The sequence below is a fragment of the Rhizobium oryzicola genome, assembly GCF_030504645.1.
In the GTDB taxonomy this organism is placed as follows: domain Bacteria; phylum Pseudomonadota; class Alphaproteobacteria; order Rhizobiales; family Rhizobiaceae; genus Neorhizobium; species Neorhizobium oryzicola.
Genome location: NZ_JAUKWQ010000001.1, coordinates 1069697 through 1122137, shown reverse-complemented (window position 1 = coordinate 1122137; position 52441 = coordinate 1069697). Strand labels below are relative to the sequence as shown.

The 52441-nt window shown below is 61.5% G+C and carries 65 protein-coding genes (1 of these 65 only partly in view); 24 read left to right on the top strand and 41 right to left on the bottom strand.

The genetic code is table 11. The annotated features are described in order from the left end of the window. Positions 1 to 3551 carry the 5' portion of a baseplate multidomain protein megatron gene (locus Q2T52_RS05620; RefSeq protein ID WP_302075674.1) on the bottom strand. 259 nt of this gene lie to the left of the window's left edge, so 3551 of the gene's 3810 nt are visible here — the first part of the coding sequence; it begins with the start codon at positions 3549 to 3551; its stop codon lies beyond the left edge, outside the window. Positions 3552 to 3957: 406 nt separating this feature from the next. Here Q2T52_RS05620 and mazE point away from each other — a divergent pair, with 406 nt between their 5' ends. Both mazE and mazF read left to right on the top strand, forming a co-directional pair. Further along, on the top strand, positions 3958 to 4221 hold the full coding sequence (gene mazE / locus Q2T52_RS05615; protein ID WP_302075673.1) for a type II toxin-antitoxin system antitoxin MazE: 264 nt from the start codon (positions 3958 to 3960) through the stop codon (positions 4219 to 4221). Continuing rightward, positions 4221 to 4580, top strand: a complete 360-nt coding sequence (mazF, locus tag Q2T52_RS05610; protein ID WP_302075672.1) for a type II toxin-antitoxin system toxin MazF — start codon at positions 4221 to 4223, stop codon at positions 4578 to 4580. The genes mazE and mazF overlap by 1 nt, the downstream gene beginning before the upstream one ends. On the opposite strand, the gene Q2T52_RS05605 is transcribed toward mazF, so the two are convergent. The 7 genes from Q2T52_RS05605 to Q2T52_RS05575 all read right to left on the bottom strand — a co-directional run bounded on the left by Q2T52_RS05605 (position 4558) and on the right by Q2T52_RS05575 (position 8157). Beyond that, positions 4558 to 5013, bottom strand: a complete 456-nt coding sequence (locus Q2T52_RS05605; RefSeq protein WP_302075671.1) for an NlpC/P60 family protein — start codon at positions 5011 to 5013, stop codon at positions 4558 to 4560. The two genes, mazF and Q2T52_RS05605, sit on opposite strands and share 23 nt — an antisense overlap. After that, positions 5010 to 5885: a phage/gene transfer agent baseplate hub protein gene (locus Q2T52_RS05600; RefSeq protein WP_302075670.1), complete on the bottom strand. Its 876-nt coding sequence runs from the start codon at positions 5883 to 5885 to the stop codon at positions 5010 to 5012. Before Q2T52_RS05600 ends, Q2T52_RS05605 begins: the two co-directional genes overlap by 4 nt. Then, positions 5882 to 6520 carry a DUF2460 domain-containing protein gene (locus Q2T52_RS05595; RefSeq protein WP_302075669.1) on the bottom strand — a complete coding sequence of 213 codons (639 nt, stop codon included), beginning with the start codon at positions 6518 to 6520 and terminating at the stop codon, positions 5882 to 5884. Before Q2T52_RS05595 ends, Q2T52_RS05600 begins: the two co-directional genes overlap by 4 nt. Before the next feature lie 11 nt (positions 6521 to 6531). Next, positions 6532 to 7077 (bottom strand): phage tail tape measure protein, encoded by a 546-nt coding sequence (locus Q2T52_RS05590; RefSeq protein WP_302075668.1) that lies wholly within the window; start codon positions 7075 to 7077, stop codon positions 6532 to 6534. Between the two features lie 98 nt (positions 7078 to 7175). Next, a complete protein-coding gene (locus tag Q2T52_RS05585; protein WP_302075667.1) occupies positions 7176 to 7388 on the bottom strand; it encodes a rcc01693 family protein in 213 nt (70 codons plus the stop codon). Then, a complete protein-coding gene (locus Q2T52_RS05580; protein ID WP_302075666.1) occupies positions 7385 to 7750 on the bottom strand; it encodes a gene transfer agent family protein in 366 nt (121 codons plus the stop codon). The genes Q2T52_RS05585 and Q2T52_RS05580 overlap by 4 nt, the downstream gene beginning before the upstream one ends. Beyond that, complete coding sequence (locus Q2T52_RS05575) at positions 7750 to 8157, bottom strand: phage major tail protein, TP901-1 family (protein WP_302075665.1); 408 nt, start codon at positions 8155 to 8157, stop codon at positions 7750 to 7752. Before Q2T52_RS05575 ends, Q2T52_RS05580 begins: the two co-directional genes overlap by 1 nt. A 246-nt stretch (positions 8158 to 8403) precedes the next feature. On the opposite strand from Q2T52_RS05575, the gene Q2T52_RS05570 reads away from it, so the two are divergent. Beyond that, on the top strand, positions 8404 to 8751 hold the full coding sequence (locus Q2T52_RS05570) for a DUF8220 family protein (protein WP_302075664.1): 348 nt from the start codon (positions 8404 to 8406) through the stop codon (positions 8749 to 8751). A 41-nt stretch (positions 8752 to 8792) separates the two neighbouring features. Here the strand turns inward: Q2T52_RS05570 and Q2T52_RS05565 are convergent, their stop codons facing one another. Both Q2T52_RS05565 and Q2T52_RS05560 read right to left on the bottom strand, forming a co-directional pair. After that, entirely contained in the window at positions 8793 to 9191 is a 399-nt protein-coding gene (locus Q2T52_RS05565) for a hypothetical protein (RefSeq protein WP_302075663.1), read from the bottom strand. Positions 9192 to 9246: 55 nt separating this feature from the next. Further along, positions 9247 to 9699, bottom strand: a complete 453-nt coding sequence (locus Q2T52_RS05560) for an Lrp/AsnC family transcriptional regulator (protein WP_302075662.1) — start codon at positions 9697 to 9699, stop codon at positions 9247 to 9249. Positions 9700 to 9816: 117 nt separating this feature from the next. Between Q2T52_RS05560 and Q2T52_RS05555 the strand changes: the two genes are divergently transcribed. Next, the gene (locus Q2T52_RS05555) at positions 9817 to 10794 is read left to right on the top strand and encodes a nucleoside recognition domain-containing protein (protein WP_302076044.1); all 978 of its coding nucleotides are present in this window, start codon (positions 9817 to 9819) and stop codon (positions 10792 to 10794) included. Positions 10795 to 10853: 59 nt separating this feature from the next. Further along, positions 10854 to 12092 carry an MFS transporter gene (locus Q2T52_RS05550; protein WP_436799502.1) on the top strand — a complete coding sequence of 413 codons (1239 nt, stop codon included), beginning with the start codon at positions 10854 to 10856 and terminating at the stop codon, positions 12090 to 12092. On the opposite strand, the gene Q2T52_RS05545 is transcribed toward Q2T52_RS05550, so the two are convergent. The 11 genes from Q2T52_RS05545 to Q2T52_RS05495 form a co-directional block, all read right to left on the bottom strand. Beyond that, on the bottom strand, positions 12082 to 12483 hold the full coding sequence (locus Q2T52_RS05545; RefSeq protein WP_302075660.1) for a DUF3168 domain-containing protein: 402 nt from the start codon (positions 12481 to 12483) through the stop codon (positions 12082 to 12084). The two genes, Q2T52_RS05550 and Q2T52_RS05545, sit on opposite strands and share 11 nt — an antisense overlap. Continuing rightward, on the bottom strand, positions 12480 to 12815 hold the full coding sequence (locus Q2T52_RS05540) for a phage head closure protein (protein WP_302075659.1): 336 nt from the start codon (positions 12813 to 12815) through the stop codon (positions 12480 to 12482). Before Q2T52_RS05540 ends, Q2T52_RS05545 begins: the two co-directional genes overlap by 4 nt. Continuing rightward, positions 12815 to 13384 (bottom strand): head-tail connector protein, encoded by a 570-nt coding sequence (locus Q2T52_RS05535; RefSeq protein ID WP_302075658.1) that lies wholly within the window; start codon positions 13382 to 13384, stop codon positions 12815 to 12817. Before Q2T52_RS05535 ends, Q2T52_RS05540 begins: the two co-directional genes overlap by 1 nt. 429 nt (positions 13385 to 13813) lie before the next feature. Next, a complete protein-coding gene (locus Q2T52_RS05530; protein WP_302075657.1) occupies positions 13814 to 15061 on the bottom strand; it encodes a phage major capsid protein in 1248 nt (415 codons plus the stop codon). Between the two features lie 4 nt (positions 15062 to 15065). Continuing rightward, positions 15066 to 15638 carry an HK97 family phage prohead protease gene (locus Q2T52_RS05525; RefSeq protein WP_302075656.1) on the bottom strand — a complete coding sequence of 191 codons (573 nt, stop codon included), beginning with the start codon at positions 15636 to 15638 and terminating at the stop codon, positions 15066 to 15068. A 34-nt stretch (positions 15639 to 15672) separates the two neighbouring features. Beyond that, positions 15673 to 15996, bottom strand: coding sequence for a DUF6107 family protein (locus Q2T52_RS05520; RefSeq protein WP_302075655.1), 324 nt, complete (start codon positions 15994 to 15996; stop codon positions 15673 to 15675). A gap of 153 nt (positions 15997 to 16149) precedes the next feature. Next, on the bottom strand, positions 16150 to 16449 hold the full coding sequence (locus tag Q2T52_RS05515) for a type II toxin-antitoxin system RelE/ParE family toxin (protein ID WP_302075654.1): 300 nt from the start codon (positions 16447 to 16449) through the stop codon (positions 16150 to 16152). Continuing rightward, the gene (locus Q2T52_RS05510; protein WP_302075653.1) at positions 16449 to 16712 is read right to left on the bottom strand and encodes a CopG family ribbon-helix-helix protein; all 264 of its coding nucleotides are present in this window, start codon (positions 16710 to 16712) and stop codon (positions 16449 to 16451) included. Before Q2T52_RS05510 ends, Q2T52_RS05515 begins: the two co-directional genes overlap by 1 nt. Before the next feature lie 67 nt (positions 16713 to 16779). Continuing rightward, positions 16780 to 17925 (bottom strand): phage portal protein, encoded by a 1146-nt coding sequence (locus Q2T52_RS05505; RefSeq protein ID WP_302075652.1) that lies wholly within the window; start codon positions 17923 to 17925, stop codon positions 16780 to 16782. A gap of 263 nt (positions 17926 to 18188) precedes the next feature. Further along, a complete protein-coding gene (locus tag Q2T52_RS05500; RefSeq protein WP_302075651.1) occupies positions 18189 to 18827 on the bottom strand; it encodes a hypothetical protein in 639 nt (212 codons plus the stop codon). Between the two features lie 115 nt (positions 18828 to 18942). Then, positions 18943 to 19632, bottom strand: a complete 690-nt coding sequence (locus tag Q2T52_RS05495) for a glycoside hydrolase family 19 protein (RefSeq protein WP_302075650.1) — start codon at positions 19630 to 19632, stop codon at positions 18943 to 18945. Between the two features lie 201 nt (positions 19633 to 19833). Here Q2T52_RS05495 and Q2T52_RS05490 point away from each other — a divergent pair, with 201 nt between their 5' ends. After that, positions 19834 to 19971, top strand: a complete 138-nt coding sequence (locus Q2T52_RS05490; protein ID WP_302075649.1) for a hypothetical protein — start codon at positions 19834 to 19836, stop codon at positions 19969 to 19971. 9 nt (positions 19972 to 19980) lie between these two features. On the opposite strand, the gene Q2T52_RS05485 is transcribed toward Q2T52_RS05490, so the two are convergent. Both Q2T52_RS05485 and Q2T52_RS05480 read right to left on the bottom strand, forming a co-directional pair. Then, entirely contained in the window at positions 19981 to 21339 is a 1359-nt protein-coding gene (locus Q2T52_RS05485; protein ID WP_302075648.1) for a DNA-packaging protein, read from the bottom strand. Between the two features lie 52 nt (positions 21340 to 21391). Next, positions 21392 to 22126, bottom strand: a complete 735-nt coding sequence (locus Q2T52_RS05480; RefSeq protein ID WP_302075647.1) for a hypothetical protein — start codon at positions 22124 to 22126, stop codon at positions 21392 to 21394. A gap of 412 nt (positions 22127 to 22538) precedes the next feature. Between Q2T52_RS05480 and Q2T52_RS05475 the strand changes: the two genes are divergently transcribed. Genes Q2T52_RS05475 through Q2T52_RS05460 form a run of 4 tightly spaced genes read left to right on the top strand, consistent with a single transcriptional unit; the run spans position 22539 to position 27503 of the window. Continuing rightward, complete coding sequence (locus Q2T52_RS05475; RefSeq protein ID WP_302075646.1) at positions 22539 to 23063, top strand: (2Fe-2S)-binding protein; 525 nt, start codon at positions 22539 to 22541, stop codon at positions 23061 to 23063. Further along, the gene (locus tag Q2T52_RS05470) at positions 23060 to 24079 is read left to right on the top strand and encodes an FAD binding domain-containing protein (RefSeq protein ID WP_302075645.1); all 1020 of its coding nucleotides are present in this window, start codon (positions 23060 to 23062) and stop codon (positions 24077 to 24079) included. Before Q2T52_RS05475 ends, Q2T52_RS05470 begins: the two co-directional genes overlap by 4 nt. Before the next feature lie 17 nt (positions 24080 to 24096). After that, positions 24097 to 26355: a xanthine dehydrogenase family protein molybdopterin-binding subunit gene (locus Q2T52_RS05465; protein ID WP_302075644.1), complete on the top strand. Its 2259-nt coding sequence runs from the start codon at positions 24097 to 24099 to the stop codon at positions 26353 to 26355. Continuing rightward, positions 26352 to 27503 carry a catalase family protein gene (locus Q2T52_RS05460; protein ID WP_302075643.1) on the top strand — a complete coding sequence of 384 codons (1152 nt, stop codon included), beginning with the start codon at positions 26352 to 26354 and terminating at the stop codon, positions 27501 to 27503. Before Q2T52_RS05465 ends, Q2T52_RS05460 begins: the two co-directional genes overlap by 4 nt. A 104-nt stretch (positions 27504 to 27607) precedes the next feature. On the opposite strand, the gene Q2T52_RS05455 is transcribed toward Q2T52_RS05460, so the two are convergent. Next, entirely contained in the window at positions 27608 to 27841 is a 234-nt protein-coding gene (locus Q2T52_RS05455) for a hypothetical protein (RefSeq protein WP_302075642.1), read from the bottom strand. A gap of 145 nt (positions 27842 to 27986) precedes the next feature. Here Q2T52_RS05455 and Q2T52_RS05450 point away from each other — a divergent pair, with 145 nt between their 5' ends. Together Q2T52_RS05450 and Q2T52_RS05445 are read left to right on the top strand one after the other, a co-directional pair. After that, positions 27987 to 28241 carry a type II toxin-antitoxin system Phd/YefM family antitoxin gene (locus Q2T52_RS05450; RefSeq protein WP_302075641.1) on the top strand — a complete coding sequence of 85 codons (255 nt, stop codon included), beginning with the start codon at positions 27987 to 27989 and terminating at the stop codon, positions 28239 to 28241. Continuing rightward, complete coding sequence (locus tag Q2T52_RS05445) at positions 28238 to 28510, top strand: Txe/YoeB family addiction module toxin (protein WP_302075640.1); 273 nt, start codon at positions 28238 to 28240, stop codon at positions 28508 to 28510. The genes Q2T52_RS05450 and Q2T52_RS05445 overlap by 4 nt, the downstream gene beginning before the upstream one ends. 8 nt (positions 28511 to 28518) lie before the next feature. Here Q2T52_RS05445 and Q2T52_RS05440 read toward each other — a convergent pair whose 3' ends face one another. From Q2T52_RS05440 to Q2T52_RS05430, 3 genes are all read right to left on the bottom strand, one after another. Further along, on the bottom strand, positions 28519 to 28974 hold the full coding sequence (locus Q2T52_RS05440; RefSeq protein ID WP_302075639.1) for a DUF2442 domain-containing protein: 456 nt from the start codon (positions 28972 to 28974) through the stop codon (positions 28519 to 28521). Then, positions 28964 to 29200 carry a DUF4160 domain-containing protein gene (locus Q2T52_RS05435; protein WP_302075638.1) on the bottom strand — a complete coding sequence of 79 codons (237 nt, stop codon included), beginning with the start codon at positions 29198 to 29200 and terminating at the stop codon, positions 28964 to 28966. Before Q2T52_RS05435 ends, Q2T52_RS05440 begins: the two co-directional genes overlap by 11 nt. A 103-nt stretch (positions 29201 to 29303) precedes the next feature. After that, positions 29304 to 30788: a protein adenylyltransferase SelO gene (locus tag Q2T52_RS05430; RefSeq protein ID WP_302075637.1), complete on the bottom strand. Its 1485-nt coding sequence runs from the start codon at positions 30786 to 30788 to the stop codon at positions 29304 to 29306. Positions 30789 to 31022: 234 nt separating this feature from the next. On the opposite strand from Q2T52_RS05430, the gene Q2T52_RS05425 reads away from it, so the two are divergent. Then, positions 31023 to 31667 (top strand): outer membrane protein, encoded by a 645-nt coding sequence (locus Q2T52_RS05425; protein WP_302075636.1) that lies wholly within the window; start codon positions 31023 to 31025, stop codon positions 31665 to 31667. Between the two features lie 89 nt (positions 31668 to 31756). Here Q2T52_RS05425 and Q2T52_RS05420 read toward each other — a convergent pair whose 3' ends face one another. The 6 genes from Q2T52_RS05420 to Q2T52_RS05395 form a co-directional block, all read right to left on the bottom strand. Further along, the gene (locus Q2T52_RS05420) at positions 31757 to 32899 is read right to left on the bottom strand and encodes an esterase-like activity of phytase family protein (RefSeq protein WP_302075635.1); all 1143 of its coding nucleotides are present in this window, start codon (positions 32897 to 32899) and stop codon (positions 31757 to 31759) included. 113 nt (positions 32900 to 33012) lie between these two features. Further along, positions 33013 to 33840 carry a glycosyltransferase family A protein gene (locus Q2T52_RS05415; RefSeq protein WP_302075634.1) on the bottom strand — a complete coding sequence of 276 codons (828 nt, stop codon included), beginning with the start codon at positions 33838 to 33840 and terminating at the stop codon, positions 33013 to 33015. A 190-nt stretch (positions 33841 to 34030) separates the two neighbouring features. Next, complete coding sequence (locus tag Q2T52_RS05410) at positions 34031 to 34231, bottom strand: heavy-metal-associated domain-containing protein (RefSeq protein WP_302075633.1); 201 nt, start codon at positions 34229 to 34231, stop codon at positions 34031 to 34033. 228 nt (positions 34232 to 34459) lie between these two features. Further along, positions 34460 to 34888, bottom strand: a complete 429-nt coding sequence (gene cueR / locus Q2T52_RS05405) for a Cu(I)-responsive transcriptional regulator (protein ID WP_302075632.1) — start codon at positions 34886 to 34888, stop codon at positions 34460 to 34462. Next, on the bottom strand, positions 34885 to 37383 hold the full coding sequence (locus Q2T52_RS05400; protein ID WP_302075631.1) for a heavy metal translocating P-type ATPase: 2499 nt from the start codon (positions 37381 to 37383) through the stop codon (positions 34885 to 34887). Before Q2T52_RS05400 ends, cueR begins: the two co-directional genes overlap by 4 nt. 53 nt (positions 37384 to 37436) lie before the next feature. After that, complete coding sequence (locus Q2T52_RS05395; protein ID WP_302075630.1) at positions 37437 to 38357, bottom strand: LysR family transcriptional regulator; 921 nt, start codon at positions 38355 to 38357, stop codon at positions 37437 to 37439. Between the two features lie 117 nt (positions 38358 to 38474). Between Q2T52_RS05395 and Q2T52_RS05390 the strand changes: the two genes are divergently transcribed. Then, the gene (locus Q2T52_RS05390) at positions 38475 to 39197 is read left to right on the top strand and encodes an SDR family oxidoreductase (RefSeq protein WP_302075629.1); all 723 of its coding nucleotides are present in this window, start codon (positions 38475 to 38477) and stop codon (positions 39195 to 39197) included. A gap of 11 nt (positions 39198 to 39208) precedes the next feature. Beyond that, the gene (locus Q2T52_RS05385; protein WP_302075628.1) at positions 39209 to 39526 is read left to right on the top strand and encodes an Atu4866 domain-containing protein; all 318 of its coding nucleotides are present in this window, start codon (positions 39209 to 39211) and stop codon (positions 39524 to 39526) included. Positions 39527 to 39571: 45 nt separating this feature from the next. On the opposite strand, the gene Q2T52_RS05380 is transcribed toward Q2T52_RS05385, so the two are convergent. After that, positions 39572 to 39982, bottom strand: a complete 411-nt coding sequence (locus Q2T52_RS05380; RefSeq protein WP_302075627.1) for a hypothetical protein — start codon at positions 39980 to 39982, stop codon at positions 39572 to 39574. A 359-nt stretch (positions 39983 to 40341) separates the two neighbouring features. Here Q2T52_RS05380 and Q2T52_RS05375 point away from each other — a divergent pair, with 359 nt between their 5' ends. Together Q2T52_RS05375 and Q2T52_RS05370 are read left to right on the top strand one after the other, a co-directional pair. After that, entirely contained in the window at positions 40342 to 42207 is a 1866-nt protein-coding gene (locus tag Q2T52_RS05375; protein WP_302075626.1) for a heavy metal translocating P-type ATPase, read from the top strand. Beyond that, positions 42207 to 42641 carry a VOC family protein gene (locus tag Q2T52_RS05370; protein ID WP_302075625.1) on the top strand — a complete coding sequence of 145 codons (435 nt, stop codon included), beginning with the start codon at positions 42207 to 42209 and terminating at the stop codon, positions 42639 to 42641. Before Q2T52_RS05375 ends, Q2T52_RS05370 begins: the two co-directional genes overlap by 1 nt. Before the next feature lie 56 nt (positions 42642 to 42697). On the opposite strand, the gene Q2T52_RS05365 is transcribed toward Q2T52_RS05370, so the two are convergent. From Q2T52_RS05365 to Q2T52_RS05350, 4 genes are all read right to left on the bottom strand, one after another. After that, a complete protein-coding gene (locus Q2T52_RS05365; RefSeq protein ID WP_302075624.1) occupies positions 42698 to 43183 on the bottom strand; it encodes a DUF6389 family protein in 486 nt (161 codons plus the stop codon). Then, positions 43180 to 43860 (bottom strand): hypothetical protein, encoded by a 681-nt coding sequence (locus tag Q2T52_RS05360; protein WP_302075623.1) that lies wholly within the window; start codon positions 43858 to 43860, stop codon positions 43180 to 43182. Before Q2T52_RS05360 ends, Q2T52_RS05365 begins: the two co-directional genes overlap by 4 nt. 168 nt (positions 43861 to 44028) lie before the next feature. After that, on the bottom strand, positions 44029 to 44550 hold the full coding sequence (locus Q2T52_RS05355) for a GrpB family protein (protein WP_302075622.1): 522 nt from the start codon (positions 44548 to 44550) through the stop codon (positions 44029 to 44031). A gap of 24 nt (positions 44551 to 44574) precedes the next feature. Then, on the bottom strand, positions 44575 to 45033 hold the full coding sequence (locus Q2T52_RS05350) for a YcgN family cysteine cluster protein (protein WP_302075621.1): 459 nt from the start codon (positions 45031 to 45033) through the stop codon (positions 44575 to 44577). A gap of 172 nt (positions 45034 to 45205) precedes the next feature. Between Q2T52_RS05350 and Q2T52_RS05345 the strand changes: the two genes are divergently transcribed. From Q2T52_RS05345 to Q2T52_RS05335, 3 genes are all read left to right on the top strand, one after another. Then, complete coding sequence (locus Q2T52_RS05345) at positions 45206 to 47398, top strand: transglycosylase domain-containing protein (RefSeq protein ID WP_302075620.1); 2193 nt, start codon at positions 45206 to 45208, stop codon at positions 47396 to 47398. A gap of 93 nt (positions 47399 to 47491) precedes the next feature. Then, positions 47492 to 48079 (top strand): DUF1214 domain-containing protein, encoded by a 588-nt coding sequence (locus Q2T52_RS05340; protein ID WP_302075619.1) that lies wholly within the window; start codon positions 47492 to 47494, stop codon positions 48077 to 48079. Next, on the top strand, positions 48072 to 48620 hold the full coding sequence (locus tag Q2T52_RS05335) for a DUF1254 domain-containing protein (protein ID WP_302075618.1): 549 nt from the start codon (positions 48072 to 48074) through the stop codon (positions 48618 to 48620). The genes Q2T52_RS05340 and Q2T52_RS05335 overlap by 8 nt, the downstream gene beginning before the upstream one ends. Positions 48621 to 48742: 122 nt before the next feature. On the opposite strand, the gene Q2T52_RS05330 is transcribed toward Q2T52_RS05335, so the two are convergent. Then, entirely contained in the window at positions 48743 to 49189 is a 447-nt protein-coding gene (locus tag Q2T52_RS05330; protein WP_302075617.1) for an EVE domain-containing protein, read from the bottom strand. A 3-nt stretch (positions 49190 to 49192) separates the two neighbouring features. Next, the gene (locus Q2T52_RS05325; protein ID WP_302075616.1) at positions 49193 to 49642 is read right to left on the bottom strand and encodes a MarR family winged helix-turn-helix transcriptional regulator; all 450 of its coding nucleotides are present in this window, start codon (positions 49640 to 49642) and stop codon (positions 49193 to 49195) included. A gap of 55 nt (positions 49643 to 49697) precedes the next feature. On the opposite strand from Q2T52_RS05325, the gene Q2T52_RS05320 reads away from it, so the two are divergent. From Q2T52_RS05320 to Q2T52_RS05305, 4 genes are all read left to right on the top strand, one after another. Beyond that, complete coding sequence (locus Q2T52_RS05320) at positions 49698 to 50066, top strand: VOC family protein (RefSeq protein WP_302075615.1); 369 nt, start codon at positions 49698 to 49700, stop codon at positions 50064 to 50066. A 320-nt stretch (positions 50067 to 50386) separates the two neighbouring features. Next, positions 50387 to 50779 carry a hypothetical protein gene (locus tag Q2T52_RS05315; protein WP_302075614.1) on the top strand — a complete coding sequence of 131 codons (393 nt, stop codon included), beginning with the start codon at positions 50387 to 50389 and terminating at the stop codon, positions 50777 to 50779. A gap of 217 nt (positions 50780 to 50996) precedes the next feature. Next, entirely contained in the window at positions 50997 to 51719 is a 723-nt protein-coding gene (locus Q2T52_RS05310) for a DUF433 domain-containing protein (protein ID WP_302075613.1), read from the top strand. Then, a complete protein-coding gene (locus tag Q2T52_RS05305) occupies positions 51716 to 52108 on the top strand; it encodes a PIN-like domain-containing protein (protein WP_302075612.1) in 393 nt (130 codons plus the stop codon). The genes Q2T52_RS05310 and Q2T52_RS05305 overlap by 4 nt, the downstream gene beginning before the upstream one ends. Positions 52109 to 52128: 20 nt before the next feature. Here Q2T52_RS05305 and Q2T52_RS05300 read toward each other — a convergent pair whose 3' ends face one another. Next, positions 52129 to 52311 (bottom strand): hypothetical protein, encoded by a 183-nt coding sequence (locus Q2T52_RS05300; RefSeq protein WP_302075611.1) that lies wholly within the window; start codon positions 52309 to 52311, stop codon positions 52129 to 52131. Positions 52312 to 52441 lie beyond the last annotated feature (130 nt).

The window sequence follows — 52441 nt, the reverse complement described above, 5'->3', positions numbered from 1 at the left end:
GCCTCGACCCGGCCCCGCCTGATCCAGGTGAAGCGGATGCCTGCGCCAAAACGTCGCGCCTTGATATGCACAGGGGCGAGCGGCACTTCCGCACGAACGCCTCCTGCAAAGGCGATCGCAGCGGTCCGCGCACCGGAAAGACCGATGGCCTCGGCGATCCAGTTCTGCGTCATTCCCCGCTCGGCCGTCGTCAGGCCCAGAGCGACCACCGAGTCGTTCAGCAGAACGACATCCGCGCCGGCCGAGGCACCCGCCTGCATGGCGTATTCGGTTCCGGCAAGACCGCGCAGCAGGTTTGTTAGCCGCCAATGGCCCGGCGCCGTCTCTTCCGCACTCGCAAAACCGATGATCTCGAAGGCCCCGCTATCCGCCCGAACAGCCAGCCGGTTTGCGCCATTCAGCACCGCCTGACGATCGGCGGAGGACAGGCTTGCGAACAGGAAATCCGCCTCGATGCTGTTCACGCGGTCAAAGCGTCCGCTGATACCACTGGCGAGCGGCGCGGTGAGGCGACCAATGGAGGCCGGCTTTTCCAGCCGCGTACGGGAGCGAAAGCCCTCGGTGCTTTGCGAACTGGAGATGAGCATGCGCCGCCAGGGCTTCGAATAGCCAGCGACACGGGCAAAGCCGGTCGCGTCGCCCGCTTCAAAGCGCGGCAGGTCGAGAAAGAGAAGACGCGGCGCGAAATCCGCCGAGATATCGGAGGCATTGGCGCGAGGCGCGGCTTCCGTGACTTTCGTCAGCAGCGCAGCCGGCTCATGACGCCGCGCCTCCAGCTGCCGCACCTCGCCATCTTCAATGCGCGTCACGAGATAGACGCCATCCGGCCCATCCGACAGGCGGATGGGATCGCCCGCCGACAGAGACAGCATGGCCGGAGAGACCGGCACTTTTAGCGTGCGCCTTGCGATATGGTTGTCGCGCAGCAGGCGTTCGGCAACACCAAGCGCCGCCTCTTCGTAAAGCACACCTGCGATCGAGCTTTGCAGGATACGGCTGCTCTCGCCAACAATGCGGCGGGAGCGGACGCTGGCCTGCTCGTAATCCAGAACGGGATTGGCAAAGCTCACCACCGCTTCCGCCGCAAAATCGCTGTCGTGACCGCGCGTCTCGCTCCAGGCGGGTTCTCCCTCCTTCTCCGCCAGCACATCAATGATCTTCGGCGGCAGGCTGGCCTGCGGTCGCGAGCGGAACCGCAGGATGCCGCGATCCTCGATCACATCGATCAGGAAGGTCTCCACCAGCGGCTCGATCAGCGAGCGCGCCGAGACCGTGTCGGCCTGCACATAGCCGGTGAGATCGCCCGCCACAGCCGACACATCGAACCAGCGGAAGCCGTGGTCGGTGAGGATTGCTGCGATCACATCCGCCAGCGTACCCGCGCCCAGCCTCCCAGTCAGCCAATGGCCGGTGACCCAGTTGCCGCCGTCGCTCCACACATCCGTCTTGGTTGGAAAGGCCGCATAGGGCCGTGCATCCCAGGTCCAGACGAAGATATGGTTCGGGTCCAGCATGGCCGAAGGCGCTTGAGCGCCCTGCCACCAGCCGTGATGCGCCTGCAGGAAGCGGCGCTGCATGCTGTCCGACCGGCCGGCATTGGAAAAGTAAGGCTTGCCGCTTTCGGACGATTTCGGGTCGACAAAGAGGTTGGGCTGGTTCGCGCCCTTGTCGATCGCGGGGCAGCCAAGTTCTGTCAGCCAGATCGGTTTCGCCTTCGGCACCCAGGCGGTGGGGCTTGTCAGCTCCGCCCCGCCGCGGCGCTCGTAATGCCGGTTGGCCCACCAGTTCTCGATATCCTTGTAGCGGAACACCCATGGCTTGCCCGCCCCGCCATCGGTGATGGGGCTTCGCTGGCGGGTGCGCCGCGCCTCTGCGCTCTGATAATACCAGTCATAGCCCTCGCCTGATGCGATGGCCGCCCGCATGGCCGCCTCGTCCTCCACCAGCCGGAAGCCATCGGGATTGGACTGGCCGAGATCGGCATCACGCCAGTCGGAAAGCGGCATGTAATTGTCTATGCCGACCGCATCGACATCCGGCGCGGCCCAGAGCGGATCGAGGTTGAAATAGACATCGCCCGAGCCATCCTGCGGCTGGTAACCGAAATATTCCGTCCAGTCGGCACCGTAGGTCAGCTTGACCTCAGACCCCAGCCTTGCCCGCACATCCCCGGCCAGCCGCACCAGTTCCGCGACGAAAGGAAAGCCATCAGCAGCATCGCGCACGCGGGTCAGTCCGCAGAACTCCGAGCCGAGGATGAAGCCCTTCACACCGCCTGATGCCGCCGCGAGATCCGCATAATGCAGGATCATCCGGCGGTAACCATCCACCCCGTTGCAGAAAGCGGAAACTTGCGCAGCAGCTGCAGCACTCCGATCCGTCGAACCGGATTGCCCCGGCGCCGGATGGCAGGTGATGCGGCCGCGCCAGGGATAGGCGGCCTGGTTCGCGCCGCCATGCGGGTCTGGCAGGTCGTTGTCTGCGGGCACATCCATCATGATGAAAGGGTAGAGATAGACCTCAATGCCGCGGGCATTGAGATCGGCAATCGCCTGGCGCACGCTCGCATCATCCGGCGTGCCGCCATAGGCCGGGCCGCCACCGCTTGTGGAAATCAGATGCGCATCCGCCCGGAGAATGCCTGCCACGCTCCACACCTGGCTTTCACTGGCCCGATGCAGCGTTTCCACACCGGGCAAGATGCGGCACTCCCCGGCGCGCAGATCCGTGCCGAACCAGCTGACGACGAGCGCCACGCGCTGAAGCGCCGGGCATAACGCCTGCAACTCGTCCAGCGAAGCCTGCCAGTCGGTCAGCGCCCGCGTGTTGTGCCGGTTGAGGATCACGGCACTGCCATCACCCCCGTCCGCCTTCACCTGCACCGTCGCGTAACCGAATTCGGTGGCGCCGGGGATCAGCGTGACGGCGCGGATCTGGTTCTCCAGCTGACCGATCGGACGTACCACTTCGAATTGGAGCACCGGGATACGATTTCCGAAATCGGCGAGCGGCAAATGCTCGAATACCACATAGGCAAGGCCGCGATAGGCAGGCGCATTGCCCGCTCCCTGCTTGGCCTCGATCAGCGGATCGGGCAGTTGATCCTCCGTGCCGCGATAGACGCGCATCTCGATGCCGGTCAGATCGATCTCGCGGCCATCCGCCCAGACCCGGCGCACCAGCGCGATCTCGCCTTCGCAGAGGCCGAGCGCGAAATTGGCGTAGTAGTTGTAGCTCTCCACCCGCGTGCCGCCGGTTGCCTTGCCGCCGGTGCGCTCGCTGGTCATTTGCTCCTCGAAGCGGGTTGCCCAGATCAGCGTGCCGCCGATGCGCGCCGTGCCGTAAAGCCTCGGAATCGGCGTTCCCTCATCCGCGCCGCCAATGCGCGCGGTGGAAAGATGCGTGGCTGAGATGGTGGAGCGGCCGGAAAGCAGCGAGCGATCCACCACCGAGCCCGCCAGCCCGCCAACCGCGCGACCGAGCATCGCGCCCACGGGACCGAAGACGGAGCCGAGCGCCGCGCCCGCCGCCTGAAACAGGATTGTTGCCATGGAAAATCATCCCGCGACCAGCAGACTGGATGCGCGCCGTGATTGTGCTATGAAATGAGAGTTCTCGGCAAAAGCAGCATGCGCTGGACCAGCCAGCGCGTCAGCGAGGATGGGCCACGCTGACTTAAGGCAAGAAGGGCCTTGCCGCAGAACTTGGAGGTGATGGTATGGGGATCAAACCCTTTAGCGTCGCGCTTATCTTGAGGAAAACCCGGACGGGCTGGTCAATCGCCGTCCGGATTCATTTCCAAAAGTAAGAAAACGGTAAGCGGAGGTGCAACTCCGCTTACCACTCCAATAAGATACAGCCAAAGCGCGCGTTCTTCAATGTCGTAGTTGTGCAGCATTCTCACCTTGCTGCACGATTGGAATGTGCTATTTATGTAGCACATTTGTGAGGTGAGTTATGACCAACACAGCCAAGATACGCCGCCAGGGGGGAGCCACCGTGTTCAGCATCCCGCCGGCTCTCCTGAAAATGATGGGCGTCGAGGTGGGCCAGGAACTGACCTTGACGGTAAATAACGGTTCCCTGATCGCCACACCGACAAAGGCGAGGAAACGCTACACGCTGGCGGAACTGCTGGAAGGTTCTGACGAAATGTCTGAACTCAACCAGCAGAACGCGGACTGGAATGCCGGCCAGCCCGTCGGCAAAGAAATCCTTTGATGGTTCGCAGCAATATTCCCAGACGCGGGGATGTCTATCTTGTCGATCTCAACCCCGTCGTCGGCAATGAGATGCGTGACGCTCATCGCTGCGTGGTCATCACGCCACGCGAGATCAATGCCGTGGGACTTTGCCTGACGGTTCCGATTACCACCGGCGGGGTCTTTTCACGAAAGGCGGGGTTGGCCGTAAACATATCCGGCCACAAGACGACAGGCGTGGCGCTGTGCAATCAGGTGCGTTCGCTGGACATTCTTGAGCGGGTGAGGCTGAAAACCGCACGGCATGTCGACACGTTGGATGAGCCGACCATGGATGAAATCGTTGCCCGCGTTGTCAGCATGATCGATCCTGCTTAGAGCACCCCTCCCCGAACCTATGCACCGCCGCGATGCGTCTGCGCCAGGACGGCACGAGTGCGGAGCGGATGACGGCTGCCTGTTCATAGGCATGGATGAAGTGATCCGGCGCGACCAGAATGCCGGCATGCTTGGCAGGACAATCGGCCCGCCAGCGAAACAGCAAGATATCACCGGCTTGCGCTTCCGCCAGCGGCAAGGGTGGTCCGAACAGGCGCAAGGCCGCCTGCAGCAGGCGCTCCTCGCCGGAGCGCTCGGCCCAGTCGGGCGCGTAAGGCGGCACCGGTTCCGGCTCCTCGCCATAAAGTTCGCGCCAGATGCCGCGGATCAGCCCGATGCAATCGCAGCCGACGCCGCGCGTCGCGCCCTGATGCCGGTAGGGTGTGCCGATCCAGCTTTCGGCAATGGCGACCACCTGCTCCCCCAGGCTCATGAAAAGAGCACTCCGCCATCATGCGCCCGCTCGCCATCCACATAGGAATAGGCGAAATCCGAGCCCGGAACATGCGGAAAGCCGCGAAAGTTCAGGTGATTGTTGAAGCGGCTCTTGCAGGTGGAAAAGCGCTTGTCGCATCCCGCAATGACAGTCACCGCCTCGCCGCCTGCCACATCCCGCTCCATCGGCAACCACAGGCTGAGTTGCACTGTGCCATCGACAAGCACCGTATGCGCCTCGATTTCGGCCCGCTCGCCGGAGGCAAGCCGCAGGCTGCCCTGATCGAAGAAGCCTGCCGCGAAGGAAGCGATACCGGAGACGGTCAGATGGCTGCGGTCAACCATGGCAAGGATCGCCCCCTGCCCCGTGAAGCCCGCGAGATCGACACCACAACGGGCATCTCCCAGCGCGGCATCGCAGCGGCGGTTGAACAACCTGCCCTGCGGCTGGTCGAGCCGGTTGGCGAGGCTTCGGAGTTCCGCCTTGAACTGTCCGCCGGAACGCGTCACCTCTCCCACTTCGCGCACCGCCAGCAGGACGCATTGCGAGGGATCCACCCAGTTGACGAGGAAGAGTTCGACGCGCGCGCCATCGAAATGCCCTGCGGCCAGATCCTCCTCCGCGATGACATCAGAGGAAAAGCCGCCCGCGACATCGCTGCTGCTGGCGGCAATGCCGGTCGCCGCCTCCTCGTCGCTGGCGGAAAAGCCTGAGGCCGCACGGCAGAGCGTGCCATCCATCGTCAGGTCACCATCGTGATCGGTAAAGCCAAGAACCACGCCATCGCGACGGGTCACCCGCCAGGCGCGGCAGGTGGTGGTGGCGTCACCTGCAAGATGCGCGGCAAGTGCTTCTGGAAGTTCGATCATGGCAGGATCTCCTTCAGCGGAATGGCCGGAATGCGCCCGGCATTGAAGGCGGAAAGGTCGATATCGATATGGTCGGTATCGAAGCGCACCGGCACGTCGAATTCGAACCCGGCCCGCACCTCGGCCCCTTGCGGAGGCGCATAACCGCCTGTGAATGTCACAACACCTTTTGTGGCATCGCAGGTCCAGCTATCGGAGCCGGCAGCTTGCCCGCCAACCGAAACAAGCACCGTGCCGCTTACGGGCTTGGCGATTTCCCGCACCGTGCCGCCGCCCGCATCGCCATAGGTCTTGCTCAACTGGAACCTCAGTGTCGCTCCATCACCTGTGCCGATCCGTTGATCGAAGGCTGTGATCGTTTCTGTCGGACCGCAGGACTTCCAGTCGATCGGGTCACGAAAGCGGAAGCCGTAAAGCTCACCGGAACGCGCCTCGAAGAAGGACAGGACCTCATAGAGATCGGCCACCGAGCGGATGCCGGAGCCGGCATCGTATGATCGCCGCGCATGGCGCCAGCGGCTGTTGCGCTGCTCGCGCCCATTGGAAAGATTGACGATATCGGTGCGCCGCACCGGCCCGCCGGTGACGCCGAGCGCGAGCGGCAAGGGAAAACGCACCTCGTGAAAACTGGTCATGGTTCATTCCCTTATAGCCCGCGTTTGCCGCGCGCCACGCTGCGCGCCAGCATGGCGGTGATCTGGCCTTCGCTCTTCTTGAAGCTTGCGGCATCCGTTGCCGTCACGTTGAAGACGACCTGCGTGCCGCCGCCGCCATGGGTGGCAACGCCGAGCGCGCCATCCGGCCCGCGCCGCAGCGGCAGGATGGCTTCCGCTCCCGCCTCGCCCATCAGGCCGACATCGCTGCCCAGTGGAAAATAACTGGGCGAGCGCACCACGCCGCCATCGGCAAAGGCGGTGACGGAGGATGTGGCCGAACCGATCAAGCCGCCGACCGCGCTCGAAAGCGAGGTTTCCAGCGGCTTCAGGGCAGAGCTGAGTGCGATGTTCGTCAGCTTGTTGCCGAGGCTTTTCAGCACGCTTTCGAGACTGTTGCCGCTGACGGTCGCGGATTTCAGCGCAGTGGTCAGCGCCGAGCCAAACCGCTGCGAGCGGGTTTCGAGATCGCTCATCACGCCCGACAGCGCATCCGCCGTCGTCAGCGTGTCGTCAAGGGAGAATGCGTCGGTATCCATGGGAGTTCCTGTGCTTAATCGACCGGGTCGAAATGTCCGGCAGGACAGAGGGGGGGTGAATAAAACGCTGACAAGGGGTGAGGATTGCCGCCTCTCGATCACCCATCCGGAAACGCCGCCATCAGCGCCGCAAAGGCAGCGCGATCAAAGCCTTGCGCGCGTGGCTTGAACCCACCGCAGAGTGCCGAAAGTTCCGTCAGTGTCATCTGCCAGAACTGATGGGGAGGAAGCCGCAGCAGGCAGAGCCCCGCATGCAGGATGAGCGGCCAGGGAAAGCCAGAAGGCTCGACCCTGCCGGCTGCGGCAGTCAAGGGTCCGGCGGGCGCGCCCCGCCACCGGTAAAGGCGGCGTTCAAAAGCTTGGCTGCAATGGCGGCAAAGGCCGGCACGCCACCCTCCATGCTCATGGCCGCCACCTCCTCATCGGAGAACAGATTGCCCGCACCGCGCAGCCCTGCGCCGATGATGCGGGCGATATCCTCAGCCCTCAGATGCCCGGCGGAAAAGCGGCGGGCAAGCGCGGATAGATCCTCGACGCCGAAAGCGGTTTCCAGTTCGGCCAGCGCACCCAGCGTCAGACACAGAATGCGCCGCTCGCCGTCGATCACGGCCTCGATCTCGCCGCGCCGCCGGTTGGCGCGGGCACCGTGTGAGCGTGAGATTAATCGTTCCATCAGATCGCCCCGAACGAAAGGCTACCGGCCGATTCCATGGCGATATCGAAGCGGATTTCGCCATTATGCTCGCCGGAATATTCCAGCGCCGTGATCTGGAACGGGCCGCTGATGACCCCAAAGGACGGGATCAGCACCTGCCAGTTGACGATGGAGGCGGCAAAGAACAGGCTGCGCACCAGGGCGTCAGAAGCCTGATCCTTGAAGATGCCACCGCCCGTCAGCGAGGCGCGCTGGATGCCGGTGCCGCCCAGAAGCTCGCGCCAGCGCCCGGCGCTTTCGGCATCCGTCACCTCCACCGTCTCGGCATTGAAGGCGATGCGGCGCGAGCGAAGCCCCGCCACCGTCAGAAAGCTTAAGCCATCCTCCACCTTCAGCAGCAGGTCTTTTCCCTTCTGCGCGGTCATTGATCTCTCCTTTCAAGGCATCAAAAAGCAGGCCCTTGCGAGCGGAGCTCGGGGCGTTCAAAATCGTGGTACATGGGCTTGGGATGCGCGATACGTCGCAAAGCTGGATCGATTTGGTACCCTCGGCTGCGTCAAAGGCCTGTTCGCCGAGAACTGCCGCTTGGCGCTTTCCCTCAATCATGCTGTCGAAGACAGCCCTGCACCGACCCGTTGCTGTATGGCGTTCGCACCATTACAATATTTGCGATGAAAAACATTTTGATTATCGACGGCGCTACAAACGCCACCTTCAGCGTTTTCCAAGCCACGGAAGACGAATACTCCGTCATATTTCCCAACGACCAAGACATGGAGCTGATCGAACATTTGATTGAACGACTGGGCGATGAAGAGGCAGGCCGACTTTTACTGCCCCTCTGGGAGCGCCCCATTCTCAAGCGAGAGGCAATGGGCATCCATGGAACTCTCTTCTATGACAATGAGAATAGTGATGGCAGCATCTGGCGGATAATCCCCGCGTCGAAGCGAGAGATCGATTGGGACGACCTCTCGATCAATCGGGCTCAGAGAGAGCTATTCTCGCGATATCGCTAAGCCGCCGGACAAAATGGGAGATCGCTATTTTCTAAGAACGGTCAACCCGCATCATCATCCTCTTGTGTGAGATAATAGCTGATGATGATCGCGATGCCATTTCGGCCAGCAAGGGCACAGATCTCGGGTGGAAGCATAACCCATGCTCCCATGGCGCCAGTATAAAACGGCAGGCCGATATCAAGCTTGGGCTCTTGTGCTACCGCACCTTCCTTGACCAAAACGGATAAGGGCTCCACAAGCCGATCCAGTTTTGTCAGGAGCGCATCCCAGTCAAGCTTCTCATCCTCTTCCGTCAACTCAATGGAAGCATAGAGATCGTCGTCGCCGGTTCGACGGCCACGCCCAAGTGAAACCGGAAAGCCCAGCGCCTCTTTCAAAACATCCTGTGATACTGCCACGCCAGACAGCCGCAGTATAACGCCCACCGTTTCAGTCAATTTCTGTTATTCCATCCTGCCGCACATGCCCCCTCAGCATGATAGATAGTTCAATTCACACCGCAATCGCCGTCTCTTCCTTACCCGTGCGGATGACCATCATCGTGTAGAAGCGGGCCACATTGCTGTGGTCGCGAAACAGGCGGTCGCAGAGCGCGTCAAACTCTTCCATGTCGCGCAGGCGCAGCATGAGGACCACATCCGTCTGGCCGGTCACCGCATAGACGTTTGACACGGCTTCCTCGGCTGCCGCGATATCCATGAAGCGGCGCATGTGCTGCTCCGTATGCAGCTTCATCTCAACAGACACGAAGGCCTTGATGCTGCGCCCCGCCTTCGCCGGATTGAGGATCGCGACGATGCGGTCGATCACACCGGTCTTCGTGAGCCGCTGCATGCGGCGCAGGCAGCTGGAAGGCGACAGGCCCACTTCGTCAGCCAGTTCCACATTGGTACGGGAGGCATCCCGCTGCAGCAGGTTCAGGAGTTTTTTATCGATCCGGTCCATGGGCACAGCATAAATCGCCGCTCCACCTTTGCAATAAAATTGCATAGGTCTGCAATTTTTGACCACAAATTCGAAGCGGGCCGGGTTAGCAGGAGGGGATATATGAAGGAGCTTTTCATGTCCCTGCTGCAATCTGCCCTGGCCCAAACCCGCGACACGCTGAAGATCTATTGGGTTCTTGTGCGCATCACCGTTCCCATCAGCATCCTCACGGAAGTGCTTTCGCGCCTCGGTGTCATCAAGGCCGTGGCGCCCATCTTTGCGCCCGTCATGAACCTTGTCGGGCTGCCGCCGGAACTGGGGCTCGCCTGGCTGACGGGCATGCTGGTCGGCATCTGGGGTGCCGTGCCGCTCATCTTCGCGCTCGTTCCCGTCTCGTCGCTTTCAACGGCTGATGTCACGGTGTTCTCGGCGCTCATCCTGTTTGCGCATGGCCTGCCGATCGAGCAGAAGATCATCCAGCAGGCCGGGCCGGGCATGGTCGCCACCACCCTGCTGCGTATATTCGGCGGCTTGTTCTATGCCTTTCTGCTGCATCATGTGCTGCAGGCGACCGGCTGGCTGTCGGCCCAGGTCAACCCGACATGGATCCCGATCAGCGCCACGCCGGACTGGCTTGAGTATCTGAAGGGCCTTGGCGAAACCATGCTTTCGATGCTGGTGATCCTGCTCGCGCTGTCCTGGGGGCTTGCCATCCTCAAGCGAGTGGGCGTGCTGGATTTCATCATGAAGCTCGCTTCTCCCATATTGCGTCTCGCCGGTATCCGCGGCGAAGCCGGACATCTCACCGCCATCGGCCTTCTGCTCGGTATTTCCTATGGCGCCGGGCTTTTGATCCGCGAGGCGCAATCAGGGAAAATTTCGCCGCGACAGATCTTTCTCGCCTGCGTTTTCATGGGTTTTGCCCATAGCGTGATCGAAGACACGCTTGTTGTCATGGCTGTCGGCGCGGATGCCTACGGCGTTCTCCTTGGGCGCCTTGTCTTTGCGGTTGCCGCAACCGCCATTGTGGCGGCCGCGATCGGAAAATTGTCGGATGAGAGGTTCATGGGACAGTTGTTTCGCATGCGGAGTGTCGCGTCACAAACCGGTTGAATGGCCGATGTAGTCTGATACTGCTGACTGCATAACCGCCTTTGAAAGTCATCCTCCGCATGCCTGCCCTGAAGCCTACCCAAAGCTCCCTTCGCCGCGCCCGGCTGATTGCAGCCCTTGCCGTCAGCCAGATCATCGGGTGGGGCACGAGCTGGGACATGACGGGGGTGCTGGTGGGCACCAGCATCGGGCGCGATCTGCAATTGCAGAATGCGCTGGTGTTTGCGGGGCTCAGCGTGATGATGGTGACCGGCGGGCTTGCCGGCCCCTGGATCGGCCGCATGCTGGAGCGGCATGGCGCGGCGCATGTGCTTTCCGCCGGTTCCGTGCTGATGACAGCTGGCCTTCTGCTTCTGGCGGCAGCACAGGGAGCGGTTGTCTATGCGCTCTCCTGGCTGGTGATCGGGCTTGCCGGGGCCTGCTGCCTCTCCGTGCCAGCCTATGCGGCGGTGGTGGAACGGGAGGGCGCCGGTGGCAAGCGGGTCATCGCGCTTTTGATGATCTTCACGGGCCTTTCCGCCTCCATTTTCTGGCCCATCGAAACCTGGATGGCGCAGGCGGTCGGCTGGCGGGTCATGCTGGTCATCCTCGCCAGCCTCAACTTTCTCATCTGCCTGCCGCTGCACCTCTTTGCACTGCCGAAGCGCGTGGCCCAGCCCGACGGCACGCCGGCTCAAGCAGATGACGTGGCGCCACTGGTGCTGACGCCGGCGCAGAAGCGGCTGGCCTTTGCGCTGATCGCGCTGCCCACCGCCATCACCAGCTTCGTCTCCTTCGGGCTCTCGCCCACCTTCCTGCATTTCCTGACCACCGCCGGCGCCACGCCGGCACTGGCGGTCCAATTGGGGGCGGCGCGCGGCGTGATCGGCATTTCCGCCCGGGCACTCGATTTTGCGCTCGGCAAGCGCAGCACCCCGCTCACTGCGGCGCTGATCGGTGCGGGCATGATGGTCATCTCCTATCCGCTCCTGCTCGTCTCGCCCGCACCCGTCGCCAGCCTGATCGCCTTTACTCTGCTTTACAGTTTCGGTTCCGGCGTGCTGTCCGTCGCCCGCGCCGTGCTGCCATTGGCCATCTTTTCGCCAAAGGAATTCGGCCTGCAATCGGCGCGCATCTCGCTGCCCACCAATCTCGCGGTCTCGGTTGCACCGGTTTTCTTCACGGCCCTGATGGATAATTTCGGCACCGCCAGCGCGCTCTATGTGGCGGGCGTTCTCTCGCTAGTCTGTATCGTGCTGCTGCTGATGCTGGGCGCGCTTGCCCGCAGCGCCGCACGCCCGGTTACCATCACTCCGTAACGGCCCGAAAGCGCATTTCGACGATCGAGAGTTTCGTTTTCGGCTCGCGGCGGCTGCGGCTCGTCTGGTGCGAAAGGCTGACAAGGGTTCCGCCATCGGCAAGCGTGAGATCCGCATCCTGCAGGCTTAATCGAACCAGTGCGGCAATCTCCTGTGCTCGGGCCCTGCCCTCACCCGACGCCCAGACCTCCAGCGTCAGGATATGCTCAAAGCCCTCTTCCGTCGCGGTCGAATAATCCCGCGTTTCCACCTCGGAGAGGATGACGGCGGGAAGCTGCATGCGCGGCAGCAACCGGTCGCAGATACCCTGCGAACCGACCTCTGCCACAATGGCTGCATCACCAGAGAGGCGAGCGTGAATGGCCGAGAGAAGCGCATTTTCACGGGTCATTGCGCCTCCTCCTCGCAATCGCAGACGAGATAGCGGCCGGTTTCATCGGGGTCGCGCACCGCCTTGATGGTGAGAATGCGGCCGCCCTTGCGGAAGCGCTGGCCTGCCGTGATGCCCTCCGCCTTGCCGAGCCACACACGGTGATGCAGCAGCACGCGATCGGCAGAGGCAAGCTCCGATGGCGTTTGCGACACGGGCTCGATGCGTGCCCAGTGACGACCCACCTCAGACCAGGTGAGCGTCGCCCCGCCTTGACCGTCCGGTGCATCCAATGGCGCCTCACGTGTGAGCCGTGCCGTGAGCGCGCCGGGGTCGAGAATGAGCGTGCCCATCAGATGCGCCTCAGGCGGTAAGGCGCGATCAGCCGCTCATATCCATCCGGCACGCCCGCCGGCTGCTGGTCAGGCGACAGCACGCCCCGGAAGGCATAGGCGTAACCCATATGGATCAGCATGGCGCGAATGAGTGCCCCCGGCACATCCTCGCCGGTCTCGCCAAAGCCTGCGGTGAAATCGATCTCGATGCCGTTCAGGGGCCGACCCGGCAGTGGCGGGTCTTTCAGCCACAGCCTTGCCGGGCGGGCCGCGCCATCCAGCAGATGACCTGCCAGAGGCACCGCGACCGGTGCACCCTCGTGGTCATAGACGGTGACGACCTCAATGGTTTGGACCGGACCGCGCGATAACGTCACCAAGCCATTGTCGGGCCAGTCGTCGAGATAGAGGCGAAAGCTCTGGGTGAGGAGGCAAAGGCCGGTCTCGCGCTCCAGATGTTCGCGCGTTGCGCGGATGAGCGAGAAGATCAGCGCGTCCTCGTCTGTGTGGTCGATGCGCAGATGCGCTTTCGCCTCGGCGAGCGTGACCGGCTCCGCACCCGGCGGATTGGTGATGGTGTAGGTCATGAGATGTCCTGGAGTTTGGGAAGCGTAGCAAGTGCCCCTCACCCCGCCTCCGCTGCGCTCGGCGACCCTCTCCCCGTCAGAACGGGGAGAGGGGGAAACGCACCGGCGTGGCTGGATCGTCCCCTCTCCCCGCCTGCGGGGAGAGGGTTAGGGTGAGGGGCAGATTGTTCTCAATCAGGGTGGTGCCGACTTCGTTGCCCCCTCTGCCCTGCCGGGCATCTCCCCCACAAGGGGGTAGATCGACTCGTGGCACCGCCTCGATCCCTCTTGCGTCAGGGAAAGCTGTCAGTGCCTTGATGTCATAGAGAGAGCGAGCGGGTAACCGTTCTGCTGTTCTCCCCCCTTGTGGGGGAGATGCCTGGCAAGGCAGAGGGGGGTGTTCTAGAGACGCTGTCGCAGAGCGTTTAGTGGGGTGACCAAATCAGCCCCTCAGCTCGCCGCAAACTTCACCAGCTTGATCGCCTCGAAATTCTGCACGCCGCCGCCGACGCGCTTGGTGGTGTAGAACAGCACATACGGTTTGGCGGAATAGGGATCGCGCAGGATGCGCACGCCTAAGCGATCCACGACCAGATAGCCGGCGCGGAAATCGCCGATGGCAATGGCGGTCGCGTTCGCCGCGATATCAGGCATCTGCTCGCCCTCGGCCACCGGGAAGCCCATCAGCGTGGCCGGCTGGTTGACGGAAGCCGGCGGCTGCCAGAGATAGTTGCCATCGGCATCCTTGAACTTGCGGATCTCCCCTTGCGTCTTGCGGTTCATCAGGAAGGTGGCGTTCTGGCGGTGGCCGGCCTTCAGCGCGTAGATGGCGTTGATCAACACATCGGACGCGCCTGATGCGGCAAAGCCGCCCGCCTGCCCGGTTGCCACATAACCCAGGCTGCCCCAGCTCCAGCTGGCATCCGGCACCGTGTCATAGGCCAGGACCCCCTTGGGCTTGTTGACGCCATCGCCGCGAATGAAGGCATCGCCCTCCTGCTCGGCAAAGACGATATCCACCTCGCCCGCGATCCAAGCTTCCACATCGACCGCCGCATCATCCAGCAGCGACTGGGTGGCCGCCGGCATGGCGTAAAGTTCCATGGTGGGGAAGGAAAGCTCGGCCAGCTGCGGCGTGTTGGTCTGCGGGCGCGCCGCCGTTTCCGACACCCAGCCGGTGGAGGGTCCGCTCAACGCAAAAGGCTTCTTCAGCACGGCAGAGGAGACGGTGCGTACCGTCGACAGCGACCGCATGGGCGAGACGATCGCCAGACGGCGGCCGATTTCCGTATCGGTTTCCGATGGCACGAGGTAGCCGCCATCGGAGCCGGTGGCTCCCGCCATGGCCTTCGCCTCCAGCTCGCGCAGCGCGGCCTCCTCCCCGCGGCGAATATAGGCATCGAACGCCGCCTTGTGTTCGCCGCTGTCGGCGCTCTCCCCACGACCGCCGATCGCCGGACGCGCCTTCTTCAACAGCAGCGTATCCAGCTGCTTCTTCTGCTCGTCCACCACGCGATTGATGCGCTCCATCTTGTCGCGGGTCACCACATCGGCGGTCAGCTTCTGTTCGATCTCGCCGAGGCGTCGGTCATTCACCTCCTTGAAGGCCTCGAAGGCCTCCATGAAATCCTCGAAGGCGGCCGTTACCGTATCCGGCACGGCCTTCACCTCGGGCGAAGCTTTGGTCATCTCGTTCATCTCGTCATCCTTTGAAAGTCGTTGCCATCATCAGTTTCGCCGCCCGCCGCATACCGCGCACGAGTTCGGTTTCTCGATCGCGGAAGAACCGCGCATGCTTGACATTGGAGACCCGGGCCGAGGGCAGCATCGGAAAGGTCACCACGGAAATTTCCCAGAGATCGGCTTCCAGAATGCGCCTGACGCCGCTCTTCGGCTCCGAGCGGGAACGCACGGTGCGGAAGCCGATGGAAAGCCCATCCAGCGCGCCGGTCTTCATCAGCGAAAACACCTCGGCTGCTCGCGCCACGCCGGGCGAAAGCACGCCTTCCACGTAAAGCCCGCGCTCATCCTCCCGGATCGTGGTCCAGGCGCCGATCGGCTCGTTCGGGTCGTGCTGGTAGAGCATGCGCACCTTGGCCGCACCCCGCTCCACCAGCGAGTGGCTGAAGGCGCCGCGTTCGATCACATCCTTGCCGAGATCGACCTCGCCGAAGACGCTGGCATAGCCGGAAAACGTGCCATCGCCGGACAGGCCCGCGAGATCGAGATTGGCGAATTTGCGCGCATTGGGCCGTGGCCCGCGATAAGCGTGCATGGAAAGCTCCAGAAAGGTTATGAGGGATGCGGGCTTAGCGGCTGCCGGTTTTGGCGCCGTAGCGGTCTGCGATGCGAGACAGCGCACCGAGCGCCCACCAGGCTGAGAGGCTGGCGGCGGCGGAACCGCCAAGTGCGGTTTCCAGCGAGGACAGCTGGCCCTCCAGCCCCAGCCGATCGGTCAACCACAACCCGGTCGGGCCGCCGAAGATCAGCCCGCAGGTAAGGCCGGTTAAGAAACGCGTCGCAGCCTCCTGCAGGCTTTTCGGCAAGAGATAGATCAGCGACACCCAGGCGCCGGCGGCAGAGCCCAGAAGCTTGGCCGCGACAAGGCTGTTTTCCTCTCCAAGATGAGACATGGCGATGCCCTTTCGATGGATGGTGGGCCCAAGAAAAAGCCCGCGAGGCAGGTGCTTCGCGGGCTTCAATTGTTGAATCGGATGAGACGTCTAGCGGCGATGGCTGAGTTTTAGATTCGGCTTGTTAAAGCGGGATGTGAGGGTGAGTTCTGATTACAGAAACGGCTCATCATCATGCGCCAGTTCGGGATCTGCCTGCTGGCCATGCCGGATATGAGAAATGACGAGACGCGTTTTCTCCACCGTATAGTCGATCACGTAAACGCCACAGATATATCGACGGCGTCCCGGCAGTTTGATCGGCGACCCCGCCTGCGGATAGTCCTTCAACAAGCGAAATGCGGACCGGAGGTTTTCGATCACCCGTCTGGCCGCACGAGGATTGAAGTGCTCCAGATAGGCGCGTTCCCGCTTTAGAAACGCGGCTGCGTTGGCGGAAAGGATCACACGCATCAGGCGGCGTCAGGCTTGGCTTCATCGAGCAGTTCGGCAAACAGGTCTTCGGCATCGACGAATTCCCCGTTACGAACCTGTTCTTCGCCTTTCAGGATCTGGAGGATGTCATTGCCCTCCGCCATGAGGTAATACTTCAGCGCCCGCACAATCACCCAGCTGCGGCTGCGTTCGGTCGCCTTGGCAATCTGTTCCACCTCGGCCAGTATGTCTTCCGGCAGACGCAGGGTGATCGGATCGGAGAGAACGGGTTTGTCGGCCATGGCAGGCTCCTTCAAAAGCGCGCTGTAATACGACGTATTACAAATATACGCCTCAATTCCCCTGCCCTCAATAGCCCACCGCCTGGCGTTTCTCGTCATCGCTGAGGAAGCTGGCATTGCCGATGCGGGTCCACAGCGCATCGCGCTCGGCGGCCAGCCCCGGCACCTGATCGAGATCCGGCTTGAGATCGAAGGCGGGGTAGATGGCCGACAGCCACGTGGATAGGCTCGCCGCCGTGCGGGTGATCAGCGGCACCACGGTCAGGCGGTAGAAGGCGCGGTTCGCCTCCTGATAGTTGGAATAGGTGTTGTCGCCGGGCAGGCCGAGCAGCATGGGCGGCACGCCGAAGGCGAGCGCAATGTCACGCGCCGCGCCATTCTTCGCCTCGATGAAATCCATGTCCTTGGGCGAAAGGCCCATGGCCTTCCAGTCCAGCCCGCCTTCGAGCAGCAGCGGACGACCGGCATTGACGGCGCCGCTATAACCCGCCTCCAGCTCGTCGCGCAGCCGCTCATACTGGTCGGGCGAGAGATTGCCGCCCTCCTTTGGCTGATAGACCAGCGCGCCGGATGGACGCGCCGAATTGTCCAAGAGCGCCTTGTTCCACTTCGCGGCGGCATTGTGCAGGTCGAGTGCTGCGCCCGCTGCCCCCAGAGGCGAAAAGCCGCCATTATCGTCGAGGGGATGAAACAGCTCCAGATGCAGAAGAGAAAGCTCGCCCCCTTGCGCGGGAAGACGCCTGAGCCGCGAACCCACCCGGTAATCATAGGCGACAGGCCAGCCATCCGGCCCTTCCACCACGCTCACGCGATCGGGCCTCAAGAGATGCAGTTCCCGCAAAGCGCCCGCCAGCAGCAACGGCTCGACATAGGCATTGCCGGAGAGAAGCAGCTGGCCATAGAGGGCTTCGAGAAAATCCGCCCCGCCCATGCGTGGGTTGGGGCCTTTGAGAAGTATCAGCGCCGGGTGATCCACCACCTCCCGCTCACCCTCGTAAGCGAGCCACGGAACGGCAGCGGCGGCTTCGGCAATCATCCGTACCGCCCGGTAGACGACCGGGTTCGTCATGAAGCCGGTGCGCGACAGCGCGGCATAAGAGCGGCCGGACCACTGCGCCGCCCCCTCGCCGGCGAGAATGGCAAGACCGCTGACGGCCTTGGCCTCGGCCACAGGCTTTGCCGCCCGCCAAGGCAGGTGAAGAAATGATTTCATGGGGATGATCCTGCTAAGGCTATGTGTTTTGAAGCATGTTCGATCACCCCACCCGCAGCTTCGCTGCGACCTCCCCCTCAAGGGGAGGTGGGGAAATCGCCGCACCGCCGGGAACTTCTCAAGCGCGGAGAAGCCAATATGCGGCTGGCATTAAGATGTCTTCTGACGGTGATGGGGAATGCCGCGACCGGCGCCACCCTCCCACCTCCCCTTGAGGGGGAGGTCGATGCGACAGCATCGGGTGGGGTGAGTACAACGGCCCATCACCCACAATACAAGCGCAAGGCAAGTCGCGGTTCTGGTGCGTTCTCTGCCGGCACAAATCTCACTTCCTGGCCCCTACCTAAGCCTGTCTGGCGATCCGGCTCAACGATACCAAAGCGACCGAGATACCGCACCCCGACATAATATTCCGAGAGCGGCGGATTGATGGGAGCGCCGCCGCCATTTGCGTTTTGAGGGAGGTATGTCCAGAGCTTGGGCGCATTCGAGACGCCCTGCCCACCGTTATTTTCGAGGATCATTTGTTGCTCTGCGAGCGCCGTGGGCTTCGGTATCCATGCAGGATCACAGCGCGTGAGCATTGTTCCTTGGGTCACGTTGACGGCGACCAACTGGTAGCCGGTTCCGATATAGTAAATATCACCCGTCTCGGCAGCGTAGACAACCGCGCCAGTGTTGTAGGGCTTATTCCAGACCTCTATCCATCCTGTCGAGCCGGTTGCCCAAGGTAGTCCATATTGCTTCAGGCTCAGCCGTTGATCCATGCCAAGGCCCCAGGCCACCGTGTAGGTGAGACGGTAACCCTGCGTCAGGTCGATTGTTGCTGAACGACGGAAATAAGCCTGCCAGGCAACCCAGCACAAACCGATGACGCAACACAGGATGAACAATCTGCGCATTCCACCCCTCAGTCGTTGCCTAAGCTCAGCGCTGCCGTCTTAACCGCAGATAGACTTAAAGCTCGTAGTCAACACGCGACGCAACACGCACGTGCGTCTAAATGATGACATCGCGTCAGCCAGATGCGGCGCCATTCGCATCACCCCATCCGCCCAGCGCCTCGAAAAACGCCCGCGCATATCCCGCGATGTCGGCGGCGCGGTCGGAGCCGTTGACGATCTGACGGGCGCCTTGCCAATCGCGGTGGCGCTCGTCGAAAAAGTCCGACAGTCTGCGGCCGGAAAAGCGGCCCTCGATCATGCCTGTGAACAGGATCTCCACTGCCCGCGCCGGATCGAGCGCCAGCTCCGGTTGGCCTTCCAGCCCGAAGGCGCGGTAATTCAAGCGCCCGGTAATTTGCACCAGCCCGCGACCGCGATAGCGCCAGCCATCGCCGCTTGCCTCGTCCCCGTTACCGAGGCGGTTGGCATAAGCTCGGTTGGCGATCTGCTGCGGTTGGCGGGAATAGCGGGCGGCTTCCGCAGCCGTAAAGCGGTTCGGAAAGGTGCGCAGCAGTCCGTCGGCGCTGTAGGACAGGTTTTCTTCCACCGGCTGCAGCCTGCCGCCCGTCTCGTGATAGGCGGTGGCCAGCACGTAAGCGAGGCTCGCTTTGCTTATCTGTCCTTCCCGTCGCGCCGCCGCATCCAGCAGGGCGAGGTAGCCTTCCCGTGCGGCAGCGGGCAATCTGCCGCCATGAAGACGGTTCGTGACCACTTCGAGAAATCGTGTGGGATCAAGACCGGAAACCAGGTTTGTGCCTGTCATAAATCACAACCTATCCGAAAACACACATCCTCCACTCGCCGCGCATGGCAGACGCGAAAGATATGCAAAAGTTTCAATCGATTTGAAAAATACTAATCGTTTTAGCTGCTTAGGCGGCCCTTTACTTTCCGCTAACGCTGTGGAACCAACAGCTTGCGACGGCGTTCTTAAGCGCCGACACCAACCAGGAGGATTACAACGATGATGCAGCAGCCCGCCCCGGCGTCTTCCGCTCAGACCGCCCAGAAGCCGCAGATTCCGCAACATCTGGTTGAACGCCTTGAATCCGAGTGGAAGCAGATGCGCGAGAGTGCCGCTACGCCGGCGAAGCAACGTTAACGCTTGCGATCAGAGGCCGCGCACGCGCGGCTCTCCATGGCCCTCCAGCATGAGGGCCGTCAGCGCCCAGACCAGCGCATCAAGCCGATCCGGCGATCGGCCCGAGGACAAACCGTCCGGGCCGAAATCACACATCTGGTCTTCCAACTCGCGAAAACGGCCCGCATGGGCCACCCTTCCCTGTTCGTACAATGCCGCCACAGGCTCAGCCCGCAAAAACTTTCCACGGCTTGCCCGCACCAATGTCAGCGGCAGTTTCTCATCCACGCTTTTCAGCATGGACGCCACCATGTCGCCGCCCTGGTTGACTTCCGCCACGATGCGATCCGCGGAATAGCGCCGGTAGGCGGCGACCACGGCCTGCGCCCAGCCGGCGGGTGAAGCACCCTCCACCGAACAATCCGCCAGCACCACGCCGCGACCGCCCGTTTCCACGCCCGCCACGACGATGCCACAGCAGGAACCGGCACCGGAGCCAGCAGGTGGATCGACCGCAACGACAATACGGCGAAGCGCCCCGGTAAAGCGGATGATGGCGGTTTCCAGATCGGCGCGCTTCCAGAGCGCGTCCTCGCGATCCTCGATCAGTTCGCCCTCCAGCTCCTGCCGGCCGAGACGGCTGCCGCCATACCGACGTTCGAGAGCCGCCACAAAACCCGGCGCCAGATTGCCGGCATTCGCTGTCGTCGAGATCCGCACGAGACGCGTTTCCGGATCGGCCATCAGCGCCTTCAGGATCGGCACCGGGCGTGGCGTGGTCGTCACCAGCTGGCGGGGATCCTCGCCAAGGCGCAGACCGAATTGCAGCATGTCAAAGGTTTCCTGCGCATGCTTCCACTTTGCCAGCTCGTCGCACCAGGCATAGTGAAACTGCGGGCCGCGAAGCGCCTCCGGATCTTCGGAGGAGAAGATCTGCGCCACCGCACCGGACGGCCAGACCAGCCTGCGGCGCGATACCTCGAAGTCCGGCGCGTTTTTGCGGGCAATGCGGCAGATGCCGGACACGCCATCCACCATCACCTCACGCGCATCCCCCAGTGTTTCCGCGACAAGCGCAATGCGCAAGGTGCTGCGGTCGCTGGCAGTGGCCAGCGCATGCACCCACTCCGCACCGGCGCGAGTTTTGCCGGAGCCGCGCCCTCCCATGATCAACCAGGTGCGCCACGCCCCCTCGGGCGGCTTCTGTTCGGCGCGGCCGGAAAGCCACCATTCGCGCTGGATGCTGAGGGCATGCTGCTGCCAGCCCGTGACGGGCGGTTCACCGGCTCTGCTTTTTGCCGCAACGACAGCCTGTGACCGTTCCATCTGCGCGATGAGGCGCCTTCCAGCCATGAACGGCTCCATGCGACCGGCACCGATCCTCGTCATTCCGGACTCCCAGTCTGCAAGCACGGTGTCAACGGCATCGACCATTTGCTGTTCACCCGGTGTCGGGTGCAGACGGCGCAACCCCAGCCGAACCGCCGGGCTCGAGAGGGTCAGCACGGCTCGCGCGCTGCCAGTCTTCAAACAGTTCGCGGGCCCGGGCCTCGATGAGCGCTTTGACACTGTTGACCGCCTCCTGATAGCCGCCCTCTTCCGCCCGTCGCTCAGCCTCCGCCTCGCGGTCGCGCGCCAGCTGGCGCTGCAGGCTATCCACCTTTTCCAGCGTGCGCACGATCAGCGACATGGCGTCGGTCGCGGCCTTCACATCCGCCCGCGCCAGCTTCTGCGCCGCCTCATCGCCTTCCAGCGCCGCCAGTTGCTCGGCATTGGCGCGAAGCTCCCGGAAAAAGGCGAATTGCGCCCGCAGTTCCCGGGTCATCTCAGACAGTAGCTGGCGCAGCTCCTCTCCGCTTGCCGCCTGCTCCGCCGATTTCAGTTCCAGCAGAACGGCATCGGCAGCGTGGGCGGTTTTTTCCGGCAAGGCGGGCAACGGCGCGCGAGGATCTGCGTCCCAGCCGCCGAACAGGCTGAGGTCGATGGTGTCGATTGGGTCGATCATGGCGTGGCCGGTGTGGTGGATGATGGAACTCCCTTCTCCCACGCGGGGGAGAAGGTGGCCGAAGGCCGGACGAAGGGGTGGCCCCTTGTTACCCCCCTCTGTCCTGCCGGACATCTCCCCCACACGGGGGGAGATCAGCAGAACGGTTGCCCGCTCGCATCTCTCCAACATGGAGACCGTGTAAATGACTGCGACAACTTATAGGGATCGAGACGGCGCCGCGAGTCGATCTCCCCCCGTGTGGGGGAGATGTCCGGCAGGACAGAGGGGGGTGAAAAGGTCAAAACAGTCAGGACTGCGGTATGCAAAATCCCGCTCAATCCCTCGGCCAAAAAAAACGGCCCTGGGCTATGGGGAACCCGAGGGCCGCTGACTGGAAGGTCTGCAGCGAACCCGAGGGTCAGTCGCAAATCTCCGACAATGACCAATAGGTACCAAACAACCGTCACGCCGTCAAGGACTATTTTCCTATCACAGAAATTTTTTCGCGCCCTGCGGGAACATTGCCCTGTTTCACAGCGGAACAATCTCCGCAAGCACCCGTTCTGATGGCACTTCCCACGCCACGGAAAGGTACCCCTTCATGGATCTTTTGTCCAACCGGAGTTCTGCCTCCGGTCTCCCCGTTTCCCTCACCATCAACGGCGCACACCACGATGTCAGCGTTGATCCCTGGGTAACGCTGCTCGATCTGCTGCGCGGCCCCTTGTCGATGACAGGCACCAAGAAGGGCTGCGACCACGGCCAGTGCGGCGCCTGCACGGTGCTGATCGATGGCGAGCGGATCAATTCCTGCCTGAAGCTTGCCGTCAGCCTCGATGGCGCCGAGATCACCACGATCGAAGGCCTCGGCACGCCTGACAACATGCACCCGCTGCAGAAGGCATTCGTGGAGCATGATGCCTATCAGTGCGGCTATTGCACGCCGGGCCAGATTTGTTCCGCCGCCGGTCTTCTGAAGGAAGGCCACGCCCATTCCCGCGAAGAAATCCGCGAGCTGATGAGCGGCAATCTCTGTCGCTGCGGCGCCTATACCAACATCGCCGACGCGATTGAGGACGTGATGCAGGCCGAAAATGTTGGCGCACATCGGGAGGCCGCGGAATGAAACCCTTCGAGTATCTGCGTCCAAGCGACGTCTCCGAAGCCGTGGCGGCGCTCGCTGCAAACCCTGAAGCCCAGGTTCTGGCGGGTGGCACCAATCTTGTGGACCTGATGAAATATGACGTGACCCATCCGGGTGCGGTCATCGATATCAACCGTCTGCCGCTGAAGGAGATCGAGCAGCTGGAGGACGGCACATTCCGAATCGGTGCCTTGGTCAGCAACTCCATTGCCGCTTATCATGCCGGAATTGCGGGTGAATTGCCGCTGCTCTCCTCCGCTATTCTGGCTGGCGCGTCACCGCAATTGCGCAATGCCGCCACCTGTGGAGGTAACCTTTTGCAACGGACACGTTGCTATTACTTTTATGATGCCTCCACGCCATGCAACAAGCGGGAGCCCGGTTCCGGCTGCGGCGCAGTCGGTGGCGTCAATCGCATCCATGCCATCCTCGGTGCCAGCCAGCACTGTATCGCCACCCATCCCTCCGACATGTGCGTCGCGCTCGCAGCCCTTGATACGGTAGTGGATGTGGCGGGGCCGACCGGCGACCGGCAGATCCCCTTCCTCGACTTCCACCGCCTGCCAGGGGACCACCCGGAGCGCGACAACACGCTGCAGCAGGGCGAAATCGTCACCGCGATCCGCGTCTCCGGCGGCCATTTCAAACGCCATCACAGCTATCTGAAGCTGCGCGACCGCCTGTCTTATGCCTTCGCGCTCGTCTCTGTCGCAGCGGCGCTCGATATCGGTGAGGATGGAACGATCCTCGACATCCGCGTGGCACTGGGTGGCGTGGCGCACAAGCCTTGGCGCGACCCGCTGGCGGAAACGGAATGTGCAGGCCAACCCGCCAACCGCGACACATTCCAGGCACTGGCGACGAGGCTTCTGGCTGGCGCCAGGGGCCAAGGTGACAACGATTTCAAGATCGAGATGGCCCGCCGCGCCATCGTACGGGCGCTGGAGCAGGCGGCTGCCGGTACGCCGCAGATCCAGTCGCACAAAGCCATTTTCTAAGACCGAGGAGCTGAGACATGGATACTTCTTCCCGCGTGATCGGCTTTCCGGTGTCCCGCATCGATGGGCCGTTAAAGGTCACCGGCACCGCCCCTTATGCCGCCGAACATGAGGCTCCGGACGGCCTGCTGCATGGCTTCGTGACGGTTGCCACCATTGCCAGCGGCCGCATCGCCGAGATCGACCTCACAGAGGCTGAGACATTTCCAGGTGTGGTGAAGATCTACACCCATCAGAACCGGCCCCGCACCGCCTGGTGGGACAAGGCCTGGAAGGATGAGGTGGCGCTTCCCGGCCACCCTTTACGTCCGCTGGAAAACGATCGGATTCTCTTCGATGGCCAGCCGGTGGCGCTGGTGATCGGGACAAGTTTTGAGGCTGCGCGCGATGCTGCCTCGCTGATCCGAATGACCTATCATGAGGATGAGCCACATACGGACCTGCGCTTCGAGCAGGATCAGTCCTATGTGCCGAAGGAGAAGCGATCAGGCATCTCGCCACCGCCGAAACCACGCGGCGATGCCGACCGGGCGTTTTCACAATCGCCCTACCAGATCTCGGCCGATTATTTTCAGGAGGGCGAGCACCACAACCCGATGGAGCTGTTTGCCTCAACCGTGATCTATGGCGAAGACGGAAGCCTCACGATCCACGACAAGACGCAAGGCTCGCAGAACGTCCAGTCCTATATCGCCAGCGTGTTCGAACTTAAGCCGGACAAGGTGCGCGTGCTGAACAAGTTCGTGGGCGGCGCCTTTGGCTCCGGCCTTCGCCCCAAGCACCAGGTGTTTCTCTCCGTCATGGCGGCGCTTGATCTGAAGCGCTCCGTGAAGCTCGAACTCTCCCGCCGCGAGATGTTCTATCTCACCTGGCGGCCTGCGACGGTGCAGACGGTTTCCATGGCCGCCGACGACGAAGGGCATCTGACGGCGATCATGCATCATGCGGTGCAGGCAACTTCGCTTTACGAGGATTATCAGGAGGTTGTGGTCAACTGGTCAGGCCTTGCCTATCGCTGCGACAACGTGAAACTGACCTATGAGCTGACGGAACTCAACGTTTCCACCCCCGGAGACATGCGGGCGCCCGGTGCTGCAACCGGCGTATTTGCGCTGGAATCGGTGATCGATGAACTCTCCTACGAAGTGGGCATCGACCCGCTCGACATGCGCATCCGCAACTTCGTACATATTGACCAGAACATGGACAAGCAGCTGACCTCCAAGGCGCTGCATGCCTGTTATCGCGAGGGTGCCGAGCGCTTCGGCTGGGCGAGCCGTTCACCCGCGCCGCGCTCCATGCGCGATGGCCGCGATCTCGTCGGCTGGGGCATGGCGACCGGGGTATGGGAAGCAAGCCTGATGCAGTCCACCGCCAAGGTTAAACTGGAGCGAAACGGCCATGTGACGGTCTCCGCCGCCGCCTCCGATATCGGCACCGGCACCTACACCATTCTGGCGCAGGTGGGCGCTGACTCTTTCGGCATCGGTGCCGAACAGGTGACCGTGGCAATCGGCGATTCCAGCCTGCCGAAGTCGCCCGTCGAAGGTGGTTCCTGGACGGCAGCCTCCAGTGGCTCCGCGGTGCAGGTGGCGGCCACGACTGTCCGCCAGACGCTGCTGAAGCACGCGCGAGACTTGCCAAACTCTCCCTTAAAGGATGCGAGTGTCGAGCAGACGGCGATCCGCGACGGACGCCTCGTGCTCGCCGTCAACGACCAGGCCGGTGTCGCGATTGCCGACATCATGGATGCCGCGGGTGTCGATTTCATCGAGGAACTAGGTGAAGTCGGCCCTGACCAGGCACAGATGAAGACCTTCATCAGCTACACCCATTCCGCCGCCTTCGTGGAGGTGAAGGTGGATGAGGAGCTGGGCGTCATCCGCGTCACGCGCGTGGTCAGTGCCATTGCCGCAGGCCGCATCCTCAACCCCAAGACGGCGCGCAGCCAGATCCTGGGCGGTGTCGTGATGGGCATTGGTATGGCGCTGCACGAGGAAGGCATGTTCGACCACCGCACCGGCCGCATCATGAACCACAATCTAGCGGAATATCATGTGCCCGCGCATGCCGACATCCACGATATCGAGGTGATCTTCGTGGAGGAACATGACGATAAGGCAAGCCCGCTCGGCGTGAAGGGTCTTGGTGAGATCGGTATCGTCGGCGTTGCCGCAGCTGTTGCCAATGCCATCTACCACGCGACAGGCACGCGCTTCCGTCACCTGCCAATCACCATCGACAAGCTCTATTACGCTCAGGAGGCCGCCGAATGAACAGGTTCACGCCGCCCGCCAACCCGCTTCGCTATCGCCCTGATCTGGAAGAGATTTCGCCCGACGAACCACAGGTCGCGGAAGCCTTGACGGAGACGATGCTTTCCATCGCCTACAAGACCTATGCCGACAGCGCGCATGCCATTCGCTCCGTCCACGCAAAAAGCCATGGTCTGCTCGGCGCGACAGTGGAGGTGCTGGATAACCTGCCGCCGCAACTGGCGCAGGGTCTGTTTGCCGAGCCAGCAACCTACGACGCGGTCATCCGGCTTTCCACCACGCCCGGTGACATTCTGCACGACAGCGTGTCGGCGCCGCGCGGCATGGCGCTGAAAATCCTTGATGTGGAAGGCGAACGCCTGCCGGGTTCGGAGCATTCCCGCTCGCAGGACTTCGTGATGGTCAACGGCAAGGTGTTCAACTCGCCGAGCGGCAAGGCATTCCTTGGTAATCTCAAGCTGCTGGCCGCCACCACCGACCGGGCGGAAGGGCTGAAGAAACTGATTTCCAAGGTGCTGCGCGGCGTGGAAGGCGCACTGGAAAGCGTTGGCAAGGAAAGCGCGCCGGTGAAGGTGCTGGGCGGGCAACCGATGACGCATATGCTGGGTGAAAGCTTCTTCACACAGGTGCCCGTACGCTTTGGCGATTACATCGCCAAGCTCGGAGCCGTCCCCGCATCCGACAACCTGAAACGGCTTGTCGACCAGACGGTCAAAGTCGATGGCGATGCGGATGTCCACCGCCATCTGCTGGAGGAATTCTTCGAAACCGAAACCGCCGTCTGGCACCTGAAGGCGCAGCTTTGCACCTCATTGGATGAGATGCCGATCGAAGATCCGATGGCGCTGTGGGATGAGGAGAAGAGCCCCTATGTGACGGTCGCGACCATCACCGCCTCGCCGCAAACCGCCTGGAGCCAGGAGCGGGCGGAGACGGTGGATGATGGCATGGCCTTCAGCCCCTGGAATGGCATCACGGCCCACCAGCCGCTCGGCCAGATCATGCGCATGCGCCGCATGGCCTATGAGCGCTCGGCCAAATTCCGCTCCGAACGCAACCCGATCCCGGTGACGGAACCGGCCACCTGCCCGTTCCATCAGTCACCTACAAGCGTGGTTGAGGAGACGGGTGCACGGGTGTTTCCGTGAGGGAGTTTAGGCAGTAGGCAGTCGGCAGTCGGCAGTCGGCAGTCGGCAGTCGGCAGTCGGCAGTCGGCAGTAGAAAATCCTACTGCCTTCCCTCCCGATCAAGACTACGACGCCTTGAACGCCACCTTCACGCCGCGCTGGCGAAAATAGGCTTCCATGAGCTTGCGGCCGGAGCGGTTATTCTGCACCAGCCGCTGCGGATCGAATACCGCCTCCTTCAAACCTTCATGCGCAAGCGCCGCCTTGAGAGCTGCGATATGCAGGTCTAGATCTGCATTATCCGCCTGCAGCGATTGATAGATGCGGTCTGTGACGTCGGCTACGGTCGGCTCGCTCACGCTAATACTCCTGTTGTTATTCGGTGGGCGCGCTTAGCATGTTTTTTGAAGGGGCCAAAGCGGCGAGCGGAAACCGCTTATCTTGATAGGATTGAAACATAGAGCTCTTTACTGTACATAATTCTGTACAGATGGAGACAGTCCTATGGCTCATGTGCGCTTTACAGAATTCAGGCAGAACCTTGCCAGCCATTTCGATTCAACGATTGAATCACGCGCGCCGCTGCTGGTAACCCGGCAGGGCAAGGAGGCCGTGGTTGTGATTGCCGAAGGCGAATATGAGAGCATGCAGGAAACGCTGCATCTTCTCTCGAACCCCGCCAATGCCGAACGGCTGCGTCAGAGCCTGGACCAGCTACGCGAGGGAAAGACGGTTGAGACGGACCCGACGGCTGAATGAAGCTCGTATGGACCGCCAACGCCTGGGAAGACTACGAGTTCTGGCAAAAGACCGACCCGCGCATGGTCGAGAAGATCAACGAATTGATCCGCAATGCCAAGCGCACGCCGTTTTCATGTCTTGGCAAGCCTGAACCGCTGAAGGGTGATCTGACCGGCTTCTGGTCTCGCCGCATCACCGGCGACCATCGTCTTGTCTATCGCGTGGCTGGTTCCAACGATGAGCAGCGGCTGGAGATCATCCAGTGCCGCTATCATTATCAGCGTTAGACAATCCGTCACGACGCGCTGCGCCTGATATCCACCAGATAGCGCGTCGCGAAGGCAATGGATTTCGGAATGGGCTTGGCCTTACGATAATCCGCCACCTGCCGACGGGAAATCTCCAAAGCAGCCGCCATGCCCTCCAGCGTCATGCCCAACTCCTCCATGGCGTTGCGGAAATCAGCGTTGTTAAAGCTGACAGACGGGAGCTTGCTGAGCCACAGCGCGGAGAGATCAATACCCTGCGGCCACTCCAGCGCCGTACCGTGCTCTTCCACGCTGATTTGACGGAAGAGTTCGTCGTCTTCCCGAAGAGGCATGAAGGCCCGGCGGCTCAAGAGAACCGGTGCCAGATCAACGGTCGTCTCGTGTCCCGATCGCCAACGGATCCGTAGGACGCGGTCTTTCAGTATCTCCGCGTGGCTGATACGCGGCAGCGGTTCTCCCACCGTAATCAGTTCATTGCTCATTGAGACGGTTCCATTCGCTGACAAGACGAAGCCGGTTCTCTTCCTGTGACGCCCATTGCAATACCTTTTCCAGATCGCGCCGGGTGATCTGGCCCTGCAGGACGGTCAGATCCGACAACCGGATCAACGCGTCATGGTCAGGCGTCGAAACATGAAAATGCGGCGGGTTGTGATCATCCGAGAACACATGGATCTTGAGATTGCCCAACCGCACGATCACCGGCATTAATCGCATCCTCAAAATAGTGCATAATGCGCACTCTATCAAGCGCGATTACAGCCGTCTAAGAACCACTTTAAATAGCAATCAGATTCTACTCAACCTATAATCACGTCCCGCAGAACGTCTGCAACACGCGCTGGTCTGAGGTTGGGGCTTCCGTATAAGCCGCAAATTCCGGGCGATCCTCATAGGGTTTTTCAAGGGCGGCCAGCAGGCGCTCGAAGGGTTGAAGATCGCCTTCGACGGCAGCGGCAATCACTTCCTCGATGCGGTGGTTGCGCGGGATGATGGCCGGGTTGACGGAGCGCATCAGCGCCGCCGAGTCGGCACCCGCAGGCTCGCGAGCCAGCCGTTCGCGCCACTGCGGCAGCCAGGCTTCCGCCTTCTGCCATGGCGCAAAGCCTTCCAGCAAGGCCGCCTCTGCATGCAGCGTTTCGGTGCCGCTGCGCAAGGCTTCCGCCAGGGCCGACAAGCGCCGGAAGGTCAGCGTGAAATCGGCATTGCCTTCCCGCATGGCCGAGAGAAGCCCCTGAACCAGATCGGCGTCGCCGGGGTCTTCGGTCGACAGGCCGATCTTCTTGACGAACAGCGCCAGCCAGGCCGCCTGGAAATGCTCGCCGAAGGTTTTCAGGACGCCGTTTGCTAGCTCGACCGCCTTCTCTTCATTCTCGTCGATCAGCGGCAGCAGGCATTCCGCCAGCCGCGCAATGTTCCACTGGCCGATGCCGGGCTGGTTGCGATAGGCATAGCGGCCCTGCTGGTCGATCGAGGAGAACACCTTCATCGGATCATATTCATCCAGAAAGGCGCAGGGGCCGAAATCAATCGTCTCGCCTGAGATCGTCATGTTGTCAGTGTTCATCACGCCATGGATGAAGCCGACGCCCAGCCAGCGGGCAATCAGCTCTGCCTGTCGGTCGGAGACCCGTTGCAGCAGCGCCAGGGTGGGCTTTTCCGTCCCCTTCAGATCAGGATAATGCCGGTCGACGACGTAATCAGCCAGCGTCTTCAGCGCCTCGGTGTCGCCGCGCGCCGCAAAGAACTGGAAGGTGCCGATGCGCACATGGCTGGCCGCCACCCGCACGAAGACGGCGCCGGGCAATGGTGTCTCGCGATAGACCGGTTCACCGGTCGCGACAGCAGCAAGCGCCCGCGTGGCGGGAATGCCGAGCGCTGCAAAGGCTTCCGAGACGATATATTCGCGCAGCACCGGGCCAAGGGCGGCGCGGCCATCGCCCCGGCGAGAGAAAGGCGTTGGCCCCGCGCCCTTCAGCTGGATATCGCGACGAATGCCATCTTCATCCACCACCTCGCCCAGAAGGATCGCGCGGCCGTCGCCCAACTGTGGCACGAAATTGCCGAACTGATGCCCCGCATAGGCCATCGCTAGAGGCTCGGCCCCGGCCGGCAAGACATTACCGGATAACATCGCCGTGAGGTGGCCCGAATCAGGATCGTCAATGGACAGGCGCAGTTTTTTTGCAAGCGCCGTATTGAACTTGATCAGGGCTGGCGCCTCCACGGGCTCTGGAAAGACCGAGGCATGAAAGCGATCCGGCAGACGTGCATAGGAATTATTGAAGGAAAACAAGTTCTTGATCCTCACAGGCGCCAGCAGCGCAAGGGCGAATAGTGTCTCTATACTCCTGCATATGGTGTTGCGCCCACGGCCTGCAAGCCGGTGTTTTCGCAGGGCACGCAGCGCCTATTCAAACTGCAGGCAGCCGAAAAATCGCGCAATCATGATAGTCTGTTGTAATTTCGCTACAGCTTTTCGATTGGGGCACCCTACATGGGCTTTCATCCCATGAAGAGGAAGACAACCATGAAGAAGATCCTGTTTTTCGCAGCAGCTGTTGCATTCACCGGTAGCTCGGCCGCCTACGCCGCCGATGCTGTTGAGCAGATCCCGCAGGCACCGGCAGCGGTTGAAGCCGTCGCTCCCGCCTTCACCTGGGGCGGCGCCTATATCGGTGCCCATGGCGGTTACGCCTGGGAGAACGGTGACTTCCGCGACGCCTTCGGCGGCACGGCTTCCGGCAATTTCGATGGCGGCCGTATCGGTGGCTTCGTCGGCTATAACTGGCAGATGTCCTCTGGCTTCGTCGTCGGTCTCGAAGGCGATGTGAACTACGACTGGAACGACAAGAGCTTCGCGCCTGGCTTCCGCGCCGGCACGGACTTCTCCGGCTCCGTTCGTGGCCGCGTCGGCTACGCCATGGACCGCGCCCTCATCTTCGCAGCAGGCGGCTGGACAGCCACCAACGGCTTCGTGAAGGGTCCGGGCTTCGACACCGACAAGACGCTCAACGGCTGGACCATTGGCGCGGGCGTCGACTACGCCTTCACCGACAACGTCTTTGCCCGCGTCGAATACCGCTACAACGACTTTGAGGACAAGAACATCGGCGGCATCAAGGCTGACTTCGACCAGCACGTTGTCAACGTCGGTATCGGCGTGAAGTTCTAAGTTTACAATTGCAGCGAAGGCCGGAGGGTTCGCTCTCCGGCCTTTCTAATTCTATCTGCGGGTGGTGTTGTTCACCCGACTTGTTATCTTCACGGGCGCTTCAGCACCTTGAAGGCATAGAACTGCGTCTTCTCGCTGGCAGCAAAGTTATTGTCCGACACGAAGACCAGAAGGTCGCTGCCATCATTGCCCTTGGCGAGCGTTACGCCTTCGATATTGTCCGGCTGAAGCCCAAGCGCGCGCATATCCAGCACCAGGCTCTTGCGCACCGGCACGATCATGCCCTCGGGCTTGGCGAGCGAAGCTGTCGCGGAAACATCGGTCGCGCCATCGAGGTCGATCATGAAGACCTTGATATTGAAGCCGAACCCTTCGGCAAAGGCGCGTTCAATCGTCAACAGGCGGTGATCGTCCAGCGCCATGATTTCGGAAACACCATTATCCTTCCAGCCCTTGTCGCTGTTCGGCGCCTGCGGGATCGGCTCGATCGGATAGGCATATTGCGCCTTCGGCTTGCCGCTTGCGGCATCGTAGCGGATCAGGCGGGAGAGACCGCCATGCAGCAGGCTCGCAATCGGGCCATCCTGGTTCAGCGTTTCCTCCGTGCCAACCATCAAGTCGCCGGACGGTAGGAAGGCCAAGCCCTCGAAGGCAAGGTTGTCGCGAATGCCGGAGGATTTATCAGCCGCAGGCGCAAAGCCTTCCGGCAGTGTCAGTTCGCGGACAAAGCTGCCATCGGGGCGCGCCACGCGCACGAAGGGCGGCAGCAGCTGCTTGGCGTCCCCTTCGCTCGACCAGTAGATGCCATCGCGGCCGTAGCGCAGGGACTCCGGATCCACCATCTTGATCGCGAAGGGCTTGCCGTCCTTGTCCTGCCAGGTCACCGTGCGCAGAACCTTCACATCCTTGATGCCGGTGGCATTGGCATCGATGGAAAGCTCGTAAAAGCGGGCCGGTGCCTTTTCGGAACGATCATCGGAGATGGCGATATAATGGCCGCTGGCCGGATCGTAATCCAATCCAGACAGACCGCCGATCTCCACGCCATCGATCATGGTGCCGGTGGGAATGACGAACTCACCGGCATAAGCCAGTGAAAACGCCGCCGCGCAATCGCCAAAGGGGCATGGGGTCTCGATCTTGGCACCCACCTCCACCGCCAGGCTGGCTGTCGCCAAAGGCAGCGAGACGGCAAGAGATAGAAGCGTGGACGACATCAGGCGGTGGAACATGGCAACCTCGAAAAGTCAGGAGAGAATAATCCCGACCATGCCTTGTCCGTTTGGCAGCCGCGTAACGGTTCCCACAGGCTGTGATGAAATTTTGATGACGCCCTGTGGACGGATCAGACCACCATTCCAAACTGGCCCTTCTTCGCCCCATCCAGCCGGCGAAAGCGCAGGGCGTTGGAAAGGAAAAGCCGCGGCCGCTTGATCGTCTCGCGGTTCAAGAGATGCGAGCGGAAAACATTGCGCGACTGGCTGTGCGCCTCCACATGGCCGACGCGGTAGACCGCGCCGACGAAGGGCAGCGGCGCAAGCGGCGCCCCCTGCCCGGCCAGGATGCTCTCCATCTTGATGTGGCTGCCCATCATCGCCTTCACATACTCCATGGCATCCTCATCCAGCACATCGGGCAGCTGATAAAGATCGGAGCGGATGAGATGCGAGGTGCCGCAGAGCTTGCTGAAATCCGAGCGCAGGAACAGGAAGCCGCTGCCTTCCGTCCACACATATCCCTTGTCGAAATACCAGCCGGGCGCATCCGGGTTTTGCGCCGCGAAGGCGGTGATGTCGCGGCTGACGAAATCGTCGTCATCGACCACCATGAAGAAGCGGGCATGACGCGCCGCCTTCATGCCGGCCAGCACCCGCTTGCCCTTGTCCACCCGCACGGCCTCATAGACCGCCTCCCGGTTGCTGTGGTCCATCTGGTAATTGGGGTTCGGGGCCAAGCTGACCCGCTCCACATGAAAGCCCTGCGGCAGAACCGGCAGATCCGCCTCTTCGTTCGCCACGATCACGCAGCACCAGGAGGGGTTGGTCTGGGCGGAAATGGATTTTATCGTCTGCTGCAGGCGGGCGATCAGGCCCGGCCAATTCCTGGCGTTTTGCGGGTGCCGCACCGGAATGATGAAGGCGACAGTCTTCCCCACTGAAACGTCCTGATCCATGCATCAGCCTCCTGATTTCTACCGCAGTGCAAAAAGACGTGGCGCGCCTGCTCGAAAAGACAAGTCAGGACACATGCTCATATTTTGATGCGGGAAATGTGCCGGAATGAAGATCGACTGAGAAACCGCAGCGCCGGAGATGATCCGGCGCTCGCTCTGCCTGCATGGTGCTGTGATGAACGCCGGGCGATCAGACCGATTGGCGCTCAGGGCTATAGCCGGCCTCGCGAATGGCTTCTTCCGCCTTGTCGGCGTCGCCTTCCACCACGACCTTGTGGGACGGCAAATCGACAGTGACGGCAGCGCCCGGCAGCACTTCAGCGAGTGCCGAGCGCACCGTCTTTTCGCAATGCCCGCAGGTCATATCAGGGACGGTGAATGTGGTGGTCATGGTTGTTTTCCTTAGGTCGGTTGTGGGAGCTATTTACCCCCCTCTGCCCTGCCGGGCATCTCCCCCACAAGGGGGGAGATTACCGTGTCGCATGCCCACCGCCCATATCAACCGGTACAGCTTGCCTGAAATACAGAGGGCAAGATTGACATGGCGGTCAAGCCTCTTGCTGATCTCCCCCCTTGTGGGGGAGATGTCCGGCAGGACAGAGGGGGGTATATCAAAGGTCTATCGTTTGCGCTCGTTATCGGTTGGGGTGACATCATCATGCACACCCGCCAGATCCTCCAGAATGGGGCAATCCGGCCGGTGATCGCCGCCGCAGCAATGGGAGAGATGCTTCAGCGTCTTCACCATGCCCTGCATCTCGGCAATACGCCGTTCCAGATCGGTAATATGAGCGGTCGCCACCTCCTTCACGGCGGCGCTTTCGCGCGCCTTGTCCTGCCACAGCGCCAGCAGGCGCTCCGTCTCCTCCAGCGAGAAACCAAGCGAACGGGCGCGCTTGATGAAGCGCAGCACATGCACCTCATCCGCCCCGTAAACCCGGTAATTATTGCCCGTTCGGGCAGACGGCCTGATCAGCCCGATCTGCTCGTAATAGCGGATCATCTTGGCGGAAACGCCCGAGGCCTGCGAGGCTTCACCGATATTCATGCACCCGCTCCTTTGAGGTTGATCGTCCGCAGCCGCAGCGCATTGGTCAGCACGAAGACGCTGGAGAGCGCCATGGCGCCCGCGCCGATCATGGGGGAGAGCATCAGCCCGAAGGCCGGGTAGAACACACCCGCCGCGAGCGGGATCAGCGCCACGTTATAGCCGAAGGCCCAAAACAGGTTCTGGCGGATGTTTGCCATCGTCGCGCGGCTCACCGCAATCGCATCCGCCACGCCGTTCAGATCGCCGCTGGAGAGCACCACATCGGCGCTTTCGATCGCCACATCCGTGCCGGTGCCGATGGCGATACCCACATCCGCCTCCGCCAGAGCAGGCGCATCATTGATGCCGTCACCGACGAAGGCGATGCGCTTGCCGCCCGTGCTTAAACGTTTCAGCGCTTCCACCTTACCGGCCGGCAGCACTTCCGCCACCACCTCGTCGATGCCAACCTCAGCCGCAATGGCCTGTGCCGTGCGGGCATTGTCGCCCGTCACCATGGCAAGCTTCAGGCCCATGGCTTTCAGGCGGCGGATGGCTTCCACGCTTGTCGGCTTCAACGGGTCCGATACGGCAATGATCGCCGCCAGACGCCCGCCGATGGCGGCATAAAGCGGCGTCTTGCCCTCGCCCGCCAGCCGCGCCGCAATGTCGGCGAACACCTCTACGGACAGGCCAAGACTTGCCATGAAGCGATCCGCGCCAACGGCGATCCTGTCACCACCCACGACAGCCTCGATGCCCTGGCCGGTCACTGCGCGGACCTCTTCCGCCGCAGGCAGGGTCAGTCGCCGCGCCTCGGCGGCCTTGACGATGGCTGCCGCAATCGGGTGTTCGGAACGGGCTTCCACGGCGGCCACAACCGCAAGAACCGAATCCTTGGCAAAGCCATCCGCCACCACGAGATCCGTCAGCTGCGGCGCGCCCTTCGTCACCGTGCCTGTTTTGTCCAGCACGACCCAATCGGTTTGGCTGAGGGCCTGCAGCGCATCACCCTTTCGAAACAGAACGCCGAGATCGGCGGCGCGGCCGGTGCCGACCATGATGGAGGTGGGTGTGGCAAGCCCCATGGCGCAGGGGCAGGCGATGATCAGCACCGCGACCGCCGCCACCAGCGCATGCGGCAGCGCCGGGGCCGGGCCGATGGCGAGCCAGATAGTGAAAGTCAACACCGCCACCAGAATGACCGCAGGCACGAACCATTCCGTCACCCGGTCCACCACGGCCTGGATGGGCAGTTTTGCGCCTTGCGCTTCACTGACCAGCCGCATGATCTGGGCCAGCATGGTATCCGACCCGACGCGTTCCGCCTGGAAGCGGAAGCTGCCATTGCCGTTGATGGTGCCGCCGGTGACCTCAGCCCCTGCCGCCTTTTCCACTGGCATCGGCTCGCCCGAGATCATGGATTCGTCAACCGTGCTTTGGCCATCAATGACGGTGCCATCGACAGCGATGCGCTCGCCGGGACGCACCAGCAGCACATCTCCCGCCACCACATCCTCCGCCGCGATATCGATGAACGCACCGCCCCGTTCCACCCGCGCCGTCTTGGCCTGCAGGCCCGCCAGCCGGCTGATCGCCGCGCTCGTGCGGCCCCTGGCGCGGGCCTCCAGCGTGCGGCCGAGCAGGATCAGCGTGACGATGACGGTGGCCGCTTCGTAATAGACATAGCGCGCCTCTTCCGGCAGCGCGGATGGCGCAAAGGTTGTGACCAGCGAATAGCCGTAGGCCGCGAGCACGCCGACAGCGACCAGCGAATTCATCTCCGGATGGCCGCGCAGCAGCGTCGGAATGCCCGCTGTGAAAAAACGACGGCCCGGGAAGATCAGCACCGCGCTCGCCAGCAGGAAATAGGTGATATAGAGCGGCTGTTCGCCCACCGTGCCCAAGAGCCAGTGATGGAAGGGCGCATAGACATGGCCCGCCATTTCCAGAACGAACAGCGGCAGCGTCAGCACTGCTGACAGGATCAGGTCGCGCTTCAGCTCCGCCGCATCCTCCTCATGGTGATGGCCATGATCTGCGTGATGCGCGGCATGATCGTGGTCGCCGGTCCGCGGTTCGGCGAGCGCCAACCCTTCCGCCTTCAGCACTTCCACGACCCGGCGGCGCAGATCCCGTCCAAAACTTTCGACGGTCAAATGCGGGCTGCCCGCTTCCAGCTGAAGGTCCAGCAGGCCCGGCAAGACATAGAGCGCTGCGGCCAGCCTTTCCTTCTCATCCGCTGTCACGGGCTTGGATAGATGCAGTTCCAGATGCTCGGCCTTGGGCTCGTAACCGGCCTTGCGGATGGCCTTGGCCAGCGCATCCGCCGAAAAGCCCTCCGCCGGCTGCACCGTCAGGCTTTCGGCGGCGAAGTTGACCGCGCTGGAGGCGACGCCTGGCACTTTCGCCGCCACGGTTTCCACCCGCCGCACGCACGACGCACACGTCATGCCCTCGACGGGAATGGTGATTGGCTCGGCGGTGGCGATGGGTTTCACGGTCTGGTTCATGGCACGGAATCCTTGTCTTCCGTTCCCATGTAGGGCTTCCCATCATGGGAAGGTCAAGGGCGGGCGACAGGCAATTTGTCGCGCTGGCGAAACGCCTTCACGTGGTCGATCAGCGCCCTCAGTTTCGGGGCCAGGTTTCGCCGGCTGGGATAATAGAGATAAAAGCCGGGAAAATAGGGCGAGTAATCCTCCAACAGCGGCACGAGCTCGCCGCGATCGATCGCGGCGCGAAACGTATCCTCGATGCCGAAGGTGATGCCGGCACCGGCCACCGCCATGCGGATCATCAGCGCCATATCGTTGGTGGTCACTTCCGGCGCCACGGCGACGCTGAATTCGCGCCCCGCTTCGGCGAATTCCCAGCGATAGGGCGCCGTGCGCGGTGCTGGCCGCCAGCCGATGCAGCGGTGCTGCACCAGATCCTGCGGATGGGAAGGCGCGCCGTGTCTTGCCAGATACTCCGGCGAGCAGACCGCGAGCTGGCGCACATCGCCGGAAACGGGCACGATGATCATGTCCTCATCGATCACTTCACCCAGCCGCACCGCCGCATCATAGCCTTCGGCGACGATATCGAATTCCTCGTCTGTCACGACGACATCCAGATGCACATCCGGAAAAGCGGCGGTGAAGCTCGCCAGAAGCGATCCCGACAGGAAGCTTTCGGCAATCGAGGAGACAGCCAGCCGCAGCAGTCCGTTTGGCCGTGCCCGCAGTTCCCCCGTCTCAACCAGCGCCGCCGACATGTCAGCAAGGGCCGGCGCAATATTGGCATAGAGCCGCTCGCCCGCTTCCGTCAGGCTGACGCTGCGCGTCGTCCGCTGCACCAGAGCCAGCCCCAGCATTTCCTCCAGCCGCCGGATGGTCTGGCTCACGGCGGAGCGGGTGACGCCCAGCCGGTCTGCCGCGGCGCGAAAACTCTTCAATTCGGCCACCAGGGCGAAGACCGCAAGTGCGTTCAAATCGGGCTGCATTGGTTAGCTTTCCTTACCAGATTGGCAAATAAGAGACGGCTTATCGCGACAATGGTGCCAATCTATCTTCCTGACAACCGCAATCCAGCGGGGTTTTCGAACAGGAAGGAAAGAACCATGGACAAGGTTGTTCTGATCACCGGCGCCTCCAGCGGCATTGGTGCCGGCATTGCGCGGGAGCTTGGCAAGGCAGGCGCGAAACTCATGGTCGGCGCCCGCCGCACGGAGCGGTTGGAGGAACTGGCCGCAGAAATCCGCCAGGCCGGCAATCCGCATGTGGCGATCCGAAAGCTCGATGTGACGAACCGCGCCGATGTGGCGGCCTTCGCCTTCACCGCCCGCGAAACCTATGGCCGGGTGGATGTGATGATCAACAATGCCGGCGTCATGCCGCTGTCGCTGATGGCATCTCTCAAGGTCGATGAATGGGACCGCATGGTGGATGTCAACATAAAGGGCGTTCTCTACGGCATTGCTGCGGTCCTGCCCGAGATGACGGAGCGCGGCTCGGGTCATATCATCAACATCGCCTCGATCGGCGCGCTTTCCGTGGTGCCGACCGCCGCCGTCTATTGCGCGACGAAATTTGCCGTGCGGGCCATTTCCGATGGCCTGCGGCAGGAGCGGCCGGATCTGCGCGTCACCTGCATTCATCCGGGCGTGGTGGAAAGCGAGCTGGCCGACACGATCACCGATCCCGCCGCTGCTGAGGCCATGAAAACCTACCGCGCCATTGCGCTGAAACCCGACGCCATTGGCCGCGCCGTGCGCTTTGCCATCGAACAGCCCGACGATGTGGACGTGAACGAGTTCGTCGTTCGCCCGACGGCGGCGGCTTGAGGAGGATGCCCATGAGAGCTTTTACTACACCTCTGGCCGCCACGCTGATCGCCTTTGCCGCACCCGATAAGGGCACTGGCGTCGCCGCGCAGGCGACCCATCCCTATGTCGGCATGTGGGTTACCGAAGATGGTCGCATCCGTCAGGAATTGCTGCCCAACGGGCGCTATGACGAAGCCCGGGGAACTCGCAAAAGCGCCTATCAGGGACGCTATGTCGTGACGGGCAATCACATCGATTACTGGGACGATACGGGCTTCACTGCCGATGGAGAGTTCATCGACGGCGTGCTGCATCATGGCGGCATGATCTTCTACCGCGAGCGGTAATCCGCAACGCCATGCCGGATCGCGCCCGCCCGCGCTCCGGCATTGTCAGGCCGGCGGTGCGACCTTGGTGACGGCATCGCCGGCAAAGACGATGATATAGCCGCCTTCAGCCTGAAGCTCTGACGCCCATCGAGTGATTTCTTCGACGTACGGCGCAGTGCGCCAGATCTCCGCATGCTCAGGCTCCACCAGCACGGTGACCTGCGGCCCCTGGGCGTAGACCATCATATGCGAGTGGATTGGGTTCCAATGTTCGCCAAGCCTTGTTCCCATCAGCCACAGGCACCAGAAGTCACGGCAGCCTTGCGGTCGGGTCTCATAGATCGAACAGCCCCTGCCCTCCACGCCGTGGCGACAGAGCATGTTGGCGGGCTTTTGCAGTTCATCGATGTCCGGCAGGCGGCAGCAGAGCGTGCACGTGCCGCAGGCGCGGGATGTGGCGGATGGGGTGAGCATGGATGAGGTTTAGGGATTGGCGGGTGAGCGCGCAAGGTGGGTGGCATGTTGAGTGCCTTGTCTCTGTTCCCGAAAAGGAACCGCCCGTACAATCCTGGTGCTTTTGGACCGATACATGTCAGCAGCATAGAGGCGTGTCACAGGCCGCTGGGGCGTGAGTGAGCCACACAAGCTCACAAAGGCACGGATCCATTTGATCGAAACACCCAATTCCTTGCTCAGAGCCACGCTGGCGCGCTTCGATCGCCGCTCAAAGGCTGCGTATGGTGACATCCCGTCTGCCAGGCATGACGCATATCAATGCCTTCTAATCGCCATCGAATAACGTGCTTCCATCACGCTTGCGGAGATGAAGGCCGATGGACCGCTCTACCGAAGACAGGATGAAGACGCTGCTGCTGGGCATCGCGGTGGCGGGTCTGCTGATCGGTCTTGGGCTCCAGTTCGCTGGGCGGCCGGATCTCGCCCGGCTCTGTTGGAGCGCCGCCACGCTTCCCGTGCTGGCGGCGCTTGTTATCGAAATCATCCGCAGCCTGTGGCGGGGCGAAGTGGGGCTGGATGTGGTGGCCGCCCTTTCCATGTCGGCGGCACTTGCCTTTGGCGAGGCGCTGGCCGCCACCATCGTCGCCATCATGTATTCGGGTGGCACGTTTCTGGAGGCCTTTGCGGAGGGGCGTGCAAGGCGCGAAATGAGCGATCTGCTGGCACGGGCACCGCGCACCGCCACACGCTACAGCGAAAGCGGCCTCCAGGAGATTGCCGTGGACGATGTGCAGCCCGGAGACCGCCTGCTGATCCGCCAGGGCGATGTGGTGCCTGTGGATGGGCATCTGGAGGGAACGGCTTTTCTCAACATGGCGGCGCTGACGGGGGAATCCCTGCCCGTTTCGCTGGAGCCAGATGCGGAGGTGTTGAGCGGCTGCACCAATGCCGGTGATGCCTTCAACATGGTGGCAAGCCATGCGGCAAAAGACAGCACCTATGCAGGCATTGTGCGGCTGGTGGAACAGGCCCAGCATTCGAAGGCGCCAATGTCCAGGCTTTCCGATCGCTTCTCGATCGGCTTTCTCGGCGTGACGGTGCTGATTGCCGCTGCCGCCTGGTGGGCAACGGGAGACCCCATTCGCGCCGTGGCCGTGCTTGTGGTTGCCACCCCCTGCCCGCTGATTCTGGCCGTGCCCGTGGCGCTGGTGGCGGGGCTTTCGCGCGCCGCGCAGTTCGGCGTGCTGATCAAGGGCGCAAAACCGCTGGAAAGCATGGCGCGCATTCACACGCTGGTGCTGGACAAGACCGGGACGCTGACCGACGGGCGCCCGCAGATCACCCGTATCCACGCCGAGCCCGGCTTTGGCGAGGATGACATCCTGCGGATTGCCGCATCGCTGGATCAGCTTTCCAAGCACCCGATGGCGCAGGCGCTGGTGGCGGCCGCCAAGGCGCACGGTCTTTCGCTATCCCTGCCGCAAGAACCGGAGGAAGTGCCGGGCGAAGGTGTGGCGGGCCTGATAGAGGGGCGTCTGGTTTTCGTCGGCGGCCATGGTTTCGTGACAGAACGAACGGGGGATGCGGGCCTTGCCATACCAGCCATGGAGGCCGGTTCCGTGCTGGTGGCCGTGGGCGTTGAGCAAAAGCTTGCCGGATACATCCTGATGGCAGATCCGGTGCGGACAGATGTGGGCGACATGCTGGCCGGGCTTCGCCGCGAAGGCGTGAGGCGGCTGGTTCTGGCAACAGGAGACCGCGCCGCCGTGGCAGAGCGCATTGCGGGCGGCTTGGGGCTCGATGCCATCCATGCGGAACTCCCACCCGACCGCAAGGTGCAGGTGGTGCTGGAGGAGCGCAAGCTGGGGCCGGTGATGATGGTGGGCGACGGCGTGAATGACGCGCCTGCCCTTGCGGTGGCGGATGTCGGGGTGGCCATGGGCGCGCGCGGTGCTGCCGCCTCTGCCGAGGCTGCCGACGTGGTGCTTCTGGTCGACCGCATCGATCGCTTACGCTCCGGCATTACCATTGCCAAACGCGCCCGCGCCATTGCGCTGCAAAGCGTGGTGGCGGGCATCGGCCTTTCCATCGCCGCCATGCTCGCCGCCGGTTTCGGCTATCTGCAGCCGGTGGAAGGCGCGCTGCTGCAGGAAGCGATCGACGTGGCGACCATTCTCAACGCCTTGCGGGCTCTGAGGATTTCGGTGGATGATGGACAAAAGGAAGCAGAGAGCGTTCGTTGATGCAGATTGCCCATATCAACCTTGTTGCCCGCGACGCGGATGCGCTGGCGCGGTTCTACATCGACGTCTTGAACTGCGAACCGCTGCGCGCACCAAAGGTGCTGTCCGGTGAAAAGGTTGGCCGAGGCAACGGGTTGCCGAACGCGCAGATCTATTCCATCTGGCTTAGGTTCCCAGGCCTCGACCGGCCGTTTCTCGAAATACACCAGCACGCGGAGATGGTTGATCGCGACCTGCCACGCGTCAACGAGCCGGGCTTCGGCCATCTCTCCTTCGCTGTCGATGATGTCCATGCCGTGCTGGCAACCGTCATCAAGGCAGGCGGCACGCAGATCGGGGAAATCACCGACTTTGGAACGGCCGACAAACCTTTCCTGATCGCCTATGCCCGTGACCCGGAAGGCAATGTGCTGGAGTTCGAAGAGCCGGGGTAACTGGGGCCTTGCCATCAACAGCCAAACCACAAAACGCATCAATAGGCTTGAGGCCCTCATAGCTGGCGATAGGGAGTCGAACCGTAATCGTCCTCTCCAAACATGACCGCTGGAATTCGCATGCCTCCCAGTCCTCGCCAGAGGTACTCGATCCACTCCATGCAGGTGTCGACGATCGCGTCGTTGACGGAGAAGCCAGCATCAACAGATCCGTCAAAAATCGGTACGTCCGGCTGCATTTTCCCGTCGATACATCTGACTTCGAACAATGACCTATGCTCTTGGATAGCCTTGTTGAGCACATAGAGATTAGGCCCCTCAAGATGAACCATGATATCGAAGAATCCTTCCTCGCCTTGGCCCGGATGGATGCCAATCCTGACTTCCAGCGCATGGTCAGGCAGCTTGGACCTTATTTTATCTAACTGCGCCATCGCCTCTGGAGCGCGGGCATCCAGAAACGTCCTGATGATGGACTTGTATTCACCCTCTGACAGGTTTTTGTTTCTCACTTTGAGTGCTCCAAGAATACCGACAGTCAATCGCCCTGCACAACCACGCTGATAAGTTGCTCGGCACCGGGATAGGCAAAGTAATAGGCTGCGTTTCCGGCGAACATTCCATACGTTTCTCTCCTTGATGCTCTTTGATCAGGCGATAAAAAGTCTACAACCACTTGCGGAGGGCTTCCCGCGATGACCGGGAGTAGGAGTCCTTGGACGGTAGAGAAACAAAATACGCTGGGATAGCGATGATCTAAAGGGCGCGGAGTTTCATCGCCTAGAAGCCACTCAGGATCGTCCGCGATACAACCGAAGGGAAGATAAGCGTCATCGGCAGCTGCAGGAACAAGCGCGCGGGCTTGGACCGGCGACAGCAGATCATGCCTCGGCATCAGTTTGTCCTGATGAAACAGGAAGGCCCCATGGAGCGCCTGCTGCTCAATCAATTTGGCTTTGTCGACCGACATTCGCGCCAGTTCGCCGCATGAAAGGGGAGGAATGACGAGGTCCTCCCGTATCTCATCGATGGCCAAGAACATTGCCGCTGTATACCCATGCAGAACGTGACACTCGGGAAAGGCGATTTGAAACACGAATTGCATAGGCTCGCCACTCAGTATGGAGCGGGGAGCATCGAAATCCATCGGCAGATAAGGCACACCACCCACTCGTCCGGGCGTATTCAATTGCACTTCGTTTGCGAGAGCATCGCCCATCCAGAGCTGCATAGAAATTCCCGCTCAATGACAATATAATCACTCATCATATTTTTACTTAGAGCGTGGCCGATCAAGTTCCAACCCTTGATGGATTGCGTTGCGCCAGCTGGAGTTCGAGAAGGCGGGGCGCGTGACCGTCAAACGTATTGATGCCCACAAGCGTTTTCACTCATGGAAGCCGTTTGCCCCTTGTTTCGCAAGCCGTGCGATCCGCTGGCAAAATTCATCCTTGGCTTGAGAATAAGAAAAGGTATCCGAGACGAACCGCACTGCGAGTTCTTGCTTCAATGCCTCATAGGCTCGCGCATCCTCTGGATGCGCCCGCAGGAAGTCGCGAAATCTCAGATGCCGTCCGTATGCCGGATGGCTTTCGACAAACATATGAACGTGATGGGTATGGGGGTTTCCCTTGCGGTAGTAACGGCGGCCGGAGATGCCGCCATCGCCGCGATATTCGTATCCGATCGTCTCCATGGCTGCCGCACAGGCGGCACCATCCTCATCTCGGTTTAAGGCAACCAGGATGTCGATGATCGGCTTGGCCACGATACCCGGAATGGATGTGCTGCCGATATGATGGATGGCGCTGAACCAGCCCTCATTGACATTCTCCATAGCGAGGCGCTCCGTCTCGAATAGGGCGGCCCATCGCGGATTGGGTGGTTCGAGAACGATAGGTGGCTTCATCGACAAGATATCCTATTGCGCTGCCTACCGCCCCTCCCCCACCGTCAGCGGCCAGTCGACCAGATATTCCTCGAAATCATCCACATCCACCTCCTCCTCGGAAACGGTGCGTCCGCGGGCCGAAATGCCGGCCTGGTGCACCGTATCAGGGTCGCCGGAGACCAGCGGGTGCCACCAGTAGAGATCCTCGCCATCGCGCACCAGGCGATAGCCGCAGGTGGGTGGCAGCCAGGGAATGTCGCGCACGCTCTGGGGCGTCAGCTGGATACAGTCCGGCACGGTTGCGGCACGGTTTTCATAATCCTTGCAGCGACAGCTTTCCCCATCCAGCAGGCGGCAGGCAACGGAGGTGAAGGCCACCTCGCCGGTGTCCCAATCCTCCAGCTTGTTGAGACAACAGAGGCCACAGCCATCGCAGAGGCTTTCCCACTCGGCCTGCGTTAACTCATCCAGCGATTTCGCCTTCCAGAATGGATTTTCCATCTTGTCTTTTCCAAGCACTCGCTGATCTTATTCGGTGCAAGAGAGGATGCCGTTTACCCGGCATCAACCAATTGTCAGCCTTTTGCTGACCATATGAAGTGAAGGCTTTTCGTCCTTTGTCACGGGGGCGTCAAGCGTTGAAAAACAAGTCCGGGCAAGGAAACATCCGAGAGTGCAGGACGATCAGAACCAGCCAGACAACCGCCCGCGTCGAAAGCGCCACCTTCTGTTGCGCATCGACAGCTGGATCGATTCGACCGTCTGGAACCTCGGTTTCAAGCTTTCCGAGATCTGGGAAGAAATCACCATTTTCTTCCGCCGCTTTCGCGTGCGCGGCTGGAAGCGCATTCTTGTGGAGCTGGCGGATGAGGGCCTGACCTTCGGCACCGCCGGCTTCGTGCTGCTCTTGGCGCTGGCCATGCCGGCCTTCGAGGAGACCAAGCGCGACTGGCGCAATCGCGGTGATTTCGCCGTCACCTTTCTTGATCGTTACGGCAATGTGGTGGGCCATCGCGGCATCATTCACGAAGATTCCGTGCCTTACGACCAGCTGCCGGATCACCTGATCAAGGCGGTGCTTTCAACGGAAGACCGCCGCTTCTTCGATCACTTCGGCATTGATTTCATAGGCCTTGGCCGCGCGCTGTCTGAGAACGCGCGGGCGGGCGGCGTCGTGCAGGGCGGCTCCACCATCACCCAGCAGCTGGCCAAAAACCTGTTCCTCACCAATGAGCGTTCCATCGAGCGCAAGATCAAGGAAGCCTTCCTGGCGCTGTGGCTGGAGGCGAACCTTTCCAAGAAGGAGATCCTGCGCCTTTACCTCGACCGCGCCTATATGGGCGGCGGCACGTTTGGCGCGGCAGCGGCCTCGCAATTCTATTTCGGCAAGAACATCACCGAGGTGAACCTGGCGGAAGCGGCCATGCTGGCGGGCCTGTTCAAGGCGCCGGCGAAATACGCCCCGCATGTGAACCTGCCGGCGGCACGCGGGCGCGCCAACGAGGTGTTGAGCAACCTCGTGCAGGGCGGCATGATGACCGAGGGCCAGGTGGTGGCGGCACGCCGCAACCCGGCAAGCGTGATCGACCGGGCGGAAAAGCGGGCGCCGGATTTCTTCCTCGACTGGGCGTTTGACGAGATCCAGCGGCTGGCGGATGAAGGCAAGATCAAGAAGCATACGCTTGTGGTGCGCACCACTGTCGATACCGGCCTGCAGGCCGCGGCGGAAGATGCGGTGGAATCCAGCCTGCGCGAATATGGGGAAAGTTTTCGCGTCAAGCAGGGCGCGCTGGTCATGATCGAGAATGGCGGCGCCGTGCGCGCCATGGTGGGTGGGCGCGATTACGGCGAAAGCCAGTTCAACCGTGCCACCAAGGCGCTGCGCCAGCCGGGCTCGTCCTTCAAGCTCTACACCTATACCGCCGCCATGGAGCACGGCTTTACGCCGGAAAGCACCATCTCCGACGCGCCGATCACCTGGGGCAACTGGTCGCCGCAGAATTACGGCCGTTCCTACAAGGGCAAGGTCACGCTGCTGTCGGCCATGGCGCAGTCTTTGAACACCGTGCCGGTGCGCCTTGCCAAGGAAACGCTCGGCATCAAGACCATTGTGGAAGAGGCCAAGGCGCTCGGCGTACAGACGCCTGTTCGCGGCGACAAGACCATTCCGCTCGGCACATCCGAAGTGACCGTGATGGACCAGGCGACCGGCTATGCGGTGATGCCGGCGGGCGGTTTTGAGAGCCGTCGCCACGGCATCCAGCAGGTGCTCGATTACGATGGCAGCGTGCTCTATGATTTCGACCGCGACGAGCCGGCGGCGAAACGCGTCGTGTCCGAGCAGGCGATGTCATCGATGAACCGCATCCTGACCCAGATCCCCGTGATCGGCACGGCCAAGCGCGCAGCACTCGATGGCGGCATTGTGACCGGCGGCAAGACCGGCACCTCGCAGAGCTACCGCGATGCCTGGTTCATCGGCTTTACCGGCAATTACACGGCTGCCGTCTGGTTCGGGAATGACGATTACAGCCCGATGAATAACATGACCGGCGGCTCGCTGCCCGCCGCCACCTTCAAGAAGCTGATGGATTATGCCCATCAGGGTATCGAGCTGAAGCCCATTCCCGGCATCGAAAACCCGCTGCCCGCCAAGCGCCCTGCCGCCCCTGCCCCGGCAAAGGTTGCCAAGGGCGCTGCCCAGCCGGAAGTGCCGGTGCTGGTGCGGCCGCGTTCGCTTTCGGCTGATGCCACCCGCCTGCTGCGTTCCATCGGCGCGGATCTGACCAATGCCGCGCCGCTTTCTGCCGGGCAGAAGCTGGCGGTTGTGGATGACGCCAAGCCGAAGACCGTGGTTGGTCGCTAAAAATCGGCTTGCCGCGATACCGAACAAGCCGAATCTGCGATAGAAGCAACCGACGTGGTCCCCTCGTCACTTCGCAAGGATGATACCCTCTCCGTGTTTCGCCTCCCGCTTTTCCTCGCGCTGATTTTGGCGATCGCCTTTGGCGGCGGTATCTGGTCGACGCTTGTCGCGCTGAATGCCACGGTCGGCTTCGGCGCGATCAAGCTCGGCGCCTGGCAGGCCTTTCCGCAGGCGCAGACCGTGGATGCGGACCCTTACGCCAAGGCGCACAGGGCAAACGCCGGACGCCTGCTTCTGGGCGGCGCCGAAGGCCTGCGCTTTACGGCGGATGTGGATGAAAGCGGCGAGCGGCTGAATGGCAACTGCACCTATGCCATCATCGGCAAGACGCCTGTCGCAAGGCTCTGGACGCTGTTTGCCAGCGACCGCAACGATCAGCCGCCCTCGGGCAATGCGGACCTGCCCTTGGCGCTCAACTCCCGCATCATCCTGCGCGAGCGGGATGGAAGTTTTGTGGTGCAGGTGTCGAGCGAAGCGCAGGCGGGCAACTGGCTGGCGGTGCAGCCCGCCCGCTCCTTCCGGCTGACGCTGACGCTGCTGGACACGCCGACGGCCGGCAGTTCCGGCCTGATCGATCTCTCCATGCCGCGCGTGCAGAAGATCGGGTGCGGCCATGCTTAAGCTCATCCTCGCCATCATCACCGGGCTGGTCGGGGCGGCACTGCTGCATCTGGTGATCATCCTGGCACTTCCCTATTTCAGCGATCGCGACGCCTATACCAAGGTCGTCGCACAGGGAGAGGCCTATCGCTTCCATGTGATCGGCAATAGGCCGGACAATAAGGGGCTAGTGAAGGATGATCCGTTTCTGGATGTCGCCGTCTGCTCCTTCGACCTGACGGAAAGGCCGGTGCGGCTGACCACCCATAACGGCGTGCCCTTCTGGTCGCTCGCCACCTTCGACGCCGCCTCCAACGAAACCTTCAGCATCAACGACCGTACCGCCGCCGCAAGCGGGCTGGATGTGATCATCGCCAACCCCATTCAGGCAACGGCGCTGCGCAAGACCATGCCCGCCTCGCTGATGCAATCCATTCTGGTGGAAACCCGCCAGATGCAGGGCTATGCGGTGCTGCGGGTGATGGCCCCGCAGGCAAGCTACAAACCCGCCGCCGCTGCGTTCTTGAAGGATGCGACCTGTACGCCTGTGGCATGGAAGTGAGGGTGTGGCGGCATCATGGGGCAAGTTTGCGCCAAGTCGAGAAGCGCGTCCACGCATTGACGCAGTCAGCCTATATCAGCTTCGGTGCTTACTTATGACGCCCGGCAAATACAGGCGCGACGTCAGCCCCGTAGGTGGTCAAATTCCGTAAGAACACCCATCGCATCCGTGATCAGTCGCATGTCTTCCTCATCAAGCCTGCGCTTCGGCCCACGCATCACCATGCCCCAGTGGGTGCCTTGATCGCGGGTTAGCCGGAGCCTCTCCAGAAGCGGCTTGATCGGAGCGGGCTCTGCCTCCTTCAGATAGTCCACATCAACCCGGTATGGATTGAAGTTCATCGCCTGCTCGGCGCGATAAGGTGCGTCAGATCTCACGCGGCCAATGGCGGTAAACGCCTGCACCACTGCGCCCTCACCGATCCCCTCGCGCGGGGAGTAGTAGACGATCCAGTCGCCCTTTCTAAGAGACTTCACTGCGATATGCTTGCCGTGCCCAAGCTGTGCAAAGCCTCCATCGCACCCTCCGCGGACATGCTGTGCCGATGCGACACCCATCCAAAACGTCATGGCTCAATCCCCCTCAAGCGCATCAGCGCAGCGCCGCAGAAGATCGCCCAGCAACTTGACCTCCTCGCTGGTCAGGCCGGCCAGCATCTGCCGCTCGACGGTCTCGGCTGCGATAGTACCGGCCTGTGCCACTGCTCTGCCCTTTTCGGTCAGCTCTGTCATGATGATACGCCCATGTTCGGGGTGCGGCGTGCGCACGATGAACCCGTCTCGCTCCAGCGTGACGAGCATGCCCTGCATGGATTGAGGCGTTACAAAAGCAGCTCGCGCCAGGGAAGCATTGGATATCTGCGGGTTGTTTCCGATGGCAAGCAGCACCGCATTCTGCGCTGCGGAGACGCCAGTTTCGGCCAATTCCGCCTCCAACCGCTGCCGCAGACGGTGTTGTGCGATTTTCAAACTGTAACCGATCCAGACCTCTCCGCTTGAAGGGTCCATTTTACGCATTGACATATCAGGTTCCTGATATTAAATGTAAGGAACCTGATATTATAACGGAGCATTCAAAATGACAACACCGATCGGACCATCCTTCATCGCGTTGCAGGTTCGTGACCTTGCAACGTCCGTGGCGTTCTACAAGGACGTTTTCGGCTTCACCGCAGCAGACCGAAGCCCGCCGGGCGCTATCGTTTTCACCACAAAGCCGATTGCGCTGGCACTGCGCGAACCGCTGCGGCCACTGCCGGAAAACGGCCCCTTGGGAACTGGCATGGTGTTGTGGGTTGCCTGCGACGATGCGAACGTCTTCCACGACCTGATCGTCAAGCGCGGCGGGAAGATCCTGAGCCCGCTGAGTGATGGCCCGTTCGGCAGATTTTTCGTGGCCAGCGATCCCGATGGTTACGCCATTACGTTCCACACAGCGCAAGGCTGAGCGTGGCTATTCCGACGCTGATGACGTCGAAGAATATTGACTTGAAAGACACCGAATACCCAACCCGGACTGTTCGTCACCGGCTGGACGGGTGAGCTTGGACGCGTCGATATCGAGGCGTTCTTAAGCGACCCGGCAAACGGCATCTTGGCGGGCGTCTTGGCCCGCAGGCCAGCTACAGACCCGCCGCCGCCGCGTTCCTGAAGGACGCGACCTGCACGCCGGTTGCGTCGAAGTGAAGGTGAGCCCACTGGGCATCTTGTCACCCCATGGTCACACAGTAAATATTTGGACAGAAGTCTCCAGACCCTAATATGAATATGAAAAAACTTCTCTTCAGCTTGATCATTGGCTCTACATTTTCTTTTTTGGCGACTCAGCACCCTAATGCCGCCGCGCTCAAAAAGTATTACATGTCCTATGAATGCCGGCCAAAAGAAGAAAATTTTACTATATACAGAACAGCAGACGAAAACTCATTTCATACTTTTGACAAAAGCTCGAAACCCCTGAAAGGCCAGCCAATTCACCTGAATATCAACCAGTTTGACGGGAAATTATTCGACTTTTATTCCGAGTCCGACGACTTTTCGCCGGTGCGAGCAAAGGGAGGGATCGCGTACGGATGGGGCACAAATTCGTATGAGGACGGGGTTTATTACGAAATAGAGCCGAAATATTGGAACTGCGAAGCGTATCGTAAAACGAGATGACTGCGCGTCAATAAAGGGCATGCGCTTCGATGCGCTCGCAGCCGTCTGTCGTTACCGGGATTGCCAGCCGGTTTGTATCGAAATCGTTCTCAGCAACTAGCGACAGAATTCAAGCAATTGAAACGGATCGGTGATGAGGTAAACTCCAACTGTTCCGGCCCCCCATAGGCTTTCAAGGAATCTGTTGCCTGAGTTGAATATATGAGTAGGCTGCAGCATGATTTCGATACAGCATAATCGTCCTTCCGAATTGATCGGCGTCGGTTCCTATACCGCGGTGGAAGCGGCGCGCCTGTTGCGAACAAGTCCCCTGAATGTGAACCGCTGGCTAAAAGGATACGCCTACAATCGCGCCGGAACGGTCCGAAAGATGCCGCCGCTGTGGATCACGCAGCACGTATCTGTCGAGGAACATCTGGAGATAGGCTTCCGTGACCTGATCGAACTCCGCTTCGTCAAGGCATTCCTGGATGCGGGCGTGGGGCTACTCGCCATTCGCAATTGTCTTGAATACGCGAGGGAGTGCGCCCAAGACGATCGGCCCTTTTCGACTCGACGGTTTCAGACAGATGGCAGAACCATATTCCTTGAAAGCATCGAGCGAGCCGGGGAACAAGGCACAGAAACAAAGCTGCTCGACCTCAAGAAGAAGCAGTATGTCTTCAAGGACGTTATCGAGAAAACCTTTAGGGACCTCGACCTGGAAGACGACGCCGTCGCCCGTTGGAGGCCGTTCAACGGAAAACCGTCTATTGTGATCGATCCAGAGCGAGCTTTTGGTCAGCCGATCGCGACTGATTTTGGCGTCCCAACTGTTGTTCTGGCCGAAGCCGTTGCGGTTGAAGGCTCCATTGATGACGTCGCTCGCCTCTACGAGGTTCCGGTTGGGGTCGTTCGTGATGCGTTGCAATTCGAGAGAGATTTGAAGAGAGCAGCTTGAAGGTTTTGGTTGATGAAAATCTTCCCCCTGCTCTCGCGCGATCATTGAACGCGCTTTTTGCCGGCAAGCATGAGATCCGGCATCTTAGGGAACTCTATGGTCCCAGCGTCAAAGATATTCAGTGGATCGGCGAACTGAGCGCCGATGGAAGGTGGATTGTCATTTCGGGCGACCGCCGCATTACGCGCAACAAGGCCGAATATCATGCTTTTCGCAGTTCCAACCTCGTCGGATTCTTCCTGTCAAAAGGTCTTATGAAGTCGACGATCCTCAAACAGATGGAACGGCTCTGCGCGCTATGGCTCAGCATCGAGACTCAGGCGTCAATTGTTCAAGGCGGAGCAATGTTCGAACTGCCGATCAACAGCATCCGCCTCAAGCAGATCTGACCAAAGCCGGACATCCCCCCTCAGTGCTTTTCCACCGAGAGCGCAATTTCATCCATCATGCGGTGGGTCAGGTCCTCGATGCGCTCGTAACGCACGCCCATGAAGAAGTGCAGTTCCGCCGGAACCACTTTCTTGCTGAGCTTCAGGCCAGCGCGCGCGGGGTGTTCATCACGCCATTTCTTCAAGACTACGATCTCTGCCATGCTCGTCTCCATTGATGGATCTGAGACGGATGAAGAACAGACCGATTTCATCCTGCCCTCTCCCAGGGCCGGCGCACCTCATCACGAGGCATCTGCGCCTTTCTCGTCTGCGGCCCGCCTCCACTTAAAC

Coding starts and splice junctions, on each gene's coding strand:
- Q2T52_RS05485 (WP_302075648.1), bottom strand. CDS start 21,339: ATGACGAGGATCGGTGCCGGTCGCATGGAGCCGTTCATGGCTGGAAGG.
- Q2T52_RS05510 (WP_302075653.1), bottom strand. CDS start 16,712: ATGGCCGACAAACCCGTTCTCTCCGATCCGATCACCCTGCGTCTGCCG.
- Q2T52_RS05320 (WP_302075615.1), top strand. CDS start 49,698: ATGACAACACCGATCGGACCATCCTTCATCGCGTTGCAGGTTCGTGAC.
- Q2T52_RS05420 (WP_302075635.1), bottom strand. CDS start 32,899: ATGTTCCACCGCCTGATGTCGTCCACGCTTCTATCTCTTGCCGTCTCG.
- Q2T52_RS05505 (WP_302075652.1), bottom strand. CDS start 17,925: ATGAAATCATTTCTTCACCTGCCTTGGCGGGCGGCAAAGCCTGTGGCC.
- Q2T52_RS05590 (WP_302075668.1), bottom strand. CDS start 7,077: ATGGATACCGACGCATTCTCCCTTGACGACACGCTGACGACGGCGGAT.
- Q2T52_RS05410 (WP_302075633.1), bottom strand. CDS start 34,231: ATGACCACCACATTCACCGTCCCTGATATGACCTGCGGGCATTGCGAA.
- Q2T52_RS05575 (WP_302075665.1), bottom strand. CDS start 8,157: ATGACCGCGCAGAAGGGAAAAGACCTGCTGCTGAAGGTGGAGGATGGC.
- Q2T52_RS05350 (WP_302075621.1), bottom strand. CDS start 45,033: ATGGAAAATCCATTCTGGAAGGCGAAATCGCTGGATGAGTTAACGCAG.
- Q2T52_RS05370 (WP_302075625.1), top strand. CDS start 42,207: ATGCAGATTGCCCATATCAACCTTGTTGCCCGCGACGCGGATGCGCTG.
- Q2T52_RS05540 (WP_302075659.1), bottom strand. CDS start 12,815: ATGGGCACGCTCATTCTCGACCCCGGCGCGCTCACGGCACGGCTCACA.
- Q2T52_RS05535 (WP_302075658.1), bottom strand. CDS start 13,384: ATGACCTACACCATCACCAATCCGCCGGGTGCGGAGCCGGTCACGCTC.
- Q2T52_RS05425 (WP_302075636.1), top strand. CDS start 31,023: ATGAAGAAGATCCTGTTTTTCGCAGCAGCTGTTGCATTCACCGGTAGC.
- Q2T52_RS05520 (WP_302075655.1), bottom strand. CDS start 15,996: ATGTCTCATCTTGGAGAGGAAAACAGCCTTGTCGCGGCCAAGCTTCTG.
- Q2T52_RS05385 (WP_302075628.1), top strand. CDS start 39,209: ATGAGAGCTTTTACTACACCTCTGGCCGCCACGCTGATCGCCTTTGCC.
- Q2T52_RS05300 (WP_302075611.1), bottom strand. CDS start 52,311: ATGGCAGAGATCGTAGTCTTGAAGAAATGGCGTGATGAACACCCCGCG.
- Q2T52_RS05570 (WP_302075664.1), top strand. CDS start 8,404: ATGAAAAACATTTTGATTATCGACGGCGCTACAAACGCCACCTTCAGC.
- Q2T52_RS05335 (WP_302075618.1), top strand. CDS start 48,072: ATGCTTAAGCTCATCCTCGCCATCATCACCGGGCTGGTCGGGGCGGCA.
- Q2T52_RS05360 (WP_302075623.1), bottom strand. CDS start 43,860: ATGGGCGATGCTCTCGCAAACGAAGTGCAATTGAATACGCCCGGACGA.
- Q2T52_RS05310 (WP_302075613.1), top strand. CDS start 50,997: ATGATTTCGATACAGCATAATCGTCCTTCCGAATTGATCGGCGTCGGT.
- Q2T52_RS05330 (WP_302075617.1), bottom strand. CDS start 49,189: ATGACGTTTTGGATGGGTGTCGCATCGGCACAGCATGTCCGCGGAGGG.
- Q2T52_RS05475 (WP_302075646.1), top strand. CDS start 22,539: ATGGATCTTTTGTCCAACCGGAGTTCTGCCTCCGGTCTCCCCGTTTCC.
- mazE (WP_302075673.1), top strand. CDS start 3,958: ATGACCAACACAGCCAAGATACGCCGCCAGGGGGGAGCCACCGTGTTC.
- Q2T52_RS05450 (WP_302075641.1), top strand. CDS start 27,987: ATGGCTCATGTGCGCTTTACAGAATTCAGGCAGAACCTTGCCAGCCAT.
- Q2T52_RS05500 (WP_302075651.1), bottom strand. CDS start 18,827: ATGCGCAGATTGTTCATCCTGTGTTGCGTCATCGGTTTGTGCTGGGTT.
- Q2T52_RS05440 (WP_302075639.1), bottom strand. CDS start 28,974: ATGAGCAATGAACTGATTACGGTGGGAGAACCGCTGCCGCGTATCAGC.
- Q2T52_RS05560 (WP_302075662.1), bottom strand. CDS start 9,699: ATGGACCGGATCGATAAAAAACTCCTGAACCTGCTGCAGCGGGATGCC.
- Q2T52_RS05605 (WP_302075671.1), bottom strand. CDS start 5,013: ATGAGCCTGGGGGAGCAGGTGGTCGCCATTGCCGAAAGCTGGATCGGC.
- Q2T52_RS05435 (WP_302075638.1), bottom strand. CDS start 29,200: ATGCCGGTGATCGTGCGGTTGGGCAATCTCAAGATCCATGTGTTCTCG.
- Q2T52_RS05465 (WP_302075644.1), top strand. CDS start 24,097: ATGGATACTTCTTCCCGCGTGATCGGCTTTCCGGTGTCCCGCATCGAT.
- cueR (WP_302075632.1), bottom strand. CDS start 34,888: ATGAATATCGGTGAAGCCTCGCAGGCCTCGGGCGTTTCCGCCAAGATG.
- mazF (WP_302075672.1), top strand. CDS start 4,221: ATGGTTCGCAGCAATATTCCCAGACGCGGGGATGTCTATCTTGTCGAT.
- Q2T52_RS05545 (WP_302075660.1), bottom strand. CDS start 12,483: ATGACCCGTGAAAATGCGCTTCTCTCGGCCATTCACGCTCGCCTCTCT.
- Q2T52_RS05555 (WP_302076044.1), top strand. CDS start 9,817: ATGTCCCTGCTGCAATCTGCCCTGGCCCAAACCCGCGACACGCTGAAG.
- Q2T52_RS05525 (WP_302075656.1), bottom strand. CDS start 15,638: ATGCACGCTTATCGCGGGCCACGGCCCAATGCGCGCAAATTCGCCAAT.
- Q2T52_RS05470 (WP_302075645.1), top strand. CDS start 23,060: ATGAAACCCTTCGAGTATCTGCGTCCAAGCGACGTCTCCGAAGCCGTG.
- Q2T52_RS05550 (WP_436799502.1), top strand. CDS start 10,854: ATGCCTGCCCTGAAGCCTACCCAAAGCTCCCTTCGCCGCGCCCGGCTG.
- Q2T52_RS05495 (WP_302075650.1), bottom strand. CDS start 19,632: ATGACAGGCACAAACCTGGTTTCCGGTCTTGATCCCACACGATTTCTC.
- Q2T52_RS05600 (WP_302075670.1), bottom strand. CDS start 5,885: ATGATCGAACTTCCAGAAGCACTTGCCGCGCATCTTGCAGGTGACGCC.
- Q2T52_RS05355 (WP_302075622.1), bottom strand. CDS start 44,550: ATGAAGCCACCTATCGTTCTCGAACCACCCAATCCGCGATGGGCCGCC.
- Q2T52_RS05480 (WP_302075647.1), bottom strand. CDS start 22,126: ATGTTGGAGAGATGCGAGCGGGCAACCGTTCTGCTGATCTCCCCCCGT.
- Q2T52_RS05580 (WP_302075666.1), bottom strand. CDS start 7,750: ATGGAACGATTAATCTCACGCTCACACGGTGCCCGCGCCAACCGGCGG.
- Q2T52_RS05595 (WP_302075669.1), bottom strand. CDS start 6,520: ATGACCAGTTTTCACGAGGTGCGTTTTCCCTTGCCGCTCGCGCTCGGC.
- Q2T52_RS05390 (WP_302075629.1), top strand. CDS start 38,475: ATGGACAAGGTTGTTCTGATCACCGGCGCCTCCAGCGGCATTGGTGCC.
- Q2T52_RS05395 (WP_302075630.1), bottom strand. CDS start 38,357: ATGCAGCCCGATTTGAACGCACTTGCGGTCTTCGCCCTGGTGGCCGAA.
- Q2T52_RS05530 (WP_302075657.1), bottom strand. CDS start 15,061: ATGAACGAGATGACCAAAGCTTCGCCCGAGGTGAAGGCCGTGCCGGAT.
- Q2T52_RS05515 (WP_302075654.1), bottom strand. CDS start 16,449: ATGCGTGTGATCCTTTCCGCCAACGCAGCCGCGTTTCTAAAGCGGGAA.
- Q2T52_RS05415 (WP_302075634.1), bottom strand. CDS start 33,840: ATGGATCAGGACGTTTCAGTGGGGAAGACTGTCGCCTTCATCATTCCG.
- Q2T52_RS05490 (WP_302075649.1), top strand. CDS start 19,834: ATGATGCAGCAGCCCGCCCCGGCGTCTTCCGCTCAGACCGCCCAGAAG.
- Q2T52_RS05325 (WP_302075616.1), bottom strand. CDS start 49,642: ATGTCAATGCGTAAAATGGACCCTTCAAGCGGAGAGGTCTGGATCGGT.
- Q2T52_RS05315 (WP_302075614.1), top strand. CDS start 50,387: ATGAAAAAACTTCTCTTCAGCTTGATCATTGGCTCTACATTTTCTTTT.
- Q2T52_RS05460 (WP_302075643.1), top strand. CDS start 26,352: ATGAACAGGTTCACGCCGCCCGCCAACCCGCTTCGCTATCGCCCTGAT.
- Q2T52_RS05400 (WP_302075631.1), bottom strand. CDS start 37,383: ATGAACCAGACCGTGAAACCCATCGCCACCGCCGAGCCAATCACCATT.
- Q2T52_RS05375 (WP_302075626.1), top strand. CDS start 40,342: ATGGACCGCTCTACCGAAGACAGGATGAAGACGCTGCTGCTGGGCATC.
- Q2T52_RS05380 (WP_302075627.1), bottom strand. CDS start 39,982: ATGCTCACCCCATCCGCCACATCCCGCGCCTGCGGCACGTGCACGCTC.
- Q2T52_RS05445 (WP_302075640.1), top strand. CDS start 28,238: ATGAAGCTCGTATGGACCGCCAACGCCTGGGAAGACTACGAGTTCTGG.